This is a genomic window from Ktedonobacter sp. SOSP1-85 (genome assembly GCF_016587415.1).
Taxonomy (GTDB): Bacteria; Chloroflexota; Ktedonobacteria; order Ktedonobacterales; family Ktedonobacteraceae; genus Ktedonobacter.
The window spans coordinates 972,948-1,030,618 of the sequence record NZ_BNJI01000003.1 but is presented as its reverse complement, the minus strand read 5'-3'; the positions used below and the strand labels follow the sequence as shown (position 1 = coordinate 1,030,618).

Sequence of the window (57,671 nt, the reverse complement as noted above, 5' to 3'; positions counted from 1 at the left end):
TCGAGCCATGTAGCTCTGGAAAAAGCGAGACCATGTTCAGGACACCAGCCGAGATGCAGACGGCGACGTTGAGCACATAGTCGATGAGGAGCGCGGCAGCGGCAACTAGCCCGGGAAGCTTGCCCAGATTCTCGCGCGCCACGGTATAGGAGCCGCCCCCATTGGGATAGGCGGGAATAGTCTGGCGGTATGAAATGGTGACTATGCAGAGAAGTAGGATAATGACCAGGCTGATAGGCAGGGCCAGGCCCAGGTGAGCAGGTCCGGCGGCTGCCAGGTTGATCAATATGGCCTCGGTGGCGAAGGCAACTGAGGAGATGGCGTCAGATGAGAGGAGTGGCAGGGCTTTAAATTTGCTCAGGCGTTCATGCTCCGCCTTAGCGCTGGCCAGGGGGACGCCAATCAGGGCGCGCTTGGTCCAGTAGGCCGCTTGGGATAGGCGACTCTCGGGAACCTCCGCAGCCTCGGTGGCCTCTAGCATACCACTGCCGACGCGACGTAGAGGGGGATTTTCTGGGCGAATAATAACATAGCGCATATCGCCCAGGCGCCCGCCTCGTCGCTCCTCGCCTACAGGCGTCTGCAGATCATAGTCATCTGCTTGTATCTCCGCACCGTCTTTACCGATGTATGTTACCCTGTTGAAGAGTTTATCAGGGTTATCCATATGTAAGCTTAAGCTTTCTTAATAGAGCATCAATTATACGCTGAATATAGCATACGTGATCGCTCATAGAAAGAGATTTAGCGCTAGCGACCAGAATCTTGAGCAAATTTTTAGAGGGGAAAAGTGTTTTGAATATTGTGATGGTCTGGCAGAGCCAGACCATCACAATATTCAAAACATAGATCATTAGCGCTTCGCGGCTCGCCTGAATCTGTCAGGATCTGGTGTTAGCATGGACATCTCTGGCTGGGTCGGGGCATCGGTATGCGGTGGAACCTGTAAGGGAGGTGGGGGTGTGATTGGTGGTAGCTGGGTTCCGGGCGCGTCGCCGATAATACCCGCTAGAGTTTTGAATTGATCGTATCCCAGGCGGTTCTGCGTGCTGCCCCACATTTTCTCGCTCAAGGCCTGGACGGCGGGCTTGATGCGTTCGTGTAGTCCGGCTTCGTCGACGGCTCCCCCTAGCCTATCGTTCCATTCGGCGAAAATGGCGCCTTCAAGTTGTGGGTCGCCCGGCGCATAGTTGAGTTTGGGGTTGCTCAGGTCAAAGATGTATGGCTCCCACTTGTTGTAGAGCAACTGGGTATCCAGGTAGTCGTGATAGTAGGTGACGCCGGGCACGATATAGAGATTCTGATCATTGGCGTTGATGATACGAAAGCCCATCTTTTTCATATCAATGGGGTTCGACCACTGGTTATTCCAGACCTCCAGCGTGGCATCACTATCGACCGGGACCGAGCTTTTCATCTCTGAGAGGCTGCCCCAGATGCGAGCCTTCTTGCCGTGCTGTTTCAAGTAGGCGATATAGTGATTGATGTAGCGCCGGTAGTTATCGGCGTCGCTCACCGCGTACTCGTCGACGCCGATGTGAAACTCATCAGTATCGAACCAGGGCAGGAACTCGCCCCAGACGGAGTCCATAAAAGTATAGGTTTTGGGATTGCTTAGATCTAGGAAGTCTTTGTCATATTTGCTACTCGCCAGGTCAGGCCGGTACTTAGTGAATGCCAGGGCATGCGCGGGCGCGTCGATCTCAGGTGTGATTGTTACGCCATAGGCACGGGCCAGGTCCTGTAGCTCGCGCATATCTTGCTTGCTATAGGCCCCATCGGTTGCCGCCAGCCCCTGAAACTTGTCGCTCTTGAGGCGAAAGGCGGAGTACTTTGCCTCCCACCCATCCTCACTGCCGACGCCAGACTGGTTATCGTTGAGGTGCAGGTGAAAATCATCCATTTTGTACCAGGCGAGCAGCTTCACATAGTCCTTGAGGATGTTTAAGGGTACGAATTTGCGTCCAACGTCCAGCATAAAGCCGCGCATAGGATAACTGGAATAATCCCTGGCCAGACCCCTGGGGATGTGAGATTTGGCGTCATCTTGCGTGAGGATCTGGAGCAGGCTCCGTGTGCCATAGAAGGCGCCCTTGCTGGTGCGGGCATCGATGATGACGCTGTCCTCGATTGTGAGCAGGTAGCCCTCATCACCGATGGTGTGATCGATAGCTCCCAGCGTCAGGAAGAGATCGCCAGGTCGTGCGCTGGTCGCCGTAGAAATAGAGACGTTGCGCTTTGTGACGGCACGCAGGTCATTTTGAAAGGTGCTGGCCGCCTCTTTCAACTGCGTTTCATAGCGTGTATCAATAACAATATGCGCCAGGACTGGTAGTTCGAATTCCCCCACACTACCCCGCCACTCGCGCAAACTGGGAATGACTTTAGGCGCGGGATTAATCATAACGGTGGCCTGCCTGGCTGTAGGTGCCTGTGGATTAAAAAATATGGCCAGGAGGACGCCTAGTAGACAGAAGAGTAGGACGATCCCGCTTGCTAGTAAGAACCGTTTGCGCTTCAACTATCATCTCCTAAAAATAGAGTATATTTGCGCAAGGAATTTTTACTTCCTCTTATCAGGAGCTATGCGCATCAAATGTAGTATAAGAGTGATAAAATGGGATGTCAATTTCAGGGCGTTTCACCCTATATTAGTCCTGGCTATTTGGTAACGGCCATTTCCAGCTAGTTGATTGTTCTTCTGGAGGGGCGTCGAATCTCTGTCAAAAAGAAGATGAAACCGGAACATGATTTTTTCCCTCTTGCAACGAGTTTTGCGCAAGGGTGGACTATGATTACTGTGCCTGCAAATCCTTGAGCAGGGATGAGTAGTGTTGACGATTGAGCGGCAATTCGACCTCGCAGTGACAGTGGCTTGAATAGATTATTGCATTCGCCAGTTCCAGTTCCTGGCATGCCTGTACACCATCGGCATAGTCGCTACTCCCGTGGAGAAGAGCATCGTGGAAGTCGCGATAGACAGCTATGTGATTGCCTTGCCCTTGTTCCAACGTAATGGCATATGGATGATGTACAGGTTGGGCATAGGGATCGCGGCTGGTAAGCGCATATTCGCTCATGTCGAGGTCTAGTGTGTGGGCCAGCAGCTTGCCACGACCAATTTCCAGCGAGCCGCGGGTCCCTATGATCTTCAGATGCTCAGGGTCATCGGCCTCAGCTGAGCTGATGTGCACCATTCCTAAAGCTCCATCCTGCCATTCTAGCATTGCCTGGACTGTATCCTCAGTTTCGATCTGGTGCAGCAAGTTACGCGTCCAGGCAAAGACGCGACTGGGGGAGCCGAGCAAATGGCAGAGCAGGTCGAGATTATGCGATGCCTGGTTGGTGACAATTCCTCCTCCTTCTCCTGACCAGGTAGCTCGCCAGGGGGCCATTTGATAGTAGAAGGATGGCCGTGTCCACACTGCCATCAACTCGACGCGCTGGATCTTGCCCAGAACACCCTCTTGCAGCAGCTTGCGCGCGGCTATGATCTCGGGGCGATAGCGTTGCTGAAATACGACGCCAAGCATACGTTTGTACCGATGCGCGGTCGCGATCATCTCGTCGGCCTCCGCCACCTGAAGCGCCATGGGTTTCTCAACCGGCACATGACAGCCTGCTCGCAAACTCTCTATGACCATGGAGGCATGCAGAAAAGGAGGAGTAAGAATGACGACAACGTCTGGTTGCGTCTCGGCCAGCATCTGCCGGTAATCTGCATAAAAGGCGCATTGCAATTCGTCAGCGCGCTGCTGACCTATTGTCGTATTGATATCTGACGCGGCGACAAGATCAACTATTGGTAACGCCAGGGCTGGTCGGTGGCCATTCAAAATGCCCGCACCTACGCCAATGATGGCGTGCCGCAACCGCTGTGCCTGCGATGCTTTCACTATGTTATCTGCCTTTCTTGCATGAAAGAAGCTCTCTAGAGAGCTCCTCCTTTGTCTCTGACCTCTTAGTTTCTCTCGGTTGAGGGAGTAAATGGAAGATACAGAGAAATCTCGATATATTGTGTTAGTCGAGTGTCACTTCCGCCTCTTGTAGCATCTGGTACAGGGCGGCAAAGGACTCACGAGTTGCCTGCTCACGTCCACCGTTAGGGTGAATATAGTGGGTTTCAAGCGAAATAGTCCCGGTGTATCCATCCTCAGCAAGCGCACGGAATTGTCCTACATAATCGATGGAGCCAGTGCCCATCTTGACGAAGCGCCTCTGCTGGGGCGCATCCAAGGAATAGATAGCATCTTTCACATGTACATGTAGAACACGTCCTCGCACATGCTGGTAGCCAGCTGGAAAAGGGCTTGAGCCAACATACGCCTCGTTGCCGGGATCCCAAATGACGCCGAATGTGTCTGTGGGAAGGCGCTGAAGCAGCCAGCCAGCTTCCTCTCCTGTCGCAATATTACAGGCATGTTCATTCTCTAGTACAAGCTTCAACCCAGCTTCTTCTGTGAGGCGAGCAGCCTTAGCGATCGCTTCCAGGAGAACTGGGCGTATGGTTGTTGGATCGGGTATGCGCAGGAAGGAGAAGGTTCGTACCAGTGGAGCCCCAAACAGGGCGGCGATCTCAAATGAACGCTGCAATAAATCCCATTCTCGCGCCTGCTCCTTCGTGTGGGCTGTAAGAGCTAGCTCACTCCAGAGGGGGCATTTCAGGAAAGGTGAAGCAATTGAGCATACACGAAAGCCTTGATCGCGTAAGAGAGATTGAATGCGCATCAAGCTGGCCATATCATGGAGAACTATATCTTTGTCCTCAACCTTGCGTAGTTCGACCGTATCGACCTGGAGATCGCGACAAACGTGAAGCGCGTGCTTAAGATCCTGAGAAATCTCATCTGTTATAATACTTAGCCGCAAAAGTAGCTCCTCTCTTTCAATACTCATGCTAGAATATCTCATCGCCCAACGAACGACTGCCGAAATTGGCCCTATTGAGGTGTAGTGCCCAGTTCCTCGCGATAGGCCAGGTCAAAGGCTATTTCAGGCGCGCCACCTCAATCAGCAGACGTGTTATGACCAGTAAAGTGCCGTGTATCCTCCTCACTTGCCTCTCTCATCTGCTGTTTTGTTTGGGAGCACAAACAGGTCATCAACGAAGACCATCTTGCCAGTGCGCATTGACTCATTGGAGGCGATGCCAACCAGGATTGAAGCGGCACCATCGATATGCGAGGCGGCTCGATTGAAGGGATCAGCTGGCGGAGTGGGCGAGAAGAGTTGCTCTAGCAAAATGGGATCGGCGCCGCCATGCCCTCCATCTCCCGTTGGAACTTCAACATCGTATGGGAGAGCGAACATTGGGTAGGCACGGATGCGTGCGGATTTGAAAGGCCCTTTGCTGGCGTTCATTCTGGCCTCGCCATTCCCCTGGAGATGATTGACATTCTCGACAATATCCATCTCAATCCGGCCCTTAGTGCCAGTAATCGCCACGCGCAGACCTTCCCAGGGCGCGTAGGTAACCAGGCAGTAGGACAGCAGCACGCCATTGCGATAACGCGCTGTCACACACATGGTATCTTCAATCGTAACTGGCTCTCCAAATACATTACGATCTCGTAAATAGCCCGTCTCATTTTCAGCAGCCAGGTAGAGGCCACGAAACATCTCATTGTTCTCCAACGTCAGCGCAAAAGGATCATTGTCAGCCTCCGGGACGCCAGTGTAGCGCTCGTACGCATACTGTTCGCCGCGGGCTTCGGCGTTTTGCTTGCCATAGAAGCTGAGATCGCCCAGCGCAAAGACCTGCTGAGGGTATGAAGCAATCCACCAGTTGACAAGGTCAAAATGATGTGTAGCCTTATGGACGAGCAGGCCGCCACTATGCTGTTTTTCGCGATGCCAGCGGCGAAAGTAATCTGCGCCATGATTGGTATCCAGTATCCAGGAGAAATCGACTGCCAGCGGTTTCCCCACCGCACCCTGCATCACCAATTCGCGAAAGCGTGTATAGGCTGGGGCATAGCGATAATTAAAACTCACTCGTAGTGAGCGGCCAGTGCGTTCAATTGCCTGGAAGATAGCTCGCATTTTTTCCGCGCTTGTCGTCATAGGTTTTTCCGTGATGACATCACAACCTAATTCCATGGCGCGTATGATATAGAGATGATGTGTGGCATCTATGGTCGTGACGATTACTGTATCGGGATGGGTTTCGGCAATCATCTCGTCAAACTGTTCAGCATGATAGGTTGGTAGAGGTGGCAGTCCTGCCAGCGTTTGTAGGCGCTGGTTATACCAATCCATACGGACCTGGCTCAAATCGCAGAACGCGACCAGTTCCGCCACATCGCGATATGTAGTGATGAGCGCGTCAATAAACATGCGGGCGCGTGCCCCCGTCCCAACCAACGCATAACGTTTCTTCTCCATTCTTGCTCCGTTCCTTCGCCTTCTTTGTCCTGTGGGCGACATAATTTGTGACCGATCACAAATATTATATGCACTATTTTGCTGGATAAATCAAGCTGTAGTGGATCAACCACTCTAAAATTCCCGAAAATCCCCGCCAAAAAAGCCACAAAAAGTTATGTATGCTTTTTTTGCGTGGCGGTGCGCTCCATGTTCTTTAAGAGAAGAAAGCATTAAGAGTAATGATGGCTTCTCTTAAAACGGTTTCAGGGTTCAATAATCAATATCTCACCTATTGACAGCTTCATCTAAAATTGGCTATACTGTGAACGGTCACAATATGGTTGCAACATTGGATAGCAAGTGAGCAAGAGCGATGGGGAAAGAGCTTGTCATGGCCCAGAAAAAAAAGAAGACTACCATTCGTGATGTTGCACGGCAGGCAGGTATTTCCTATCAGACAGTTTCGCGTGTTTTGAATGGGAACAATAATGTTGCAGAGGAGACGCGCAAGCGTGTCCTGCTGGCAATGCAAGAATTGGATTTTGTCCCCAATAAAGTTGCGCAGATGCTTAATACCAACCGCTCGCAAATTCTGGAGTTGATTATTGTTGACATTATGCAGGGTGGTCACTTCGCTGACTCCATCAGGAGTATGGCGTTGGCGGCTAGAGATGCTGGCTACAACCTGCTTGTGACTATGACCAGCTCGGATGAACTGGGGATGGCGTTGGATAACGCCGCGGCGAGGTTAGTAGATGGAGTAGTGATGTATGCTCCTTCTCTTCGTATTTCCGATGAGAAGTTGCTGGAGCTATGCAACGGGCTCCCCCTGGTGCGCCGCGACTACGTGCCGAATTCCCGTCTTGCATGGGTTGGCTTTGACCAGGTGTACGCGACGCGTATGGCCGTGGAGTATTTTATTGAACTTGGGCATCGCCAGATTGCGGCCATTCCGCCCTCCACCAATCTGATCAATGGGCAGTTGCGCTATACTACCTGGAAAGAGACACTGCGGCAGCATGGTCTAGAGCCGGGACCTGTGCACGAGGCACATTATACGTTTCGTAGTGGGTATGAAGCTATGGAGCACATTCTAGCGACACATCAGCCTTTTACCGCTGTGCTGGTTGGTTCAGATACGATGGCGCTGGGGGCGATGCATGCTCTCCATGAGCATGGCTTGCATATTCCAAACGATGTCTCGGTACTTAGCTTTGATAATGCGGAATTGGCCTCCTTTACTGAACCGCCGCTGACGACAATTAACTTTGCCTTTAGAGAGCAGGACAGTATGGCCATCAAATATCTTGTTGAGATCTTAAACAATTCGGAGATGAAACTGCACCAGCGTATCTTGTTACCGGATCTGGTGGTACGAAAAAGTACGCGCAAACTTGCTATTGATACTGCATATGTACAGTAACGTACAGTTCCCACTCGTACTTTGTTCATTGAGGAATATCTCTCTTCTCAAGAAGAAGAGGTTGCTCCACTATTTGATTTGATACTTGGATGCTCTTTCCCACTTGCTTGCAATGGATAGGTACGTTTCTTCCATTGGTCGCGCCCAAGCTTTTCGCTACAGATACATTTTTTATCTTCCTGATGATCCAGTTTATTCGCGGTATTCCGACAGAACTGGATGATACTGCCAGGATAGATGGCTGTAGCCACTTTAGCTTCTACTGGCGCATCATCCTGCCATTAGCGCTGCCCGCGCTGGTGACTACAGCCATCTTTACATTTATCTGGACATGGAACGACTTTTTTAGCCAGTTGATCTACCTCAGTGACGAAGCAACGTTCACTATTCCAGTTGCACTGAGTGACTTCTCCGCGTGGTCTAAAGACCAGCGGCTTCTCGCAAGTACATTTTCTCCTTGCGAGCTACACCGATATGAGGCATGAACCTCAGCCCGATGGGGGCAGCCATATCAGCCCCAACTACGTGAGGGATACCCATTTCCCCACGATACTTGTACCGAATGTTGCAGGCTCCTACAAAATCACGATGCCCTTTCCACCCACATGCTTTGTTCGTGCAACAGAAATTGCGTCCTTGAACCGGGCTCTTCCGCCGTTTGCCACAGACAGGACACGTCTTGCTGGTATACGACTCTTCCTGTATCTCTACCAGCATACCAACTCTTTCAGCCTTATAGGTGAGTTTGTGGCGAAGAGAACCAAAGGACCATTGGTGGAGTTTCTGATTATTTTTGGAGCCAACATCCAAATCTTGCCGGATATCGCGCACATCGCCAATTGCCAAGGTCTGCACACCGTTTCTCTGAAGTGTGGAGATCAACCTTGACGTGCTCTGATGCTCAATATCTTTGATCTGATGTGCTAATTTCTTGAGTTGCTTTTGCTTTGATCTGACAAGTTTCTTGCGACGACGCGAGCCTTTCTTCTTCGCATCAATCTTCTTTTGCAATGTTGCTAACACCTTGTTGCGATACTGCCTCTTTGAGCGGAGGAGACGCCCATTGAGGATATAGGTCTGTTCCCCATCGTGACTGACAGCCATGTGAATTTCGCCTAAGTCGATCCCTGCCACCTTGTCGCCATTTTCAGGGACAGGCAGATAACAGGGTTCATAGGTCGCAATGGCTTCATACTCGGTGCCAGTCCAGCAAATCACGAGGGTTTGTGGAATGGTCCAGGCCCAATCGAGGACAAGAGGTTCATTGCCTTTGCCATTGGACAACATGAGCTTGCCATTCTTCACCCTCATGGCAGAGCGTTTGTACTCAATGCGAAAGTACCACTTACGCCGCCGTGGTGGCTTGGCAGTTGGATCCGTTTTTCGTCGTTCTCTCCAACTCTTGAGTGAAGCAAAGAAGGCTTGTACGCAAGCATCAGCCGTATGAGCGTGGAGTTTGTTGGAGGTATGCCAGCGCATCAGATGCTTGGGCTTGAGCCAGATGCCTTTTTTTCTGACCGTCCGCCAGAAAGAGACGAGGGTAGCAGTATAGACTTCCCCACAGGCATGAGCCAACTCCTCAACTTGAGGAGTCTTGCCGATCTTGACCCGTTTGATCTGATACACGCTACACGCCTTTCTGTGCTTCAATATAGGCTTTGATACCTTCTGCACTCACTTGCCCAACCGTACAAGCAAAGTAGGAACGCGTCCACAACGACGGCAATTTCTTGAGAATGGGAGCAAACTCTTTTCGCAAGGCAAAAGAGGTAACGCCCTTCAACTCCTTGACGACATCAGCGGCGCTGTCGGTCGTCCAGACACGCACAAACAGATGGATGTGATCGGGCTCAATGGCGAGTTCAATGATCTGCCACCCCTTGCTCTCACACGTTTCCTGTAAAAGCTGCTCACAACGTTCTTTGATGTTCCCCGTAAGAATGGGCTTGCGGCGTTTGGGACACCAGATAAGATGATACAAAATCAAATGCACCCGATGTTCATCACGCTGATAGGTTGTTTCTGTTGAAAACATAGTTGTAGTATACAGTATATTCAACAGAGACACAAGGGCTAAAGCCGCAATCGCCTGACCGCTAGGGATGAATCCCTGCGGCTTGCGGCGGGCTAAAGCCCATAAACGTCAATTTGTGGATAGTACAGGAAATTCAGCCTATGGGCAACTTTTTGCCATGCCTGTGCTATCTCTGTTACCCATTTTCGGCTTCTTCCTGATTTTCCAGCGTCTCTTAATCCAGGGAGTAAACACGACAGGACTGAAAGGATAACAGTGTACTATCCCCTCTTACTCGGCGAGATTTGTCGCCAGGATGCCGTGCGTTTTATACTGGAGATAGCACATTCTATGCCCTGCTAAGTTTATGGTTTGACTCTACCTGTATGCGTTTTTCCAGCAATAGAGCGTTATGGAAGTTGAGAGGAAATATGGAAGATGCTGACCATGTGCCAGGGCAGGCTCCTGGCCCTATGTTTGACCAGCATAAACATAGGCATACGTCCGATAAATATGAGCATGAGAAGCATGAAGCGCATGAACATCACGACCATGACCATGCACATGATCATGACCATGTGCATGGGCGCTGGGGCTGGTTGTTGGAGGCGCTGCCCTTCGTGCATGGCCATAGTCATGCCGAGGCATCTGTGGATACCGCGTTGGAGAGTAGTGACCGGGGTATCTGGGCGCTGAAGATCTCTTTATTAGGTCTGGGGGTCACGGCGCTCTTTCAGCTTGTGATTGCCATGCTGAGTGGAAGCGTCGGCCTGCTCGCGGATACCATTCATAATTTCTCGGATGCCCTGACGGCGGTGCCGCTCTGGATCGCCTTTGCGTTCAGTCGGCGTGCGGCGAATCGGCGCTACACCTATGGCTATGGCCGACTTGAGGACCTGGCCGGAGTGGTAATCGTGCTGATGATCTTCCTGAGCGCGCTCCTGGCAGGCTATGAAAGTATCACGAAGTTTCTGCACCCTGAGCCGCTGCATTATGCCTGGTGGGTCATGCTGGCAGCTATTGTCGGCTTCGCGGGGAACGAGGGTGTGGCCATCTTTCGCATTCGCGTTGGTAAAGAGATCGGCTCAGCCGCCCTTGTGGCGGATGGCAAACACGCTCAGGCAGACGGCTTGACCTCGCTCGCAGTCCTCATCGGTGCCGCCGGCTCTCTGCTAGGTTTTCCCCTGGTGGACCCGGCCATTGGCCTGCTAATCACGCTGGCGATTCTCCTTATCGTCAAGGATACGGCCCTGGTGATGTGGCATCGCCTGATGGACGCGGTTGACCCGCAGGTAATAGATAGCCTGGAGCGGGTAGCGCGAGCGATTCCCGGCGTACTCGATATACCGGAGCTGCGTGCACGCTGGCTAGGACGTGCTCTGGAGGCCGATATGCGCATTGAGGTCGATGAGAATTTGAGTATCCGCCAGAGCCATGATATCGCCGAGGAGGTGCGGCATGCACTCTTTCACACACAACCGCGCCTGGCAACTGTCCAGATCCATGTCGATCCACATGGTACGGCGGAGTATGACCCACACAGCCTGACCAGGCACCATATGCGACCTCCCAGAAGCCAGGCCGATTAGAGTGGGCTATGATCTAGATTGCCATCGAGGGCGCGATCAATGTTGACGCAGGCGGTGATCATGGCCAGGTGCGTAAAGGCCTGGGGATAGTTGCCCAGGGCCTCGCCGACCAGCCCGACCTCTTCGGCGAAGAGTCCAACGTGATTGCTAAAGGAGAGCATCTTCTCCAGCAGGAGCCTGCCTTCGCGGGGACAGCCTGAGCGGGCGAGGTTCTCCGCCAGCCAGAAGCTACAGGCGCCGAAGGTCCCCTCAGTGCTTTCGATGCCATCACTGGCGGCACATTGTGGGTCATAGCGACTCACAAGCGCGCTTTTGGCGAGATCACGCTGTATACGGCGGATAGTTGAGAGCATACGTGGCTCGTTGGCTCCTGTGAACTTGACGAGGCCCATAAGGAGCAGGCTGGCGTCGATGGCGTCGCCGCCATAATATTGCACAAAGCTCTGGTCTTTATTGCTCCAGCCTTCCTCCATGATCTGTTGATAGATCTGAGTGCTTGTTTGCATCCATTCGGCGTAGGGAGCGGGCAGGCCCCGGTGCCTGGCGAGACGCAGCGCGCGGTCGAAGGCCACCCAACTCATCAGGCGCGAGTGGACGAAGTGTTTGGAACCACCGCGTACCTCCCAGATGCCTTCATCCGGCTCTTGCCAGTGGTCCTCAAGCCAGTGCAGCAGGCTACGCATATGCTCCCAGAGGTCGTATGAGATGTCCTCGTGACGGTTATAGATATAGATCGCGTCCAGCATCTCGCCATACACATCGAGTTGCATCTGAGTATAGGCGCCATTGCCGATGCGGACGGGCGCGCTGGCCCGATATCCCTCTAAATGAGGCAGAATTTTCTCGCTGAGATTATGCTCACCATCGATGCCGTACATAGGCTGGAGCGAGCCGCAATCTGGTAGCTCGTGACAGCGCTCGTCCAGCCAGTTCATAAACTGCTCCGCCTCCTGGGTAAAGCCCAGAGTGAGCAGGCTATAGAGGCTAAAGGCGGCATCGCGCAACCAGGTAAAGCGATAATCCCAGTTGCGTGTTCCACCTATAGTCTCGGGCAGGCTGGTGGTGGGTGCGGCCACAATCGCCCCGGTGGGGGCATATGTCAGCAATTTTAGCAGCAAGGCCGAGCGCTCGACATACTCGCGCCAGCGCCCGCGATACTGGCATTTCTTGAGCCATTGGCGCCAGAAGGTCATGGTGCTATGAAACATCTCCTGGTAGCCCTCTTCACAGAGGGGATCAGGAGCCTGCGCACCCGCGGTGGTGCTTTCCAACATAAAGTGCAGCGACTCACCCTCATGTAAGACAAAATGCGCCTGCACACCTCCCTGATCATCTGGATAGAGCGCGATATTGGTAGAGAGTCCAAGGTGGAGACCCTGGCTGTGGAAGACGGCTCCCTGCTCGGTCAGATGGGTATCATGTTCGTCCTGAGCATAGTTGAAGGCTGGCCGACAGGTCAGGTGAAACTCCATGCTTCCCCTGGCGACCTCGACTGAGCGAATGATGTGGTGGGGTAGGGTGTGGGAATCGTCATCATCTTTGATGGGCATGAAATCAGTAATCTCACCAATACCATCAACGCAGAGAAAACGCGTGAGTAAGACGTTGGTTTCGGGCAGGTACATCTGCGAACTGCGCAAATCGTTCGTTGGCGTGGGTGCGATCTGAAAGAAGCCGCCTTTATTTGCGTCCAGGAGCGCGCCAAAGACGCTTGGTGCGTCGAAACGCGGAAGGCAACACCAGTCAATCGAGCCATTCTTCCCAACCAGGGCCACCGTATGCAGGTCGCCGATAATGGCATAATCTTCAATAGGTAAATATCTTGCTTGTAGCTCCAGCATGCCTCGTCTCCAATCTCCTGCAAGGATTCTGCTTCTAAGCGCCTGTAAACACTACCTGATTACAATGTATCCGCATCTGCAAATGCTATGTTCTTTTCTTTGCCTCCTTACCATAGGCACCACGTTTACGGTGCGCAAGGCGATTATGCGCTTTCGTAAATAAAGTTGGATTATCTTGAGCGCCAGGAGAGCACAGCAGGCTGATTTCATAGCTCGTTTTAATTTAAGCAACAGCATAATTGGTGCATCCGGTAAATCAGCGGGAAATGTGTAGGGGCCATGCTTGCATGGCCTTCCTCCCGCAACGTGAGTACTTCTCCTGGGGAAAAGAGTCTAAGCCAACTTGGACCCTACAACTTTCCGGATGTATCAATAAGCTAATCCCTACTGAGGGGGCATTTGGGTGTGGGCATAACTGATGGTAGTGGTAAGAGAAGGAGAGCGAGGGAGATCGGGGGTAAAACGGCATGAATTGCTAGATGTAGTTCGGTTTGTGTGTAACCTCCCTCGCTATGGGATTGAGTATAGCAGATACGCGAAAATACTTCATTAACAGCTTTTAAGAAATTGCCCCAGGAGTACTAGCTTCTCTTGCGAATGGGGTTGAAGCATTGGATGATGTGTTTCCTTACACAAATGTCGTGTCTACTCTTCACTTTTGTTTGACCTTTCTTTGACACTCCCCCTGCAAAAGCAAGGGGGATTCTTCTTTCATCCAGCCCGCTTGCCCGTTGTGGCCTTGCGATCAGAGCGAGTAGAGGCGGTCTGTCCAGAAGCGTTCGGTGGGGCTTGCGCCCCACCCGTTCCTGTCTGCCCGACAGTACGATAGGCCTTGGCTAATATGTTGAGCGCCGCATTGTGATCGCGGTCAAGCACCAGGCCACAGGAAGGACAGATGTGGGTCCTCACACTGAGCGACTTCTTGATCCGTGCCCCACAGGTGCTACACTCCTGGCTCGTGAAGGCTGGCTCGACGGCGATGACGGGGATGTGATGCAAGGCTCCATAGTAGGTGAGCCAGAGAATGAAGCGGCCCCAGGCTGCATCGTTGATGGATTTTGCCAGCTTGCGGTTCTTCACCAGATTGGCGATTCTCAAGTGTTCATAGGCAATCAGATCGTGAGATGTGATCAGCGCGTTCGCCGTTTTTCTGGCGAAATCTTCACGCTGCCTCTGAACCTTGAGAGAGCCTTTGGCAAGCTTCTTTCTTGCCTTCTTACGCTGCTGAGATTGCTTCTGTGTGCGAGAAAGGCGACGGTGCAAGCGCTTGAGCTTACGCTCGGCCTTTCTCAGATGGCGTGGGTTGGCAACGGTGTTGCCCTCGGCATCGGTCAAGAACGCTTTGAGTCCCAGATCAATGCCGGTGTGCTTGCCTGTTGGGATATGCTCAATGTGCCGTTCAGCTTGTATGGCAACTTGCGTATAGTAGCCATCGGCACGCCGGATGAGGCGCACGCGCTTGATCTGCTTGAGCGGGAAGATTTCCATGTCGCGTGTGCCTACGAGCCGAAGCCGACCAATGCCACAGCTATTTCAATGGAAACGGTCTGTGCTCAAGCTCACTTTGTGAAATGTGGGTAAGAGTCAGGCTTAAAAGACGGGGGCTTTCTCGCTCGTTTCTTGTAATATTCCAGGGAACAGAGATTCAGTTGGTGCAATTGAGCAAAAAGTGGCTCAATTCACAGCTTCTTTGTTAGAAATGTGCGATCCTTTGATGACTACGTACGAAGAGCTTATGCGAAAATCGGCTGATACGAGGAGCCTGGCGCCTTTCCGTTTTTCGGATAAGCTCAAGGAGATTCAGAATGCGCGATAAACCATCACTAGATTCCTCTCAGCTCTCTTTTTTCAAGAGACTTCAGATGCTTGCAGACAAGGGGACAAAAGTTTTTTCCATTGCTTTTCTCGCTTTGAGTGCGATTGCATTCATTGTGGCAACGCTAGTTGTGTCCAATGATTACGACACTCTTACGGTGCATCTAGATTCTCCTGCTCTCCTAAGAATTGCTCTTTTCTGCCCTCTAGTGATAGCAGTTGGCATGGTGCTTGTTCTGGGTAGGCGGCGTTTCTCGATCTTACGTCTGAGTTATTGGCAAAATTTTCTGATTATCCTTGGCGCTGTTCTTGGCCTGTATTTGAGTTACCAGCACATTTTCTACCATCGGGTCTGTTGCGATATTGTCTATACGGAAGCCCGGGGATATCCATTGGGGGCCTCGATATTTTCCTGGGAGCCAACTCACAGTCCGCCCTATAGCTGGAATGAGATAGATGCACTGATAGGACAGCATTCTGGTCAGGTTGCTCAGAATATTGACTGGCCTACTATCTTTGCCAATGGTATGTTCTATGCCAATGCCACCCTCATCCTGGTCGTCACGCTCCGCTGCATGCTGCTCCTCCCTGGACGATTCATCGGTAGGAAGAAAGCTCGCACGAGCTTACAGCGTACCTAACCAGGATGAGGGAGATTCCAGTTTGCTCTCCAAAAGAGCGCTGGCACACATGTGTGCCAGCGCTCTTTTGGAGAGCAAACGCTTTCTCCTGGTCTATGTTAGCGCGTAGCTTCTTGCACTCGCTCAAGCCATTCATTCACCAGGGCGTTGAAAAGCTGGCTCTGTTCGATCTGGGCGTTGTGTCCAGCGCGGTCCAGTACGGCAAAAGTGCCACGTGGGTAGTTGTCCAGGATGCGCCAGGCACCACGGTAGCCAACTGAGGCATCCTGCCTGCCCGTAAAAATCACGGTTGGCTTTGTAAATGGTTGCGGCAACTGATTCACCTCGAACGAGAAGCGGTAACGCTGCCGGATTTTCTGCAAAAACTCCCGATCAGCCAGGCGCAGGCCAGGCAAAATCTCGTCACGAAAGCGTTGCCAGTTATACTCATCCTGTACTACTGCCATCGGACCGAATTCTTCTGCGTCTGCTGGAGCAAGTGTGGCAAGGAACTCGGGATTGGAGACAATCGTCGTATGTGAGGGTAGGTCACCCGGGACATGTCCCTCGACGACTGCTGGGCAGATCAAGGCCAGCCCCGCCAATTGTTCAAACTTGCGTAAAACCACACCTTGGCTAAGATAGCCCCCGTAGGACTCGCCCACCAGCAAGAAACGCTGCCCGGGAATAAGCGCATCGATGAAGCCCAGAACAAGGTCGAGCATATCATCGCTGCTATTGACGGATGCCTTCCCTGGCGTGTGCCCCATGCCAGGTAGGTCGAGGTAGATCCGGCGCCAGCCAGTCTTCTGCGCAAATAATGGCTCCATACAGCCTGTCATCAAGCGGTGATCGGGCGTAAATCCATGGATGAGGATAACCGGCGTTCCCTGACCATATTCTTCATAGTAAATAGGGGTATCATAAACCAGACATTCCATAAATTCAGAAGACTCCTTGTTAGCAAACAAACGGTGTTTTATGCCTATCTTAACAGTAAATGAGGTTAAATTTATTCCTGCTAGACGGAAAGCCCTTTATTAAGGATTGCAGCACTTGTAATTTTACTATCGATTCGTTATAATTATATCGAACCGTAATACAAAGAGGGGGAATAGCGATGTCGCACGAGAACGATCAGACAGAGCAGCTAGGAGAGCAGGAGGTTACTCACACTGGCAAGAAGGGCGGTGCCTCTGAAGCGCGCAGGTCAAATCCGGCGTATGAGCTGTTTGTCCTGGGTGAGCTGATGCAAGGTCCCCACCATGGATATAAGCTGAACGAGATTATCAATCGCATTCTGGGGCCGCAGCGCCAGTTAAGCTGGGGAACGCTGTACCCGCTCATCAAACGCCTGGAGCAGGAGGGGTTGATTACCGTCTTTGTGGAGCAACAGCGTGAGTTTGCCCAGGAAGAGCGCCGGGAACGGGGACAGCCTCGCCGCGCCTACGCGATTACTGACGCGGGCCGCGAGCGCTTCTTTGAGCTGATGCACCAGCCACAAGGGTATGCCTACCACCCTGAGTTGTTTGCCGTTCAGCTATCAAAGTTTAACCTGCTGACGCCTCAAGAGCGTCTAAGCGTGCTTGAGCGCTATCGCACCTACCTGGAAACGTTTCGCGACCACTATCGCAAGGGGCAACCGCGTGTAAAACTAAATCCTCAGCTAAACGAGGATGAGCGTACCTTTGTGTTGCAGCTCGTTGACTACAATCTGCACATGTTAGACGCTGAGATCGCCTGGTTTGAACAGGCGATAGCTGAGATAGAGAGGGCCGAGTAGCTCGACGCTACTAAAGTACGCGTCTACATATAACGAGCATATGTAGACGCGTACTTTAGTAGCGTCGGGCTTGCTTCATACTAAAGGAGTTGAAGGATGGATACCTTGATGCTGGCGCGCTGGCAATCGGGCCTGACACTTGTATCCCATTTTCTTTTTGTGCCGTTAACGCTGGGTCTCGTCTTTATGGTGGCGCTGATGGAGACGTTCTACGTCATGCGTGGAGATGAGACCTACAGGCGCATGGCCCGCTTCTGGGGCCAGTTATATATCATCAACTACGCCATGGGCTTTCTGACTGGCCTGGTCCAGGAGTTCCAGTTTGGTTTGAGCTGGTCCGCTTTCTCCAGCTATGTGGGAAACGTCTTCGGCGCGCCGCTGGCAATTGAAACGCTGCTGGCCTTCTTTCTGGATGCCACCTTCTTTGGTTTCTGGCTCGCGAGCTGGGATATCGTGCCGAAGAAGGTGCATCTTGCCTTCATCTGGATCGTGGCGCTTGGTGTCTACCTCTCGGCGGTCTTTATCCTGATCGCCAACGGCTTTATGCAGCAGCCTGTAGGCTACGAGATCCACAATGGACAACTGGTCCTGACCAACATCTCGGCCCTGGTCACGAATCCTAACTTCTTGATCGCCCTGGAGCATGTGACGGCGGGTAGTCTGCTGACTGGCGCCTTCTTCGTCAGCGGCGTCAGTGCTTTTAACCTACTTAGGCGGACGACAGAACATACCGTCTTTCGTAACTCATTGCGCTTGAGCATGATAATCGCCTTCCTGAGTAGCCTGGCTGTGATCCTGGTAGGTGGAGCACAGATTCAAAATGTTGGTAAAGTCCAGCCTATGAAAGAGGCGGCGATGTTTGGGAAGGTGGGAGACGCTGCTGCCTTACAGGCGCAATTCGTCAAGTTGTATGGTCCAGGCAACTATATCCCCTTGATGCCGGTAATTGTAAACACTTTTCATCTCATGGTCATTCTGGCTGCGTTATTGTTGATAGCCTCCCTTATCGGCCTGTTGCTTCTCTGGAAGGATGCGATTGTGCGCCAGCGCTGGTTCCTGCGTCTCCTTCTGCCCTTGATCGCCTTCCCCTACCTGGCTAATATTAGCGGCTGGCTAACGCGAGAGATGGGGCGTCAACCCTGGGTCGTGCAAGGTTTATTGAAGACGAGCGACGCACTCTCACCCTCACTTAATGCATCGATGGTCTTCACCTCGCTGCTGGCCTTTACCCTGGTCTACGCGACCCTGGCGGTGATTGATGTCTACCTGCTCTGTAGGTATGGCCGCCTGGGTCTACCTGGCTCTCCCGACACGAAAGAACAAGAATCCTCGAATGAGGAAACTGAGAATGTCTTTGCGCTTCAGTAGCGCCCGTTGCTGAAAGAGGTTAGGCTTTTATGAATCTTCAGATACTCTGGTATGGCCTGGTTGGTCTGCTACTGGCTGGATACTTTATCCTGGAAGGCTACGATTATGGTATCGGTATCCTCCTGCCTTTCCTGAGCAAGGACGACCGCGAGCGCAGAGTGCTTTTGAACGCGATGGGTCCCTTCTGGCTGGGGAATGAGACCTGGCTGGTGGCCGCTTTTGGCGCTATGTTCGCGGCTTTCCCCAGGTGGTATGGTACCTTCCTGAGTAGCCTGTATGGCTTTGTGCTGCTGCTGATCTTCTCCCTGATCCTGCGCGGGGCGGCGCTGGAGTTTCGCAGTCATCGGGCTAGCAAGCGCTGGCGTGGCTTCTGGGACCTGGTTATCTGCGGCGGCAGTATCGTGCCTGGACTAGTCTGGGGTGTGATCGCGGCCGCGCTCGTGCAGGGACTCCCCCTGGATGCCCAACTGCGTTTTGTGGGCACACCCTGGCAGTTGTTGACGCCCCTGGCCTTGTTATGGGGCCTCACTTTTATCGCCCTCTTTGCGCTCCAGGGTGCACTCTTCCTCCGCCTGCGCGTGGATGCGACTATTACCATGCGTGTTGAGAGGGCAGCGCGGAGGCTCTGGATTCCAGCGCTATTCATGGTTGTTTTGCTAGCTATCGCTGGTGCTTTCGTCTCTCAGGCCATGCTGCGCCTGCTGGTCGTGCCCTGGATCGCGCCCTTAAGCGTGCTTGTGCCTCTGCTGTTCTTCATTGCGGGGCAGTTGATCCAACGCCAGCGCTGGTGGTTGGCGCTCATATCGACGAGCCTCTCTATGCTCTGTGGTGTGCTCGCGCTGGCAATGAGCCTCTTTCCACATCTCCTGCTCTCAAGCCTTCAGCCCACCTGGAGCTTGACGGTTGAGCGTGCGGCGGCGGCCTCTTCCAGCCTGGTCCTACTCACCTGGGTTGCTTTAATCTTCCTGCCCATTATCATCGCCTACCAGACCCTGGGCTACTGGATATTCCGCAAACGCCTCAATATGCGGAGCCGCTTGCATTATTAAAAAAGGTGCTTCATCACAGATCGGATAGTGCTTGTAAACGGCGCACTTTCCCAATAGTAGCCGCGTACGCAAGTAGCGGGCTCCCGAGTTAGGGCAACATATGTTGTTGTCGTGCTTGTGCGGTTTCGCGGGCGGTCTGGAGGAAGTTGTGTAGCAGGGGTGAGGTATTATCTGGGAGCCAGGCCAGGGCCAGGTCGAAGGTTGGGGTAGTTCCCTGGAGGGGGCGGTAGGCGACATCCAGACTGCGCAGCAGGCGGGATGAGGCAGGCACGATAGAGACGCCAAAGCCCGCCGCCACCAGGCTGATGATTGATTCCCAGCCCAGGGCCTCCTGGCCCAGGCGCATCGAGAAGCCTGCCTGCTGGCAGAGGCTGATGATCTGGTCGAAGAGGCCAATGTTCCAGGCGCGGGGATATAGCACAAACAGTTCATCTCTGAGTTGGGCAAGATCGATGCTTTCCTGGCTTGCGAGGGCGTGATCGGCGGGCAGGGCGGCAACCAGTTGCTCGCGGCCAATAACCTCTAACTTGAGGGTAGTGTCGAGAATTGGCGGATGGATGAAGCCTACCTCGATCAGGCCTTCGCGTAGTGCCTGCACCTGGTCGGTGGTGACCAGGTTCTGCAACTTTGTTGTGATCAGGGGTAGCGTTCGCGGAAGGCCTTTAAGATGGTAGGGAGGATCTCGGCCATGGCTGTGCCTACAAAGCCAATATCCAGTTGCCCCAGGAGGCCATTATAGGCCTGGTGCGCGGTCTCAATGGCTCGCTCGGTCTGGGCGATGACTTTCTTGGCCTCCACAAGAAAAGCCTTGCCCGCGGGGGTCAGTTGTACGCTGCGCTTGGTGCGGATCAAGAGCGGTATACCCAGCTCGCTCTCCAGGTTCTGGATCTGCTGGCTGAGTGGCGGCTGCGCCATGTGCAGGATCTCAGCCGCGCGGCTGAAGTGTAGCTCTTCCGCGACCACGATAAAGTAGCGTAGATGTCGTAGCTCCATAGGTATTTATATCTCCTACATATAAGTATAACACAATTTATATATTGGACAGATAAGATGTTTTCTCTTATGCTAAGCCTACAAGTTTTTGTAGTCGAGGAGGGAAAAAATGAATCAGCAGGGACGTAGGATTATTATTACTGGTGGGAATAGCGGCATGGGGCGCGCGATGGCGGAACGCTTTGCCCGGGAGGGGGAGCAGGTCGCGATCATTGGGCGTGACCGTGATACCTTGCGCGCCACGGCTGAGGAGCTTGGCTCCCAGGTCTCCTGGTACCAGGCGGATGTAAGCCAGCGCGAGCAGGTGCAGTCTACTGTATCGAACATTGTGGAGCAATGGGGCAAGGTGGATGTGCTAATCAACGCGGCCGGCTTTGTGCGTGGCACCACGACCGATATGCCGCTTGACGAGGCCGAGCGTGAGTGGGACGCGGTCATTGACGCGAATCTGAAGGGCAGCTTTCTGATGACCGTTGCCGTTGGTCCTTATCTGGCGCGACCCGGTGGGCGTATTATTTATATTAGTTCCATTGCCGCCTTCACCGGTGGAAGTCGGGCCGGTTCAACCGCCTATGCCGCGTCCAAGGCGGGTTTGCACGGCCTGACCTATGGCTTTGCCCGCGAACTGAGTTCGCAATCAATCACAGTCAATGCCGTAGCCCCCGGCTATATCGCTGATACGGGCTTTACTGGCGCCTGGACCGATGAGAAAATCAATGGCATCATCGAGGAGACATCAGCAGGGAGAGGCGGTCATGTCGACGACGTGGTCGCCGCAGTCCACTACCTGGCCTCGCCCGAGGCCTCGTTTGTCACCGGCGAGGTATTAAATGTGAATGGTGGCTGGCTCTTTGGACGCTAAATGTGACAGGTAACAGAAGGGTCATGCCAGGCGCCGCCTGGCATGACCCTTCTGTTACCTGTCACATTTTATCCTTTGAGCGTTGCAGCCTGTTCTGGTGTGGCACTGGGGAGGCTGCGTTTCTGGTTGCGGGTCATGCGCCAGAAGAAGCTGCCCGCGATAGCCAGGTAGACAACGAAGCCTATAATTTGTAGGATGCTTGTGTTCTCGGTATAGCCTGTGAAGATATGCAACAAGCTACCAATAATGCTTTTATTCTCGCTGAGCCAATCGATGCTACTGGTATCCCAGACCTGGGTGGTTCCGAAGGTAATCCATCCGGCGTCCTGGGCACCCTGAATAAAGTTGCTAAACAAGCCAGCCGCCATGACTAGCAGGAGAATACCCATGACGCGGAAGAAGATGCGGTAGTTCAGGCGGTAGCCAAAGCGATAGATGAGTACACCCAGGGCGATGGCGACCAGGACTCCCAATAAGGCTCCAAGGAGGAGGATCTGTGTATCGGCCTGGAAGGCGAAGGCCAGGGTAAAGATAGCTGTTTCGATGCCCTCGCGCCCCACGGTGCTAAAGGCGAGCAGGCCCAGGGCGAAGCCGGAGCTTGCCGCGCTGGCCTGGGCGGTTAATTCTTGCTTGAGGGTACGGCTATGGTGCTGAACCCAGAACGTCATCCATGTAATAATGACGACGGCAATGAAATAGGTAACGGTTTTGAAGATGCTGAGGAAGTCAGGGCTGAAGAGGCTACTGACGGTCTTGAGTAGGGCCGCGACCGCGAACGAGCCGAGCAGGGCCAGGCCCACGCCAAGCCAGACTGAGGTATTATAACGCGTCATTTTGAGCTGGCGCAGTGAGGTGAGCAGGATACTCACGATCATACTGGCCTCCAGCCCCTCACGTAGGAACAGGACAAACGTTGGTAAGAAATTAGCGAGCATTACTACAGATTACTCCTTCTCCAGGGTCTTAAGCAAAGAGCGTCTCTCCTATGAAGCCTCCCGGTCGTGTCCCTGGAGGGCAGGCAAAAATCGCGCTCCCATTATGGGTGATGTATTCGTTGAGCAGGTCCCGCTGGCCTAGCTTCTGTTGCAAGGGGATAAATTGCTTGCGCGGGTCGCGCTGGAAGGCGATGAAGAAGAGGCCGGCGTCCAATTCGCCCGTCACTTTATCCATGCCATCCGTGAATGAGTAGCCACGGCGCAGGATGCGGATGTTGTCATCTTCTCTCGCCAGGCGAATATGTGCATTGGTAGCGATGATGGAGGTCCCATCCGGGTGCTTGGCGGTCAAATCGACGGCATCAAACTCCTGTTTGCCGGTCAGGGGCGCCCCCGAGACCTTCCTCCGGCCGAAGACCTTCTCCTGGTCGGCCAGAAAGTCGCGGTCCCATGACTCCAGGTGCATACGAATGCGGCGCGCGACCAGGTAGGAGCCGCCACGCATCCAGGACGCGTCCTCGTTGCCAGTCCAAACATGTTGATCCATAAGTGCGGGATCTTCAACCTTCAGGTTATTAGTGCCATCCTTGAAGCCCATCAAGTTGCGTGGCGTTTCCTGTTGAGTGCTGGTACTGGCTGTGCGGTTAAAGCCTAGCTGCGACCAGCGGATGATTGCGAGTCCGCGAGCCTGGCGGGCCAGGTTGCGCACAGCATGGAAGGCGACCAGGGGATTATCTGAGCAGGCCTGTACACAGAGATCGCCGCCCGAGCGGTTGGGGTCGAGGGCGTCTCCAGCCATTGAGGGAAGATCCACCAGGGCCTCTGGTCTGCGTGCAGCCAGCCCATAGCGATCTTTCCCATCTTTGGTGAAGAGGGTTGGGCCAAAGCCAAAGGTGATGGTCAGGTTGGCAGCGGGCAGGTCCAGCGCCTCACCAGTATCGGGAGGTGGAGCATGATCTGGAAATGTGCCCTCGCCAATAGGCTTGCCCGAGGTCATAGCTGCCGCTGCCACCGTCCAGATGCGCAGGAGACTGGCGACCTCGTTGCGATCTTGAGTTGTCAGGTTAAAGGCGGCGAAGTGGAGATGATCCTGTTGAGGTGTTGTGATTCCTGCCTGTTTCTCTCCATAAAAGGAGATGATGTCGTTGTTACTCGTCTGTTGCATTGCTTGCTGTCCTTGCGTGTGAGCTAGCGCATAGCCGCCTCCTCCACCCAGGACCAGGCCTGCTCCAGCCGCGCTGGCGGAGATCAGCATATTGCGCCGATTAAATTTTTGGCCAGTCTTCTCACTCATGTACTTCTACCATCTCTCTTTACTTCTCGCTTACTTCTTCTCCGAAACGAAACCCTGAGCGCGCTTGTCCCCGAATGGGGGAAGCGCTAGTCACGCAAGTGACGTTGGGTTTCGGAATAAGATCTTAGTCGGCTGTTTTGGGAAGAGTGACTGCGACTTTGGAAAGGGATTCGCCCGCATCGTCAATACTCTGGGCAATTGCGCGCTTATCTCCGTCCTTGAGAGTGGCGTAGTCCATGAACCCCTTATCGGTACGAAATGGTTTGAGTACGTCCTGCACTTTCTGGAATTTGCCAGCGATATCCTGTTGCAGGCCAGGATTTTTTTCGCTCAGGTAGTCTTTGAAGCTGTTGAAGGCTACCTGCGAACCCTCGACATTGGCCGCCAGGTCATACAGGTCGGTATGCGAGTAGCGATCCTCTTCACCAGTGATTTTGGTATGCGAGGCCTCGCTGAGCAGGGAAACCGCGCCATCAATAATATCGGTTGGTACCAGTTTAATCCCATCCAAATTATGGCGCAAGTCTTTGACGTTCTTCAGCAACTGGTCGGTATATGTTTTAAGGCCTGTGGTCTTTCCATCGACCCATAGTGCCTTCTCGATACGATGGAAACCGGTCCACTGCTCATCAAGGACATCACCCTCGCGGGCATCGATGCCGGGATCGAGATTGCCAAAACTTGAGGCGATGGGTTCGATACGCTCATAATACTCACGCGTCGGCGCGTAGAGCACCTTTGCTTTATTGAGGTCGCCCGCGTTAATGGCATCGTTGAACTGCTGCGTACTTGTAACTAGACCATCTGTCTGCTGGATAACGTATTGTCGGTATGTCTCAACTGCGTTCTTAATCTTGGCGTTCTGCACATTGCCAGACGGCGCATTGTTTGAAGAAATTGCCTTATCGGTACCAGTGAAGGCGCCTTCCATGCCCTTACTGACATAGAGTTCATCGTAGAGCTTGTAAGAGCGCTGTTGTGGCGTAATGGTGAAGGTCTTCTTTTCGCCTGGCTGCATCGTGGTTTCGGCAATCAGGCCCTTGATCTCGACAATGTGCACATTGGTGCCTTTATTAACAAAGGTTACTTCAACGGGCTGATTGGCTGTAACATTAATGGTTTTGGGATCAAAATAGTTATCATAGGCGTTGATCGTAACCGTGTTCTTACTGCCTGTCTTATTGCTGTCGCTAGTCGAGCCACAGGCCGCGAGCAATACCAGCGGAAGACCGCATAGAAGTAGGATAAGGAGAAGCATACGCTGCTTGACTAACATCATTTTGAAAGCCTCTTTAATATTTTTTGCCGAGGAGTCCGGCGTTAGAAATATCCGACTCAATGGATTGGATATTAGGGCACACTAATATCTGAGTCCACGGGTCGGATATTAACACAGCGTTGTGATGAAAGTCAAGGGCACGTATACTTAGGCCGACATAGCGGCATTCCCAGTGTCCCCGTACCATTTTATATGTAGATGTGTGTCTCAGCAGCGTCATGCTCCTCGAGATGTGCGTGTTGATCCATAGTGTGTGGCTGCTCTGGCGTGGCTGTGGTTAGTTGTTGGAGGGAGACAAGCACCTCGTGCAGGCTCTCTTTAAGCGTTAGATCGATGAGAGCAGTCCTGGCGCTACGGGTCGCTGTTTCCACATCGCGCAGGATCCATTCGATCTGGCTAGCGAAGCGTTTGAGCTGTTCTGCTTGTTGCTGGGTCTGCTTGCTGGGAATATGTACCGCTAGGGCGGTCGCGCTATCGCAGACACGCTGATTGTAGTTGACCAGGGTGTAGAAGAGTTCTACATCTTCCTGGTGGGTCTTAGGCTCGCTCAGCATACGCTGTAGGGCAGCGGCGGCGTTGACATTTTCCAGGTAGGCGGCCATGCTGGCCTGGCGAACCGCTTCACGTTCGCTACTCTTCTCGCCATGAGTGATATAGGCTGCCAGGACGCTGGCGATATAGGCGCGGTTAGCGGCGATGGTGCGGCCCAGTTGCTCTGGTATGCGTTCGCGCTCCCATTGAGGCCAGAAGAGGTAGCCTGCCAGGATGCCCATGCCACCACCCAGCAGTGTGTTGCCGATGCGAATAAGGGCCACCGGCCAGTCGTTGGGTGTACCCAGGTTGATCATGATGACGACCAGCATGGTAAGAAACTGGATGAAAAGCACATGGTTGCCATTCTGGTGTGCAAAGCAGAAGAAGGCCACGGCGGTTAGGGCCAACATGAGTAGGACCGGGTTGTGTATGGTAGTTAGGGCGATACCCAGGATCCCGCCAAGCACCGTTCCTCCCATACGCTGAAAGCCGCGCTCGCGTGTCGAGCCATAGTCGGGCTTGAGAATGAAGAGAATCGTCAGGGCAATCCAATAGCCATAAGGGATGTGCAAGAACTTGGTGATAGCGACCGCAACCGCACTGATGGCGCCCAGACGGAGTGCATGACGGAAAGTCAGCGAGTGTGGTGTCAGGTTGGCTCTAAAGAGTGTGTACTTCTCGTGTGCGAGTGCCTTCCATGAGCGAAGGCGGGGATGCGCCTTCTGTAGTGCGTTTGTGTCTCTATATAGTTCGACATGCCTGGTATGCGTCAGCGTCTCCTGAGCCTCGCGGACCAGCCGTGCCATGCGCTTGAGCAGGTTGGCCAGATTGCGCGTATTGATAAGCGCCTGATAGTCGTTAAGGAGTGTGGGCAGGGATGTGCGTAGCGCCTGTTCTTGTGTTGCTAAGACGACCAGTAGCTCTTCCAGGTCTGCGGCCTGAAGCTTCTGTCGCTCATCAATGATAGTATGTGCGAGCTTATCAAGCAAGGTCGAGCATGCTTCGAGGGTGTGTGTGAACTCCGGGCGCTCTACCAGGGAGCTGTGCTGCTCACTGACCAAGCGCAGCTCTTCCGCCAGGGCGATAACGGTCTCCACCAGCTTATCCGCCTGGAGTGAGAGCATGAGCAGGCGCTGGGGAATGGGGTTGGCGTCCGCGCGCTGGGTGCGCCTGGCGACAACGATCTGACGTGCCTTAGTCCGTGCCTCCAAAAGGCGGGTGCGCTCGACTTTGACTTCCAGGCTCCAATGTTGATTCGTTTGCCCGTGACAGATTTTGCGCAGTAAGGCACCTAGAGCCAAATAATAGTCGCCTACGGCCTGCCTGGCGGGCTGGAAGGGGCGCAATGGCCAGAGCCAGAGCGAGACACCTAGCGACCATGCTCCACCAACAACGAAGGCCAGGACACGTAGCCAGGCATCTGCCAAGCCTGTTGGTTGTCCCATCAGCAGAATAAAGATACCGATCACGGAGAAACTGACTTTGCTGGCCAGGTTGCCGTAGACACCTAGCATGCTGCCGCCAAAGGCCCAGACAAACATGAGCAGCGTTACCAGCCAGGGATTAGCGCCAACAATGGTAGCGATAAAGGCCGTAATGGTCATAAACACAGCCGCGCTCACCATTGCCAGGGCGCGATCACGATAAGCGCCGCCAACATCGGCCAGAGCCACATAAAGCGCGCTCAAAAAGGCCATAATTCCAAGCGAGAGGTGCCCGGTGATGGCCCCAATAACAATGGGCGTAATATTGATAACGGACATACGGACGCCGTTCTGGAGCGCGGCTTTATCAAAAATTAAGGTTGCACGCACATGCTGTAAACTGGCATTCCATGCTTGCCGGGCCTGCTGTTGTATAGAGGAAAAAAGCCGATAATTATTCATCTTCTAGTCATCTTCTTATAACTTTATTGAGTAGAAAATAGAAACTTCTAATAACATGAGGGCACCAGCGCCTATGCCTATAAAAAGGCAGGCTAAAGACAGGTCAAAAAAGGGGCTAGCCTGTGGGCCTTTCAGCATTGAAAGACGGAAGCGGGTCGAGCACACTAAGTCCTCGCGTCTGTGGAGATGGGTGTATCGTCTGATTCCTCGCTGCTTCACCGTTTCCTATTATAGCACATCTGCTCTTCGCGTTTTATCCCTTCGCGCCTGCGACGCTCAGAGTAGAGTATCATGTGCAAGTAACTGCGTACGTCAGTAGCGGGCCTTACATAAGAGCTTCCTTTTGAGTAACCCTTTAAATAAAGGTTTCGTGTCACCTGTATTAATCACCCAATAGTCGGTGAAGCCGCTGGCCGTTGTGTGAAGTCCAAAACATCAAGTCAAAAATGAAAAGGAAAGATATGTCTCAAGATAAAGAGCAAATTAAGCCATATAAGCCAGAAGAGCCTGTTGATGAGGCGACCCGCAAGCAAGAGCAGCAAGAGATTCGCAACGCCTCCAAGCGCGCCGCGCAACAGATGGCCTCCGAGGAGTTAGAGGATGAGGAGCCTATCAGCCGCGAGCAGGCCGAAAAGGAGATGCGCGAGGCTATTCAGCGAGTGAAACGGCAGCAGAAGCCAAAAGAGTAGGTTATAGCGTTCCAGCCGACCATGCTAAAGCACGCGTCTACATATCATGGCACATCATATGTAGACGCGTGCTTTAGCAACGTTGTCACGCTTGCCTCTTTAAGGCAACGTCTAATTTGAGGGCCGCAGGATAGCTTGCTATCCTGCGGCTTTTTTTCGGCTGAATGGCAATCTTCGCATGAGGCGAGCGTGAAACTGTCTCTTTTTCTCCTGAGAATGAGCGTAGCTCAAGATAAGATTGCCATTCAACGTTTTTTCAGCATCAGTTCAGCTCTTCCTCAGTGCGCTCTTAGCTTGATTGTTTATAATACAGCGCATAATGAAGAAAGACTCTCTATGTCAAACCCTAAAATGACCAATTTAAAACCAGGCAAACATGAAGAAGACAGGGGGAAGAAGGATGCTTTCAACACGGCATGAAGGAGTGTACCACGCCGCTCAGGCGTGTCAAGCCGCTGCGCTTTCCTTGACACGCCTGAGCTTGCGTGGTCAAAAAAAGGCATGCCGAGTTGAAAGGCAAAAAACAGGCGCCTGTTTTGCCTGGGAGGAAGAGCGCTTCGCTTTTCTGTGGTCGATTCAGCACTCACGCCGCACGAGGCGCATGCAGGCGTCTGGCGTGTTCAAAGATCGTAGGCTGGTAGGCTTCTCTTTTGAGCCACAGCGCAAAGAGAATGCGTCCCCAGACATTGGCCAGCGCGCGGACAGCGACGCTGTGGCTTTTGCCTTCCCGACGTTTGCGCTCATAGTACTCGCTGGCCCAAGCTTCGGTCTGAGTGCTTTGCCAGGCAAACTGCTGCAGCACGTTGCGCAACGGCTTGATGCAGGCATAGCGCCGATGCGCTTTGGCATAGTTGCCACTTTCATAGGGCACCGGCGAGGTACCAGCCAAGGCTTGCAAACTGGCAGCATCCGCATAGCGCGAGCGATCATCCCCGATTTCTGCCAACAGTCGTGGGGCAATCCGCTTGCCTGCACGAGGCAGCGTGCGAAAGAGATGACTGTCAGCATGCATCAAAAAAAGGCGCTCGATCTCCTGATCATAGGCGGCAATCTCTTCCATCACGGGCTGCAATTGGCGGATCAGAGCGATCAACAAGCGCGATGCGGGTCCTGCCCATCACTTCATCGGCAGTCAACTGGGGCTGATGCATCTGGTGCACAATCGAGGCCGCGGTCTTCTTTGGCGTTGGATGCCCAGTGCTTTTCAACAGCTCAGCAATCTCTTCACACGAAGCATTCATCGCCTCCTGCGGGGTCGGATAGGTGAGCAAGAACTGCAAGGTCGAAGGTTGTTGCACCTTGGTAAAAAGGGTGAGCGCAACCGGGTAGTACGCTTTGAGACAGGCGGTGAGTTGATTGACCAGACGGGTTTGCATCTGGATCAAGCCATCTTGATCGCGTGTCAAGACTTTGAGTTCGGCAATCAAGGGGCTATCGGGTTCCAGTCGTCTCAGATCAGCCACCTCCGATCTGCCGTGTTTCGCCAGCAGATAGGCATCAATCTGGTCCGTTTTGGCTCCCGATGCCGAGCGTTTGCGATCCACCGTTTTGGGGTTGACCGGATAGACGGCAAAACCAGCTTCCAACAAGTGTGTAATCAGCAATCCATGATTGGTCTCGATCAGGCACGCCAGCTCCGCCTTGTGCTCTGGACCACAAATGGCTGTCAGTCGGCTGGTCAATTCGTCGAGTCCTTTTGGCGTGTGCATGATTCGAAACGAGGCGAGCTTTTGCCCTCGTTCATCGAGGACGAGAATGTCGTGATGGGTATCTGCCCAATCGATTCCTGCAAACCACATGAGCAGGTCCTCCTGCTGAAACAACGGTTCCTGGTGAGGCGAGAGGGTCCTTTTACTGCGGCGCTCACGGCGCGACTCTCCAATGATTCGTTTCCCAGGAACCCAGGAAGGCGAAGAGCGATCTTTCTTAATTGGTCAAGCCCACATGGTGAGAGGAGTCTTTCGCCTTCCAGATTCGAGCGTTCATACCAGCAAGTGTACTGCTTGCTGTGGCCTTGTGTCGAGAAGGCCTGTTAGTAGTTTACTGTAAAAGGTGAGAGCGTGTTTATTCTTATACAAGTTGTGCTTGCTTATCTGCGATAACTTTGTAAGATGGACTGTAGAGAGACTTTTGCAGTTTGCCTGGTAGTGCGAATATCAGAAATTCCTTGAGCAGCCAGGACAGGATATCAAGACTGGTTGCTCTCTCCTAGAGGAGCTCGTTATGTTTACCGCTTTGTTGCTCCTGTTTTTTGTGATCATAATGGTTGTGTTCTTCGCGCGTGCGCTTTCCCAGCAGCGTTGGTCTCAGCGTGCGCCTGATGGCTATCCGGATATGTCACAGATGCAACAACAGCAGATGCCGCCGCAGGCAGCTCCGTACAGCGATCCCTACAGCGACACTGGATACTATCAACCTGGCCAGGAGCAGGCCGCGCCTCCACCCAAGGAGGCCGATACCTATGACCAGGGCTATGCCGCGGGCTATACAGCGCGACCAGAGCCGGGAACGGCGCCTCGTGCTGATGAGGAAGGGGATATCTACAAGGCTCGTTCGCAGCCAGAGCCACGCACAAACTACGATTCCAGCTACTATCGTCCTGGCTCAAGTGATGCGACAAATCCGCCAGAGCGAGATAGGGATGTTCCACCGCTTCGCCGCCAGGAGCCGCGCCAGCCGTCCAATCAGGGTCCCTATCCCCCTCAGCGGCCCGACTATGGCGTGCGGCCGCCACCAATGCAGTACCAGCAGTCGGACTATAATCAGCAGGTGCCACCAATGCAGTACCAGCAGCAGCCTGGTGGCTATGGGCAACAGCTTCCACCACAGTATCAGCAGCCATTCTATGGCCCCTATCCTCCCCAGCAGCGCAGTGGCATGAATCCCTGGATAGTAGGTGGATTGGGCGCCCTGATGGGCTATGGTCTGGGACACATGTTTGGCCAGGACCAGGGCCATGATATGGGACCCATGGGAGGTGACCCTGGCGGCTTTGGAGGAGGAGGAGACTTTGGAGGAGGAGACTTTGGAGGAGGAGACTTTGGCAACTTTGGAGGAGGAGACTCAGGTGGAGGCGACTTCTAAGTTACAGCTTTGCCAACTTACTAGATGTAGTTTTGATGTGGCGGGGAAAGGCCTGCGGCCTTTCCCCGCCACATCTCTTACTTACCCCCAAAGCGTCTACGACGCTGAGAACACTTTAGAATGAAAGATTGAGTAAAGAGAACGTATGCTCCAGACCTTAATTGAATGGCTCAAGTTGTTTTACGATCAGTACGGTTACCTGATCGTCTTTCTCAGCACGCTCTCTGAGAATACAGCCCTGCTAGGCCTGGTCATGCCGGGCAACTCGCTGGCCCTGCTGGGCGCGTTTTATGCCCGCCTGGGTACACTCAATCTGGGCCTGGTGATTCTCTTCGCGACCCTGGGAACAGTTGCCGGTTATCATATCGACTATCTCCTGGGGCGCTTCGCGCTTGGGGGACCATTGCAGCGCTTCAGCGCCACGCGCCTTGGCATACGAATGCGTTTTGGTGCCCGTATGCGCCTCGCGCGCCTCATGCTCCACAAGCATGGGGGTAAGGCCATTATCATCTCACATGTTGCGGGCCATTTGCGCTCATTTGTTGCGATCAGCGCTGGTCTGACGCGCATGCGCTATACACGCTTCCTCTTCTTCGAAGTTATCGCCGCCCTGCTCTGGAACACCATTTACAGCCTGGTAGGCTATTTTATCGCGGTCGAGATCGATACGCTTGAGGCCATCTTCCAGCGCATGGGGCTGGTAATTATCGCCCTGGCCCTGGTGCTCTTCGGTGCCTGGTATATGTGGAGGCGTCGCAAACGCCAACAGCGTCATCAGCGCCGCCTGGCGCGCCTACATGCTAGAATGCAGGCTTGATAGGTTGTTGGCTTGAAATCTTGAAGATTGAAGATAGTATAATAGGGGGACAATCATGAGCCAGAGCTGGCTTATGGAGCAACAAAAGGAGAGTTGAAAAACTATTATGGAGTTTGGCGTAATTGTTCCCCAGGGCTGGAAGATGGATCTTGTGGATATCGCTGATCCTGTTGAGGCATATGAGGCGATGACACGCGTGGCGCAGGAGGCCGAGAAGCTGAATTTTGACTCGGTCTGGCTGTATGACCATTTTCATACCGTTCCCACACCGACACAAGAGGTTACCTTTGAATGCTGGACCAGCATGGCGGCCCTGGCGCGCGATACGAAGCGCGTGCGCCTGGGACAGATCGTGACCTGTAATAGCTATCGCAATCCCGCCTTGCTGGCCAAGATGGCGAGCACAGTTGATGTGATGAGTCACGGTCGTCTTGTGCTAGGTATCGGCGCGGGTTGGTACGAGCACGAGTATAATGCCTATGGCTATCCCTATCCCTCGGGCCCTGATCGCCTGCGCATGCTACGCGAGGCGCTTCAGATCATCCATGCCATGTGGAGCCAGGAAGAGGCCCATTTCGAGGGTAAATATTACCAGGTGCGCGGTGCGATCAACCAGCCCAAAGGTGTGCAGAAGCCGCACATTCCCATCCTCGTCGGTGGCGGCGGCGAGAAAGTGACCCTCAAACTAGTCGCGCAGTATGCCGATGCCTGCAATGTGGGTGGCCCAATTGAGAATATCAAGCATAAGCTTGAGGTGCTCAAAGGACACTGTGACGCCCTGGGCCGCGATTATGACAGCATCAAGCGTACGGCAATTGTTGACGACTGTGCCATCGCGCGCACCGACGAAGAGGCCGTAGCGAAGCTCCCCGCCAATATGCGTGCCAATATCGATGAGGCCCGCAAGCGTGCGCTCATCGGCACGCCCGATATGATCCGCGAGCGCATCGCCGAGTACGAGGCGGCAGGCATCCAGGAGCTCATTATCCGCTTCTCCGATGCCACAAAGATCGAGCCTCTACATCTCTTCGCTGAAACCTGCATGCATTAAGTGTATTAAAAAAGGAAAAGTGGATGGTGGTATGGCTCAGCCATACCACCATCCACTTTTCCTTTTTTAGACTTGACAAAGCGCAAATTGTCGGGTACGCTCCGTATAATAGATGATATAAGGAACAAGACGAAGAACGAGGAAAGTAAGAGGCATCGCGATTACAGAGAGCTGGCGGTCGCTGCGAGCCAGCATCAACGTGCCATCTGAAGCTCCCTCGTGAGTCGTAGTGGTGAAAGCTTCTCCTGGACAGAGGGGTGAGTAGTTGCTGCCGGTAGCCCCCGTTAGCGGGCTGGGTACATCTATACCCTTAAAGGCCGTCGTCGCGAGGCGACGGCGAAGCATGGTGGTACCGCGAAAGTGGCCCTGAGCGCACTTTTCGCCCTGCGTGGGCGGAGGGTGCTTTTTTCTTGCCCTCCGCGTCGAGTCTCGTTGTTTATTAGCTCTATGACCCGTCAGCAGGAGGAGTTTATGTCACAGACACATGTCCCGCAACCAGGTGCAGGTGAAGCGCTGCAACAGGTGCGGCCTCCCAGCTATGATTTCGCCAGCTTCGAGGCGAAGTGGCGTACGCGCTGGGAGGAGCAGAGGCTGTACCAGGTGGATTTACAGCGGGCCAAAAAACCATTTTACAATTTGATGATGTTCCCGTATCCGTCGGCCGAGGGCCTGCATGTGGGCAACATGTACTCCTATGTCGGGGCGGATATCCAGGGGCGCTACAAGGCTATGCAGGGCTATGATGTCTTTGAGCCTATTGGCTTTGACGCCTTTGGCATTCATAGCGAGAACTTCGCGATCAAGCAGGGCGTGCATCCGCGCATCCTGACAAGGCGCAATATTGAGCACTTTCGCGAGCGGCAATTAAAGCATATCGGCAATCGCTTTGATTGGTCACACGAGGTGGATACAACCTCGCCTGAGTATTATCGCTGGACGCAGTGGATCTTCCTGCAACTCTTCAAAGCTGGGCTGGCCGAGCGCAAGTCCGCCAGCGTCAACTGGTGCCCCAAAGATAAGACGGTCCTGGCGGATGAGCAGGTCATAAATGGGCGCTGCGAGCGTTGCGACTCCATCGTTGAGCGCCGCTGGCTGGAGCAGTGGTTCCTGAAGACAACGAAGTACGCGCAGAGACTGCTGGACGACCTGGAAGGTCTGGACTGGTCCGAGCGCGTCAAAAACCTGCAACGCAACTGGATTGGCCGCTCCGAAGGCCTGAAATTTGCGCTGCAAGTTGTTAGTGAGCCTGAGACATCAGGAGAGGCGCAACCCGGGCGGGATGTCGCTATCCAGGCTTATACGACGCGCCCTGACACCATCTTTGGTGTGACCTTCGTCGCGCTCTCCGCCCGCCATCCAGCAATCGAAGCGATCACAGCCCAGGAGAGGCGCGCGGAGGTGCAGGCCTTTCAAGAGCGTATGAGCAAGTTAGCGGTCGATGCTGAACGTGGCACGAGTGGCGTCTTTACTGGAGCCTACGCTCGGCATCCCTTGACTGGCGAGCGCCTGCCCATCTGGATCGCGGACTATGTCCTGGAGGGGCATGGCACGGGCGCGATTATGGGCGTGCCCGCACATGACCAGACAGACATGCTCTTCGCACGCTCAGTTGGCCTGCCTATACGCTTCGTCGTACGATCCGCTGATGGCGCTGCTGTCCAGGATGAGCAAGAGGCCAATGAAGAGGATGGTATCCTGTATGACTCGGGCGAGTTTACAGGCATGGCAAGCGCCGAGGCAAGAGAGGCCGTAATCGCCTGGTTTACAGAGCGCGGTCTGGGGGAGCGCAGCGTCTCCTATCGCCTGCGCGACTGGCTGATCAGTCGCCAGCGCTACTGGGGACCACCCATTCCTATCATTTACTGTCCCGAGCACGGAGCTGTCCCAGTGCCGGAGGATCAACTGCCCGTTGTGCTGCCAGATGTTGAGAACTGGCGTCCCACGGGGACTGGTGCCTCGCCGTTGGCTGCCATCGAGGAGTTTGTCAACACGACCTGTCCGATTTGTGGTCAGCCAGCGCGGCGCGAGACGGACGTCAATGATAACTTCCTGGACTCCTCCTGGTACTTTATGCACTACATCTCAAGCGACGATGCGACGCAGGCCTGGGACCCAGCCCTGGCGCGCAAGTGGCTGCCAGTGGATATGTACATTGGGGGCGCGGAGCATAGTGTGCTGCATCTGATGTATGCACGCTTCATTACCAAGGCCCTGCACGACCTGGGCCTGCTGGAGAACAATGAGCCGTTCAAGCGCTTCCGCGCCAATGGCATGATTACCAGGGATGGCGCGAAGATCTCCAAATCCAGGGGAAACATCATCAATCCCGACGATTATATCGAGCGCTTTGGTGCGGACGTTTTCCGTGTCTACTTACTGTTCATGGGACCCTATGAGGGTGGTGGCGACTTCAGTGACCGGGGGATCAGCGGCGTGGTGCGTTTCCTGGAGCGCGCCTGGCGCCTGGTCGAGCAATATTCCCAGCATGCACCACAAGCGCCTTCGTCGCCAGAGGCCTTACGTGCCATGCACATAACAATCAAGCGCGTCAGCGAGGACACGGCCAGCCTCAAGTATAACACCGCCATCGCGGCCATCATGGAGTACGTCAACGGTATTGTAGAGCGGCGTGCGGCCTCGCGGACGGAGCTGGAGACGCTGTTAGTGCTATTGGCTCCCTACGCGCCCTATATGACAGAAGAGCTGTGGGAGCGTTTGGGGAAAAGCGGTTCAGTTCACCGCGCCTCCTGGCCCGAGTACGATCCCGAGGCCATCCAGGCTCAGCGCGTGACCATCGCCGTACAGGTTAATGGCCGTTTGCGCGACACCATCGAGGTCCCCGCCAGCGCCAGCGCCGAGGAGGTCCAGCGCCAGGCCCAGGAAACGGAGCGCGCGCAGCACTTTATTGAAGGGCGAAGCGTCAAGCGCATAGTGTACGTGCCAGGCCGCCTGGTGAATATCGTGATTGGATAGATGAGTAGCCGCGTACGCCAGGAGCGGGCCCGCTCCTGGCGTACGCGGCTACTGGGCAACGCAGACATAAAGGGACTGGTATGCAATTTTCTGATAGCCAGGTTTACTCGTCCTTGCAAGATATCGTTCAGAAGACATGGAAGACAGATATGCGATCAATCACACCTCTCGGGGAGGGGGTCTATGGGAAGACATACGGTGTACGCTTTCAATGTTCCCCGTATCGTGCCGTGATTAAGTTGCAGAAATATCCGCGTATGGCGGAGCAGGAGTCTCGCCAATTGGCCCAATTGCGCGCCTATCTTCCAGTTTTAGTACCCCAGGTCTATGCGTGTTTGCCAGAAACGGAGCCATACTCGGCTCTTGCTATGGAGTGGCTTCCTGGACAAACTTGTCCACGGCCAGAGCAGCTTCCTCATGTACTGCGCCAATCCCTCCAGCGCCAGGCCGTGGATCTTCTGCTGGAGGTGCATGCCATTTCGCATTCGGAGGGCTATGGCTCGTTTGATGGCCCATTTTATCGCAGCTGGTGGGATTATTACAGTCAACGAATCCAGGATACGTACCAGACAATTACAAACTCTGATAAAGCTTGCTCCTATTTTGGTTCTCAAGTGCTTGCCCTTATGGATCGTACGATTGAGCATGGTGAACAAATTCTTGGCACCAGGCAGGGGCAGCCAGTTCTTCTACATGGCGATTTTTGTTTTGGCAATCTCTTGTTTGATCCCCACACCTGGAGTATTTCTGGCCTCATTGATCCGATGGATGCCGAATGGGGTGAGCGCGAGCTGGATCTTGTAAATCTCATCAATGGGCATGTACACCATTTCGAGCTAGTAAACCGGTATCGTGAAGCCATGGATCTGGGTCCCTGTTTTCCCCTCCGCTATTGGTTCTACCAGGTCTGGAAGTGGCTCTTTTATTATGTACGTGTACAGGTGGCATGCCGGGAATGGGTGCTTCGCTGCGGGCGCGAGCTGGAGAAAGCCATGGAGCGTTATCTTTAGAGGCCTCCGTCCGCTGCAACCTTGCAGAGTAAACAATTATCCCTTCAGAAGATGAAGCCTCGACAATGGCTGGTCTTGTGGCAGTGAATATCTTGAAAGGAGGAGATTTTCCACAACAGTTCATACCTTGTTTCTTTGAGGAGAAGGTTATGCAGACTACGCAAGAGTTGTTCGACAAGCTTGCTTCCTTTGAACCTGGTGACGCGTATGTGTTGAGCATCTACCTGGATATGAGCCCTCACATGTCTGGTAAGCGACCATGGACGCGTACATCTACTCCTGTACTAAGAAACCGTATACGTGAGATTGAGAAGACGTTATTGCCGCGTCATCCCATGCTAGATTCCTTTAACAAGGATGTGGAGAAGGTGCAGTCGTACATGGAGAACCATGTTGAGCCGTGGCAGCAGGGCGTTGCTATCTTCGCTTGTCATGAACGCGGCCTTTTTGAAACGCTGGAGGTCGGTACCGCATTTCAGAACCAGATTGCCTTTGAACCCTATCCCGATCTTTTTCAACTAGCGCACTTGCTAGATAAGCATGAGACGGTTATCACGGCCCTGGTTGATACCAATACAACCCGCCTCTTTGTTACACGTTGGGGCTTCCTTGAGGAGATCCCAGGACCTGAGGTCTTGCCTCGTGGGTATGGGAAGCGTAACGCAACCTGCTTAAATCAAGCGCGCTACCACCGGCGTGTAGAGAATAAGCGGAAGGCATTTGCGCGCGAGGCCGCCTCAGCTATCGAAGACCTTGTCAAGCAGGAGGATGCCCAGCGTGTGATTCTCGCGGGCGATGCGGTTGCCATTCCCTTGCTCCATGAAGAGCTTTCAAACACAGTGGAGCCGTTAGTCCATGAAGAGGTTCTGAGGCTTGATATTAACACACCTTTACGCGAGGTACACGACGAGATTAAGCCTGTTATCGAATACCTGGAGCGTGAGGCCTCGCATAGCCAGGTCGATAACCTTGTAGAAGGAATACGCGCGAATGGGTTGGTGGTCAGTGGCATGCAGGAGACCCTTGATGCGCTTGAGCATGGACAGGCAGACGTTCTGATTCTGGCAAACGATGTTCCGCTCGATGATCAGCAACGCAATACGCTTGTGCGCAAGGCGGCCAATTCAGGGGCCAGGGTTGAGGTAGTAGAGGGCAATCCTGTTCTTCAGGAATTGGGAGGGGTAGGCGCGCAACTGCGTTATCGCCCCCAATGGGTTTAACCTTCTCATCCATCTAGTCAAAGCACAGAGGCCGCATCTGCGGCCTCTGTGCTTTTGCAGAACCTCTTCTAAATGTTTAGGAAGTCCTTCGTGTCCAAAATAGGTTAGGCCAGGACGCAGTAGCCGTACCTCGCGAGGAGGGTGGTCTTAAGATATTAGCTGGCGAGTTGGGATTGGGGTAGTTGGGCCAACTGAGCCAGTTTTTGTGCGGTGTCCAGTTCTGGTAAGGGTGTGTAGACGACCATGCGCAGGTCTGGCGCATCGATGACCTGGAAGGAGGTCGATTGCAGGGCCAGGCGCCCGACCAGGGGGTGTTGTAGCTCTTTCTTTCCGGTATGAACTCCCTGGATGTCGTGGCGTGGCCACCACTGGCGAAACTCTGGGCTTGTTTGCTCAAGGTCTGCGACCAGGGCGGAGAACCATGGCTCTCCGACATAGCGTTCTGTGCTGGAGCGGAAGACAGCTAGCAGGCCCTGGGCCTCTTTCTCCCAATTGGCAAGCAGGGTGCGTTGCTGTGGATTGGTAAACATGTAGCGCAGAATGTTGCGGTCACGGTTGGACATGACGCTAAAGTCGCTATAGACGCGCATCATGGACTGGTTCCAGGCGATGATATCCCATCTAGCGACTCTTGGGGCCAAGGGCGAGCCACAGTCATCGCCCATGTGGTTTCTGTGGGATGGCGAGTATATTAAGTTTACGCATGCGACCGATCGCAAGAAATATCAGAACATTAAGCATGACCCACGCGTCTCTGTCTCCATCACAGATACAGAGAATCCCTATACGTATGCGGAATTTCGCGGCGTAGTTGAGCGGATCGAGGAAGATCCTGATGCGGCCTTTTTCAATGAAATCGCGGAACACTATGGCACGCCATTTCGTAATCCTGGTGACCCTCGCGTTATCTTGTATGTCAAAGTGCAACACGTTGTCGGTCAAAACTTGTAAGGAATAAAAAGAAGGGAGAGGCTGTTGCCAGCTTCTCCCTTCCGAGTGAGTAGTGAGCGAATAGTTTTTGTCTGCTTCTACACGTTGGTGCAGGGTTTGTCGTTGGAGATGTAGATGTTGCTCCAGCTATCGGGCGCGGGCATGAAGGGCGCGTTGATGTCATAGCCCTTGACGCAGGGTTTGAGCGCCTTGCCAGTCTCCATCTGGTAGAGAGGAATCCAGCCCGCGTCATTGACCACTTGCTGCTCAGCCTGATTGTAGAGCTTGAGGCGTGTCGTGATATCCATCTCACCATCCGCCTGGCGCATCAGGTCGAGAGCCTTCTTCTGATCGACTATATCTTTGGCGTGATTGTTGCCATAGTTATAGTTGTCGAAGGAGGATTCGGGCGCGAAGAGCGTGGTGAGCCAGTTCTGTGGATCTGGATAATCGGCCTTCCAGTAGGAACTCCACATCTGCAAGCCATTGGGATTATTGGTCGTCGAGTCAAGCTCTGAGAAGAGTTTGTTGACATCGACGGTATCAATCTTCACCTGAACGCCGAGCACTTCCTGCCACATCTGCTGGACAGCGACGGCCTGGTTGGTGTCGTCCTGTGAGGTTGCATAGATGCTCAGAGTGATGGGTGGCAGGCTGGAGAGCGTCAGGTTCTCTTCCTTGAGACCCTCAGCAAAGAGCTGTTTGGCTTTGGCCTGATCGCCCTTTGTGCTGGTGACGCCAGCCGGACCCGTCAGGTCTGGATTATGACCCGGCATACCAGGAGGAACGATGTTGTTCGTTGGGATGGCGCTGCCGCGCAGCACTTTGTTCGCGATCTGGTCTTTGTTGATGGCTAGATCGAAGGCCTGGCGAATCTTGATATTGTTAAAGGGCTTGGCTAAGTAGTTCATGGCGTAATACTGTACACCCAGGATCGGTACCAGGTGGAACTGGTTGTTCGGCAGGTTGCTCGCCGAGGCGAGCTTGGCGGTCGGGATCTTGGCGTAACTGACCTGGTTGGTCTCATAGACCTTGTAGATCGTCTCCGAGTCCTTATAGTAGGCCATGATGACCTTCTTCAACGCTGGCTTAGGGCCATAGTAGTAAGGGTTGGGCGTAAAGGTCATCTGGCGGCCCTGATCGTACTTGCTCATGATGAAGGGACCGGCTCCGGCGCCCTCACCCAGGTGATCGACGAAGTTCTTGCCGTACTTGTCGACGAGCTTCTTGTTCACAGGATATGAGGTGACATAGGTCATCGTCTGCAAGAAGTAGGCGGCCTTCTGCTTGGTGATGATCTTGACTGTATCTGGCGTGGGAGCCAGCAGGCTATCATCGACCAGGGTCTTGACCGCACCCGTCTGGAGCTTGTCGGCGTCCTTGATCAGGCCCAGATAGACCATGGCATAGGGCGACTTGAGCGCTGGCTCAAGCGCGCGATTGATGCTATACACGATATCCTGCGAGGTCAGGGGAGAGCCATCGCTGAACTTGAGATTGGGACGCAGCTTAAAGGTCCAGGTCAATCCATCAGCCGAAACACTGTGCGACTGAGCAAGCTGGTCAATGAGCTGCTGCTTTTCGTTTAACTGGACGAGACCGGTATATATCAGAGTAGGTCCAATAGGTCCACCGGCAAAGGCGGGGTCCATATCGCTAAGATCGGGCGTCCCAGCCACAGGATAGACAAATACCTGTTTATCGTCGGGGGCTTTCGACGAGCCTGTCGTCGAACCCGGATTGCTACCGCAGGCCGCGAGCAGGACCGCCAGGGTCGCCATCACGACGAGCATCACAGAAGTGGCAAATCGTTTGCCTTGCTTATACACGCTTTTCCTCCACAAATTAAGTTGCTTATCTTCTATAAGTGTTGACGCCTGTCTATTTATTCCCGAAACTGGCATCTCTTTTTAGAAAGTTGATAAATTAAGTCATCTATATCAATCTGGTGGCAGTATCTCATGAAGTGGAGAAGCTGTCAAGCGGAGATATAGGGAGCGATAGATTTTATATAGAATAGCACGATGCTGCTCAAGCATACGTCTATATATAATGATACGGGGGAAGGTTGCGCTGTTCAAGGATGCGTTTACATATCATGAGACGGGGAAGATCGTCCATGATATGTAAACGCATCCTTGAACAGCGTCGGTATTGTATCTAGATGGTAACTCGGTCGAAGTCGGGTGCCCAGGCGGAGGAGTTGGAGAACTTGATGGTGTTGTTGCCTGCATTCAGGTTGATGGTGACGGTATAGGTACCGACGTTCCCCCAATCGCCGGTGCCTGAGAAGTTCAGGGTGGTGCCTGAGCCGCCGTTGACGCTTATAGTAGCGCTACGCCCCGAATCGCCATCAGTGTAATAGATGGTCAGTTTGTAGCTGCCTGTGCTACCAACGTTGACGTTGTTGAATTGGAGAGTGCCGCTATTATTGCCAACATAGCCAACCTTCTGATCACCGGAGCAACTGCTGCAACTGGAGGCGGCAGCCTGCCCGGTGAGGCTGTTGGCCGAGGACTCGGCCTCATATGAGGTACTGCTGACGGGGCTTCCCACAATTTTGAGCATGATCACACCATGCGAGGGGACATTCGCGGTATAGCTGCCGCTGAATGAGCCTTTATCTGTGTGCGACCAGAGATCGCGCACCGTGGCGCTGGCGTTGGAGAGGCCGATATCGCTCCAGTTGACGGTAATGTTGGTGGCGGACCCGCTACGATTGAAGAGGGCCACGGCACGGGCACCGTTGGCCTGGAGAGTCTTCGACCAGACTTGCAGTCCCGAACCATTGTCGCTGACCTTGGTACCCTGGTTGCCAGCCGGGTCCTGGTCTACAGCAACCACTTCGCTGCTCGTCAGGATGTTTTTTGTACTCGTTGACATACTCGAAAGGTCGTTGCCAGCAATGAGGGGAGCGGCCTGGATGGCCCACATACTAAAGTGTGAGGTATCCTCGGTCGTTGTCATGCCTCCATTGCCAACTTGGAGCATGTCGGGGTCATTCCAGGCGCCAGGAGACGCCGAGGATGCATGTTGCGAAGAGGAGTCGAGGTTACTGAGCATGCTACTCCAACTGTCGCTGATGTCGCCCGTGGTACGCCAGAGATTACCAGTGGCTGGTCCCCAGCTCCAGGGTGAGTTGGTACCCCAGTCACAGATGCTGAAGACGATGGCACGGCCCGTGTTGGCGAGTGCGTCGCGCATCTTGACGTACTGGGTTTGTGGATCGAGACCCGAGGTATTGCACCAATCTTCTTTCACATAGTCAATGCCCCAGGAGGCATAAGTGTTAGCATCCTGTTGTTCATGGTTATAGCTTCCTGGCCTTCCCTGGCAGGTCGCGGTGCCAGCATCGGTGTAGATACCAAGCTTTAAACCATCGTTATGCACATAATCAGCCAGAGCCTTGATGCCGCTGGGAAATTTTGTGGCATCGGCAACAATGTTGCCATTGCTATCGCGGCTCGTCTGCCAGCAATCATCAATATTGATATACTGATAGCCCGCAGCCTTCAAGCCGCTGCTTACCATAGCATCGGCCTGTTGCTTGATCAGGGATTCGCTGATATTGCAACCAAACTTGTTCCAGCTATTCCAGCCCATAGGTGGGGTCAGAGCGACACCATTGTTAAGGGCATGAGCGGGATGAGAAAACATGGGGAGCAGTAAAAAGGTGGCTGAGAGAATGAGGGAGCAGGCCAGGCCTCTAAGCAGGCGTCTCTTGTGCATTACTACCTCCTTGTGTGCAGCACAGGCGATGAGACGACATTCATAGCAGTATGAGGGGCACATGGCTAGAGAGAAAGCACGGGGAATGGCTGGCTAGCGAAAAGTTGGCACCTCCTTTCCTGACATTGGCACATCTGTAGCAAAGGAGCAAGTATATCGAAGATTGTCAATGTATATCGTGTGTAGGGGCACCCTTCGTATCTGTTGCGCTCATAAAAAGGGAAAGCGACGCTATGCGCATACGCGTATGCGCATAGCGTCGCTTTCCCTTTTTATTTTATACAAGCACTTTGTGTTGCAGGTTCCACATTTGCCAGTAGAGGCCTTCGTTCTGCATGAGTTGGCGCTCGCTGCCGCGTTCGGCGATCTCGCCATCGCGCAGGACCAAGATCTCATTGGCCATGTCGAGGTCAACGAGGCGGTGGGTGATGAGAATGGTGGTGCGCCCCTGGATAAGGGTGCGCAGGGTGCGCAGGATCTCGCGCTCGGTCAGGCTGTCCAGGTTGGCGGTTGGCTCATCGAGAATGAGGATGGGCGCGTCCTTGAGCAGGGCGCGGGCGATAGCTATGCGCTGGCGCTCGCCTCCGCTCAGGAACAGGCCCTGTTCCCCGACCTGGGTATCGTAGCCCTGGGGTAGAGACTCGATAAAGTCGTGAATCTGGGCCTGTTTGGCCGCCGTGATGATGGTCTCGCGCTCGGCATCGTGATTGGCGATGCGCAGGTTCTCGTAGATGCTGGTATTGAAGAGGTGGGTATCCTGGGCCACGACACTCATCAGGCGATGGATATCCTCCTGGCGATACCCTTGGAGTTCTCGCCCGCCCAATAGAATCTGGCCCTGGCGATGCTCCCAGAAGCGCAGGAGCAGACGCGCGATGGTCGACTTGCCCGCGCCGCTGGCGCCCACGATAGCCACACAAGAGTTCTCGGGTACGTGGAAGCTGAGGTCGCGCAAGACGGGTGGCTGCTCAGGTGTATAGCGAAAAGTCAGATCGCGAAACTCGATGTCATAGCGCTGGGGCAGAGGCGTGGCCTCTTTGGGGTCCTCCACCTCGCTACGGGCATCGACGATCTCAAAGAGACGGCGCGCGGCCTGCGTGGTGCTGCCCAGTTGCTGGAAGGCGGCGGGAAGAGGCTGCGCGGCCTCAAAGCTGGAGAGGACCGTCAGGACTAGCATCGCGAGCAGGACGCCAGGGAGGCGACCAGAGGTCACCAGCGGAATCGCCAGGAGGAGCGTCAGCCAGGTCGCGAGATTGGTAAAAAGGTTAGTCAGGGCGCTCTGAATGCCAGTAATATTGGCCATCTGGCGTTGCAGGCCTTGCAGTGTCATGCTCAAAGCGCTCAGACGGTTGGCCTGGTGCTCCTCCTGACCAAAGGCGACGATATCGGGCATGCCCTGGATATTATTGACTACCTCGGTTTTGAGTTGGGCATTAAGGATGACCAGGCGCTCGCCAATTGTGCGGCTCAGGACGTGCGTGAGCAGAGGGACGCCGACCGTTGCTAGCAGGAAGGTGACGATAAAGACGAGTCCGATCAGGAGATCAAAGGCGCCCAGGAAGAGCCAGACACTTATAGCAACTACCAGGGCCACCATAGGAGGCGAGATCACGCGAATGTAGACATTCTGAAGGGCGTCTACATCGGAGATGATGCGACTCAGCAAGTCGCCGCTGCTCAAGCCCGTGCCATCTGCGCGTGCGAAGCTGAGCAGGCGTGCCGGTGCCAGGGGTTCGATGGCCTTATAGAGCCAGACGCGAATCCGCGAGAGCAGGCGGAAGACCACTTCGTGCGAGACCAGGCGATCGAGATAGCGGAATACGCCGCGCCCAATGCCAAAGGCGCGCACACCCACAATGGCGATACTTAGGGCTGAAACGGCGGGATGCAGTGCCGCTGCGGAGATTAGATAGGCCGAGGTCGCCAGTAATGCGACACCACAACCGATAGTCAGAAAACCTAGCAGGACCGCCAGGGCCATCAAGCCTCTGAGGGGTTTCGCCAGTTTGAGCAGGCGCAGGAAGGTTGTCGTCGTGCTCTCGTTCATGCCTTTACCTCCTTCTCATCGCGCCTGTAGGCGGCCAGTAACTCTCTGTAGAGGCCATTCTGCTCTACAAGCTCATGATGCGTGCCCTCTTCCACGAGGCGACCTTCATTCAGGACGAGAATGCGGTCTGCCTGGCGCACGGTATTCAGGCGGTGCGCGATGATAAAGAGGATGTGATCCTGAGTTAGTGTGCTTAGTTCATCGAGGATGCGCTCCTCATGCTGGCTATCCAGGTTGGCCGTGGCTTCATCGAGCAGCAGAATAGGTGCCTGCTTGAGGAAGGCGCGTGCCAGGCTCAGGCGCTGTATCTGCCCGCCGCTCAGGCGCGCGCCGCGCTCACCAATGGGCGTCTCATAGCCCTGGGGCAGTCCCTGAATAAAATCATGGATACCAGCCTGCTGAGCCGCCTGAATAACCTCTTCCATGCTGGCATCCTGGCGCCCAAAGCGGATATTCTCGGCGATGCTGGCATCAAAGAGGTAGGGGCGCTGGGGAATCCAGGCCACTTGCTGTCGCCATTGCTGAACTGAGAAGCGCTCCAGCGGCGTCTCGTTGACAAGAATCTGACCACTCTCTGGCTCCATAAAGCGCAAGAAGAGCGAGGCCAGCGTGCTCTTGCCAGCGCCGCTGGGTCCCACGATGGCGATCTTCTGGCCGCGCCTGGCTGTGAAGGAGACGTCAGCGAGCGCGCGCCGTGGCTCCTCGCCCTCCTGGCGATAGGAGAAGCTGACGCCCTCGAAGCGCAGGGTTTTGGGTGTGGGCAGTGGCTCTTTCGTAGCTGGCTTCTGCTCTGGCAGAGGAGTATCAAGGATATCGAAGATGCGCTCAGCCGCCGCCGTGCTATTCATGCTGGCGTGGAAGCGTGTGCCAATCGTGCGCAAGGGCTGGAAGTATTCGGGAGCCAGCAACAGGACCAGGAAGGCCTTATCAAAGGGCATCAGACCGTACAGGAGGCGCAGACCAATCTCGACCGCCACCAGGGCTACGCTAATCGTCGCGCCCAGTTCCATCACAAAGGCCGAGAGGAAGGCGATACGCAATACCTTCATTGTCATCACGCGGTAGCGCTCGCTGATACGCTCGACGATCTCGCTCTGGGCACGACTGCGATCAAAAAGTTTTAACGTAGTCAGGCCCTGCAAGACATCCAGGAAATGCGCGCTCATCTGGTTCATGAGGCGCCACTGCTTCTTCGTCATGGCGTCTGCGGCCTTGCCAATCAAAATCATAAAGATGGGCAGGACGGGGAGCGTGACCAGGAGAACAATGCCCGAAAGAAAGTCGCAGGCAAAGACCGTGATTAGAATGATGACTGGCACCAGCATGGTAATGATCATCTGGGGCAGTAGCTGGCTAAAGAAAGCGTCCAGGGCCTCGATGCCCTCAGTCAGCGTATTGGCCATCTCGCCGCTGCGCTCACCCGAGGTGTAGGCGGGCCCAAGCGCGAAGAGGCGCTTCATCACTCGCTCGCGGATAGAAGTCTTAGCCTTGCTGGCTGTATACCCTGCGATGAATTCGCCGAACCAGGGCAGAAGCGCGCGCCCAAGCATCACTGCGGCCAGGATGAGTAGGAGGCTAGTTACCTGCGCGAGGGTCTGCTTATCGAGAAAGATATGTTGAATGACCTGCGTAATGCCATAGGATTGCGCCACGATGAGCAGCCCGGTCAGGAGGGCGATACCAATCGTGCAGGCCAGGTAGAGCTGTACCTGCTGTGTATAGCGAAAGAGGCGTCTATATATTTTCATAATCCCTACCCCGGGTTTGTAGTATCAAATCTGAAAAAAGGCCTACTTATATTATGATATACAGCAAAGGGGCGAATGGGTTACAGCAACAGGGAAAAATAAGGGAAGGGACTCGCCGGTCCCTTCCCATGTCACAGCAGCGTGTAAGGAAGAAATGCGCTTCAGTGTGAGGCATGCGACATTGCATGCGATCCTTATAGATGCTCAAACGTGATTGATTAGTGATGGCTCAGAGTATGAACGCTGACGCGTTTGCGGAAGACCCAGTAGTTCCAGGCCTGGTAGGCCAGAACGAAAGGCACGCAGGTAAGCGCGATCCAGCTCATCACTGTGAGCGTATAGGGACTCGACGACGCATTGGTGATGGTCAGGTTCCAGGCCGGGTTCAGGCTGGAGATCAGTACATTTGGGAAGATGGCCATCGCGACTGTCAGCGTGGTCAGCAGGACTGTGACCGAGGTCAGAATAAAGGCCATTCCACTACGACGCAGCAGGACCATGACTGGGATCAGCAAGAGCGCCAGGGCACCTACGATAGGCGTGAGCACACGCAGATCGCTGCCGAAGCTATGAATCACAGGCGATGCCATGTACAGACCACCAATAAAGATCGCGGCCAGGATCACCGTGGGGAGCCAGAGTAGGAGAGCCGCCTTGAAGGAGCGCTCCATCAGCTTGTGCTCAGTCTTCAGGCTCAGGAAGACCGCTCCATGCAGGGCGAACATCAGCGTAAAGGCCAGGCCCGCGATGATGGCTTTGGGATTGAAGAGCTGCCATGGCGTACCCACATAGTGCATATGTGCGTCGATAGGCGCACCCAGCAGCATGTTGGCGACTATGATGCCCCACAGGAAGCCGGGAAGCGCGCTGCCCACGAAGGCTAGCCAGTCCCAGGTCCGCCGCCAGCGTGGCGAGTTGTGCTTGCCCCGGAATTCAAAGGCTGCGCCACGTACGATCAAGGACAGCAGCAGCAGGATAAAGACCAGGTAGAAGCCGCTGAAGAGCGTCGCGTACCAGTTGGGGAAGGCCGCCAGCATCGCGCCCCCCGCGGTAATCAGCCAGACCTCATTCGCGTCCCAGAAGGGGCCAACCGAACTAAGAATCGTGCTCCGCTCGACATTGTTCCTGCCCAGGAAGGGCAGGAGCATGCCGACACCGAAGTCAAAGCCCTCAAGCAGGAAGAATCCCGCGAAGAGCACCATAATCAGCACAAACCAGGTAATTTGTAAGCTCATAACAGTTCCCCTTAGTACGCGCCCTGGAGCACGTTCTCTTCTTCGGAAGCCGCCTTCTCTGCCTCAAGCGTAGGCACATCCTGCTTCGCTGTGCGTACGAGCAGCCAGCCATCGACCACGGCCAGCGCCGCGTAGACCGCGATAAACGCGCTTAGCGAGAAGAGGATCATCCCGGCGCTCACATTAGGCGAGACGCCTGCATCTGTCTTGAGGACGCCGAAGACTAGCCAGGGTTGACGGCCCATCTCTGTCAAAATCCAGCCCATTGTATTGGCAACAAAAGGGACTGCAATCGCGGCGACCATCAGCATCATCAGCTTGGGATATTGGGTGAAGCGCCGCTTGTTCAGCAGGAACAGTCCCAGGCCCGCGATGGCGACCATGGCCATACCAGCACCAACCATCACGCGGAAGCTCCAGTAGGTGATGAAGACAGGCGGGATATAGTTGCCGGGACCATACTGCTTCACGTATTCGGCCTGAAGCTGGTTGAGGCCCTGGACCTTGCCATCAAATGAGTTGTAGCTCATAAAGCTGAGTCCAGCAGGGATATCAATCGAGAAGAGATCCTTGTGCTCCTGTGTATTCGCAACCTTAAAGAGCGAGAGTGGAGCGGGATTTTCGGTATTCCACAGGGCCTCAGCGGCAGCCATCTTCATAGGAGTATGCACCGTGCTGTACTGACCCTGGATGTGACCAAAGAGGGAGACCGCGATACCACCGATCAAGGCCATCGTCAGGCCGATACGCGCTGAACGGGTAAAGAACTCGGTGTCGTGCTCATCACACTTCTTCAGCAAACGGTAGGCACTGATACCAGCGACGAAGAAGGCGCCAGTGACCAGGCCACCCGCGACCACGTGTGGGAACTGTACCCAGAGGCGGCCATTAGTGATCAGTGCGAAGAAGTTCGTCATCTCAGCCCGGCCATTACGAATGACGAAACCGGTAGGCTGCTGCATAAAGGCATTCGCTGAGAGAATCCAGAAGGCCGAGAGGTGAGATGCCAGAGCGACCAGGTAGATGGCGGCCAGGTGTATCTTCTTCGGCAGGCGATCCCAGCCAAAGACCCAGATGCCCAGGAAGGTTGACTCCATAAAGAAGGCCAGCAAGGCCTCAACCGCCAGGGGCGCGCCAAAGACATCACCTACGAAGCGTGAGTATTCAGACCAGTTCATACCAAACTGGAACTCCTGCACCAGGCCAGTCACAACGCCCATAGCGAAGTTGATCAGGAACATCTTACCCCAGAACTTAGTCATGTTCCGGTAGACCTCTTTGCCCGTACGGACATAGAGGGTTTCCATGATCACGAGTAGAATCGAGAGTCCCAACGTCAGTGGGACGAAGAGGAAGTGATAAATGATTGTACTAGCAAATTGTAGCCTTGCTAGAAGTAGCGCATCCATTATTTTTTTGCTCCTTACACTTTATCGCAATTAAAGAATAGCATTGGTGCAGGGGGAAGAACCTCGTGTGAACGCAGGATATTAGCCGCTTCAAATACCGTATTTCTGTATCCAGTTTTTCCCTGATAGACCAGGTTCTTTCTCCTGTCTGGATCAGGTGTAACCTCAGTGAAAACCGCAAAAGGAGCAGGAGGTAGGGTGGAATCCTACACAACCACGTTTAAGTAAGCTTGAATATACTGGGATTCTGGCTATACACGTTATCCCGACATCAGATTCATGACCGAAACACCCTAAGGTGTAATGCATACACTTACTCATATCGACCCTGGAATAAAGAAGGATAGCCAGGCAGTACCGGAGTCCTGAGGAGCTTATGGAAGCTGATCAACGCTGCTAAAGCACGCGTCGTGCCTCCACGGCTAAGAAGAAGGTCCTGCTAGCCTTCAGTAAAGCAGAGTGCTGGCGGATTACGAGTAGTAGATGGAGGCAAACCAGACACAGAGAGGATCAAGCAAGACGATGTATAGCAGTAGCACCGAAGAATTTGAGATCCAGTTTCACCCCGAACGCGGCATAGTTGAGATCTACAATACCGAAACGCAGAGCCACCTCGAACTCACCATCGAAGGAGCCGTAAAAATGCTCCAAACCATGCTCAAACGTCACGAAGAGAACACACAAATAACAGAGTAAGCAGAGAGACCAGGTTGAGTGCCGTACGGCACTCAACCTGGTCTCTCTGCTTACTCTGTTATTACTCTCTATAAATTAACTGCTCCGCAGCATGGATGAAAGAAGGGACCAGAGCCTCTTCGCTCATCGATGCCGCGGAGCAGTTTCTTTTGCTACATTGCCGTATCCTCCTTTGCCGGTGGATTGGATTGTATGTATCAAGGCGAGTGGCTAGGACTGGATAAACATCCTCGCCGAAATGTCCTTGCTCCTGGATAATAAATACTATACCCTCCCTTTGTGAAGAGACTATGATAGAAGTTTCAGAAAACTGTGATGAAAATGTAAACTGGACTAAGAGATGGAACAAACAACCGGGGGCATTCGTGACAGGAATGTATTAAATCCTGCTTGTCATGGAGGAAACGGCTTATGTCTTCAGAGCAGCCGAGCAATCGGGCCATAGTCAATATACGCGATATACGCGATATATTACAAAGAGCTACAGATAAGCCCACGAATATATCTCAGGGGGAGCGCCTTGGGTCCCTGGTGGGTGGAGGTCTGCTGACCCTCTTTGGCCTGACAAAAGGTAGCCTTGCCAGCCTCTTGCTGGGTGGAGGTCTGCTCTATCGAGGAGCAACAGGCCATAGCGTGCTTTATGACAGGCTGCACGTCAACCGGGCGGAGCATCCCTTTCCCTCAAGTAATGTCAGTAAGCTGCCAGGTGGAGCGGGTTTTCGTGTGCATAGAGCCATGACCATTCAAGCCAGCCCCGAGCAACTGTACGATACCTGGCGCGATGTAGAGCGTGCGCCTGCCTATATGCCTATGGTGCAGGAAGTGTGTAAAACTGGCGAGAAGAGTTCGCACTGGCTGGCCAGGGGACCGCAGGGGCAGCGCCTGGAGTGGGACATTGAGACTGTCAGGGAGGAGCCAGGAAGGCTGATCGAGTGGCGGGTACTCAATAATCCCATGCTTGAGGATAATGGGCGTGTACGCTTCACCGCTGCTCCTGAAGGGCGCGGCACCATTGCGATCCTGGAGATGGATTTCGCGCATCATCGCAAGCTCCAAACTGCCCTTGAGATGCCGCTGCTGGGTCGGGCCACTGATATCATGCTTGAGACGCAGGTAGCCGAGATCCTGCACCGCTTTAAATCTCTGGTAGAGGCGGGAGAGGTCCCCACTATAAAGGGGCAGCCAACAGGGAAACAGGCAGAGGAAGGAGTACGGGTATGAAGGCTCTATGCTGGTTTGGGGCACATGATGTGCGGATAGAGAATGTACCCGATCCCGAAATTCTTAACCCGCGTGATGCTATTGTTAAGATTACGACCTCGGCCATTTGTGGCTCAGACCTGCACCTCTATGATGGGTATATTCCGACCATGAAGAAGGGGGATATTCTGGGGCATGAGTTCATGGGCGAGGTCGTTGAGGTTGGTAAAGAGGTGAGCAACCTCAAGAAGGGCGGCCGGGTCGTCGTTCCCTTTACCATCGCCTGTAGCAACTGTATGTTCTGCAAGCGCGACATGTGGTCACTCTGCGACAACTCCAATCCCAATGCCTGGCTGGCTGAGAGCCTCTATGGCTACTCTGGCTCGGGCCTCTATGGCTACTCACATCTTTATGGTGGATATGCCGGAGGCCAGGCTCAGTATGTGCGTGTTCCCTACGCCGATATTGGCCCCCTCAAGGTTCCCGAAGGCATGAGCGATGAACAGGTGCTCTTCCTCTCGGATATCTTCCCCACGGGCTATATGGCGGCCGAGAACTGTGGCATCCAGCCTGGAGACACGGTCGCGGTCTGGGGCTGTGGTCCTGTAGGGCAGTTCGCCATCAAGAGCGCCTATATGTTGGGTGCGGAGCGCGTCATCGCCATTGACCGCATCCCAGAGCGTTTGCGCATGGCCCAGGAGCACGGGCGTGCCGAGATCATCAACTACGAGAAAGAGGGCGATGTGGTGGAGATGCTCAAGCAGATGACGGGTGGAGTTGGACCAGATGCCTGCATCGACGCTGTGGGCCTGGAGGCGCATAGCACCAGTGTAGGTGCTATCACCGATACTATCAAGCAAAAGATGCGCCTGAGCACGGATCGCCCCTATGTCCTGCGCCAGGCGATTCAGGCCTGCCGTAAAGGAGGCACTGTCTCGCTACCGGGCATCTATGGCGGCTTTGTGGATAAGATGCCCATGGGCGCCGCCTTCGCCAAGGCCCTGACCTTTAAGATGGGTCAAACTCATGTGCATCGCTATCTGCGCCCGCTGCTGAAGCGTATTCAGGGGGCGGAGATCGATCCCACCTTTGTCATCACGCATAAAGTCTCCCTCGACCAGGTACCCCAAGCCTATGACATGTTCAAGCACAAGCAGGATTCCTGTATCAAAGTAGTGATCAAACCCTGGGAGGCGTAATCACTTACATCATGCGGGCCAACGCTGCGAAAGTACGCGTCGGCCCGACTTGTATGAAGCGTGCGAAAATGGTCTTTATTCCCAGGTAATTTTCTTGATGACTGACTTTCCATCTTGAAAGGCTGGCCCTTCAATGCCGATACTCCAGGAGACCTTCGGCGTAATCACAATATATGTGCCAGGTCCCCGAAAACCCTCCTCAAGTTGCAGAATCGCAGCCTCACCATGAAGCTTGATTGAGCGTGGCTCAAGGGGTTCGAGCGAGGGTAGTTCATCAATAAGCAGCGACACCTTGCTATGTCCGGCGGCAATATTTTTATATTTGCGTGTGCGTTCCAGGAAATACCCACCAATATAGAAGCGCCCGTTCTCGAAGGCGAAGCCGACCGCATCCGCATCGGGCTGACCATTGATGGCCACCGTTGCCAGTCTGGCCAGGGGTTGTGTGCGCAAAAACGCGAGCTCTTGTTCTGAAAACATTTCTTTCCTCTTTCTTTGAATGTTCCTAATATGAATCTATCTTTACCAGGTTTTTTTAGCAATCGATCACAAAATGTATGTTCTACCTTTTAAGCGAGAAGGCGAAGATGAGGCTTGCAATGAGGGCGAGAGCCATCACAATTCCCGAGCCAAGCCAATCCAGCTTCAGAACCATCAGGACTATCGCGCCCAATGCAACCAGGCCTGGAATGGGTACATAAGCCCGCAGCACGGGATCAGTGATAACTTCTCTCAGAGAGGCTGAGATCTCGCCCTCGGGCGCGGCTTTCGCTGCCACATGGATTGCCTTCATACGAGGACCGTTAATCACCGGGCTCAGGATACCCACGAGAATGAGCAAGCCCAGCGAAAGGTCTATCCAGGCATGGTTCAATCCCCACACCGAGAACGTCAACACGAGACCGCTGACCAGAATGAGCACAGCGGAGACTGGTAAAATCAGGTCAATCACGCGACCGAGCGTGAGCCATTCATGGGCCTGGGTGGTCGTCTTGGCGGCCCGTAGGCGAGATGTGATGATTAACTCCAGACTGATAGCGATAAAGAGGCCAATCACACCTACAATGTGTAGTAAAAGCGTATAAGGATAGAGTGTCATGATGTATCTCTCCCCTCGTGAGTGGTAATTTATTACCTAAGTTTTTATACTTACCTTTGGTAAGTTAAAGCAATATTTTGTTCAGGCCTAGCATCTTCGCAGTGGACCCACAGAGAAGCTATATGCCCGGAAGGGGCGCTGAACCGGCGGTATTTACCTCATGTTCCCAGGCCAGCAGCATATCCTGGAGTGCTCGTTCGAGTAGCCGCGTCGCCTGCGCTTGCCCGCCGCTAATGCGGTCTGCCATCGTAAGAGTTACCAGCCCGTGAGCGGTCCCCCAGCTAATATTCACCTGATCTGCCAGGTGCTCGGTTGACAAGTGACGAGACTCAAGCACGTCTTTGACCGTTTGTGCCACCACATCTTCTATCTGTAGCCCTTCCTTCTCGGGCTCTGAGATGCTGAAGGTGACACCGTCCAGCCCATACATCAGGCGATACAACTCAGGATAGCGCCAGGCGAATTCCAGGTAGCCGCGAGCGACGAGCCGCATCGCCTCCACTGGATCGTGGCCTTGTGCTCGGGCCAGCTTTAAGTCGGCCTCCAACAGGCGGAAGCCCTCATGCACGAGCTCTAATAAGAGCACATCTTTGTTTGCAAAATGGGCATAAATGGCGGGATGGCTATACTCAATGCGATCTGCGATCTTGCGCATCGTCACATTGCGCCACCCCTCTGCGAGAGCAATTTCGCGCGCCGCATCTAGAATGCTTTGCTTGAGATCCTGCTGCTCTTTCGCCCGTCTTTCTTTCCATATGCCTTGATTTTACCTTAGTTAAATTAATTTACCTTTGGTAAATATAAATATACCAGCAATCAAAGGCTATGTCAAGCCATTCTCACCCGAATTCACCTCGCGCCTGCGGCGCTCGCCAGAGTAGGGGGTGTGGTGCGTGCTGGCAGCCACAGGCTGCCAGCACGCACCACACCCCCTACTCTGGCGTATATAAAATTGGAGTGGAAAGTTGTCCCAAATGAGATGGCTCAACCCTCTTTATTTATGGCAACACTTGCTCTCATGAGTCGACGAAAGGCAGAAAACAGCGTGGAGTCCTTTGAAACTTACCGGACATACCTCTTTTCTATTGCTTACCGCATGCTTGGTAGTGCGATGGATGCTGAGGATATGGTGCAGGAAACGTACCTGCGCTATCAGTCTACACCCATAGAAACCATTCACTCGCTCAAAGCGTATCTCACCACGATCCTCACGCGCTTATGTATGGATCAACTTCAACTAGCGCGCAGGAAGCGAGAACTATATGTAGGTCCCTGGTTACCGGAGCCAATTCTGACAACCGAGATGGATGAAACGGACGACCCGGAAAAGCGTGTCGATATGCAGGAGTCGATCTCGTTGGCGTTCCTGGTCTTGCTGGAGCAGCTTCAACCATTCGAGCGAGCGGTCTTCCTACTACGCGAAATCTTTGGTTATGAATTTCCCGAGATCGCCACGATGCTTGACAAGAGTGAGGCGGCCTGTCGCCGCTCCTTCAGCCGAGCCAGGCTCCATCTACGTACGCATCGGCCCCGCTTCCCGGCCTCTCCCCAACTCCACCAGCAGTTACTCAACGGTTTTCAGCAGGCCGTAAGTGCTGGCGAGATGACACCACTCATGAATATGTTGGCCGAAGATGTCACCTTCTGGGCAGATGGCGGCGGCAAGGTCAAGGGTGCAGCGACTCACGAGCTTGTTGGACGTGTCCCGGTAGCCCGTTTCTTGCTGGGGACAAGGCGCTTCTGGCCCGAGGGCTATAGCCCTGAAGTAGAAGAGGTCAATGGTCAGGTGGCCTTGATTGTCCGTGTAGGCGAAAAAGCCTTCTCCGTCATGACTATTGAAGTGGAGCAAGAACGTATTCGGGCAATTCGAATTGTTGCCAACCCGGAGAAACTTGCCCGGGTGTAATGAATGAGGAAGTAGGGTAAGGCTGGTGGCGTGCACAACCAGCCTTACCCTACTTCCTTATATTTACGTATACGTAATCGTAAGCCAAAATAGTAGATAGAGTATTATTATTTCAGGCATATTGTGATGTCTTGGTAAGATAAGCTTAACAATAACGCTTGACCTTGGCGAGCATCTCGTCCATATCAAAGGGCTTGGCCAGGAAATCATCTGCACCGGCGGCCAGCGCCTGGGAACGGGCCTGGGGATGGGCCGAGATCATCATCAAAGGGATATGATTGGTGGACTGGTTCTCTTTGAGATGGCGCGCGAGATGGCGACCATCCTGTCCTGAGAGCAGCATGTCGAGAATGATGAAGTCTGGTTGCGCCTGAAGACAGATTTGAGCTAAGTTCGCGTTTTCTGGAAGCTGATTGATGTTCGAGACGAGATATCCAGCATCCTCTAGCAGTAGCTGGATTACCTCAACGATATCCGGGTCGTCATCGATGACGAGCACCCTGGATTTAGTGGTTGTCATGACTGGTCTCCTTGGCAATGGTTGTATGGGGCTGAAGTGGGAGTGAGAAACTAAACGTAGAGCCTTGTCCCTTCTGGCTCTCCACCCAGATATGGCCCTGGTGGCGCTGGATGATCTCGTGTGCGAGGTAGAGTCCTATGCCCAGGCCAGGAAATGTTTGTTCGAGTGGCTCATCCACGCGATAAAAACGCTCGAAGATCCGGGAAAAGTGCTCCGAGTCGATGCCGATGCCATAATCTTGAATATGAATTAAGGCTGCTTGATCGCTATAACAGATCTCAATACATACCTGTTTTCTGCCTGGAGAGTACTTGATAGCGTTGCTTACCAGGTGATGGATTACCTGTCCAATGCGCTCACGGTCACCTGTAATGGTGAGTTTTTCGACGCCTTTGAGCTGGAGCTTATGCGTTGCAGTGGTGGCCTGCTGGCTCTCCAACTCCTCCCCTACAGCCTTAACAAGATCAAACACCTGAGGACGCAGGTTGAGCATACCCAGATCCAGTTGAGAGATACTCAGTATCTCATTGATGAGGTCTGTCAGTTTATCAAGCTGATAGTTCATCTTGGCAAGAAAATGGAGCGATTGTTTCTCATCAGAGCGCTGAAAGTGTTTTTGCAGCAACTGGGTATAGCCTTTGATGCTGGTAACCGGTGTTTTCAACTCATGGCTGACCATACTGATAAAGTTGTCTTTGAGTTGTTCCAGGCGCTTCCTTTCACTAATATCGATGAAGACAACGACGCCTGCGATAATCTCGCTCTGTGTATTCAAGATGGGCGCAGAACTTACACTCATGATACCACGTGTGCCATCGCCGCGCAGAAAAGTAATCTCTTCCTCCCGTACAGACTCGCCCTGGCGGATTGAGCGTGCAAGCGGCCATTCATGCCCGGCATAGGGTGTGCCACCAGAATGAAAACCTTCATAGCGGTCGTATTTGTCAACCTCGTTAGCTTCAGGAGAAGAGTGACGCCAGATCTGCCTTACCTGGTCGTTGCTAAACAAGAGTTTGCCCGAGGGAGCCTCGGCGATCATAACACCCGCGGGCATTTGTTGAAGAACTGTAAGCAGGTGTGTATGCGCCAGGTCTGACTCCTCAACGAGACGTTGCTGCTCGATTTCAGCTTCTTTTAGCGCCGTGATATCACGCAGGCTACAAATAAGTGCGGCTACCTGGAGATCAGCCAGTTTATTGACAGCACGTAGTTCGAGCCAGCGCCAGGAGCCATCTTTGTGACGATATCTTTGTGTCATAAAGAGTTCTTGCCTGGTGTGAGCCTGTAAGCTTGCCAGGCTTTCAGATGCCTCAGATTGATCGAGAGGGTGAACCCATGAGAGCATGGTTTGTCCAGATACCTCTTCAGGCAGGTAGCCTAGCACATGTGTCAGTGCGGGACTGGCATACAGAATAGTACCTTGATCATCAAGTAGAAGCGAAACCTCATGACTATGCT

The 57,671-nt window shown here is 53.8% G+C and carries 47 protein-coding genes, 4 pseudogenes and 1 other annotated feature (2 of these 52 cut by a window edge); of the genes and pseudogenes, 22 read left to right on the top strand and 29 right to left on the bottom strand.

What is annotated here, in order from left to right:
• The 5 genes from KTE_RS42665 to KTE_RS42645 form a co-directional block, all read right to left on the bottom strand.
• A protein-coding gene (locus KTE_RS42665; RefSeq protein ID WP_236600987.1) for an APC family permease crosses the window boundary here: on the bottom strand, nucleotides 1-667 show its 5' portion. It extends 1,469 nt beyond the left edge of the window; 667 of the gene's 2,136 nt are visible here — the first part of the coding sequence; its start codon is at nucleotides 665-667; the stop codon falls past the left edge of the window.
• A gap of 186 nt (nucleotides 668-853) precedes the next feature.
• Nucleotides 854-2,521, bottom strand: coding sequence for a family 20 glycosylhydrolase (locus KTE_RS42660; RefSeq protein ID WP_201392930.1), 1,668 nt, complete (start codon nucleotides 2,519-2,521; stop codon nucleotides 854-856).
• A gap of 274 nt (nucleotides 2,522-2,795) precedes the next feature.
• Nucleotides 2,796-3,896 carry a Gfo/Idh/MocA family protein gene (locus KTE_RS42655; protein ID WP_201392928.1) on the bottom strand — a complete coding sequence of 367 codons (1,101 nt, stop codon included), beginning with the start codon at nucleotides 3,894-3,896 and terminating at the stop codon, nucleotides 2,796-2,798.
• A gap of 124 nt (nucleotides 3,897-4,020) precedes the next feature.
• The gene (locus KTE_RS42650; protein ID WP_201392925.1) at nucleotides 4,021-4,896 is read right to left on the bottom strand and encodes a sugar phosphate isomerase/epimerase; all 876 of its coding nucleotides are present in this window, start codon (nucleotides 4,894-4,896) and stop codon (nucleotides 4,021-4,023) included.
• Nucleotides 4,897-5,052: 156 nt separating this feature from the next.
• Nucleotides 5,053-6,384, bottom strand: coding sequence for a Gfo/Idh/MocA family oxidoreductase (locus tag KTE_RS42645; RefSeq protein ID WP_201392923.1), 1,332 nt, complete (start codon nucleotides 6,382-6,384; stop codon nucleotides 5,053-5,055).
• Between the two features lie 373 nt (nucleotides 6,385-6,757).
• Here KTE_RS42645 and KTE_RS42640 point away from each other — a divergent pair, with 373 nt between their 5' ends.
• Together KTE_RS42640 and KTE_RS42635 are read left to right on the top strand one after the other, a co-directional pair.
• Complete coding sequence (locus KTE_RS42640) at nucleotides 6,758-7,789, top strand: LacI family DNA-binding transcriptional regulator (RefSeq protein ID WP_201392921.1); 1,032 nt, start codon at nucleotides 6,758-6,760, stop codon at nucleotides 7,787-7,789.
• Nucleotides 7,790-7,896: 107 nt separating this feature from the next.
• A pseudogene (locus KTE_RS42635) lies at nucleotides 7,897-8,199 on the top strand (carbohydrate ABC transporter permease); the annotation flags it as partial.
• Nucleotides 8,200-8,209: 10 nt separating this feature from the next.
• Here the strand turns inward: KTE_RS42635 and KTE_RS42630 are convergent.
• Together KTE_RS42630 and tnpA are read right to left on the bottom strand one after the other, a co-directional pair.
• Nucleotides 8,210-9,415 carry an RNA-guided endonuclease TnpB family protein gene (locus KTE_RS42630; protein ID WP_201392919.1) on the bottom strand — a complete coding sequence of 402 codons (1,206 nt, stop codon included), beginning with the start codon at nucleotides 9,413-9,415 and terminating at the stop codon, nucleotides 8,210-8,212.
• A 1-nt stretch (nucleotide 9,416) separates the two neighbouring features.
• Nucleotides 9,417-9,824, bottom strand: coding sequence for an IS200/IS605 family transposase (gene tnpA, locus KTE_RS42625; RefSeq protein ID WP_201392917.1), 408 nt, complete (start codon nucleotides 9,822-9,824; stop codon nucleotides 9,417-9,419).
• A gap of 112 nt (nucleotides 9,825-9,936) precedes the next feature.
• Here tnpA and KTE_RS50335 point away from each other — a divergent pair.
• Nucleotides 9,937-10,077 (top strand): annotated as a pseudogene (locus tag KTE_RS50335) (carbohydrate ABC transporter permease); the annotation flags it as partial.
• A 157-nt stretch (nucleotides 10,078-10,234) separates the two neighbouring features.
• Complete coding sequence (locus KTE_RS42620; protein ID WP_201392915.1) at nucleotides 10,235-11,392, top strand: cation diffusion facilitator family transporter; 1,158 nt, start codon at nucleotides 10,235-10,237, stop codon at nucleotides 11,390-11,392.
• Here the strand turns inward: KTE_RS42620 and KTE_RS42615 are convergent.
• Together KTE_RS42615 and KTE_RS42610 are read right to left on the bottom strand one after the other, a co-directional pair.
• Nucleotides 11,389-13,233, bottom strand: a complete 1,845-nt coding sequence (locus tag KTE_RS42615) for a glycoside hydrolase family 15 protein (protein WP_201392913.1) — start codon at nucleotides 13,231-13,233, stop codon at nucleotides 11,389-11,391. The two genes, KTE_RS42620 and KTE_RS42615, sit on opposite strands and share 4 nt — an antisense overlap.
• Before the next feature lie 711 nt (nucleotides 13,234-13,944).
• Nucleotides 13,945-14,766, bottom strand: a pseudogene (locus KTE_RS42610) (RNA-guided endonuclease InsQ/TnpB family protein); the annotation flags it as partial.
• Between the two features lie 506 nt (nucleotides 14,767-15,272).
• On the opposite strand from KTE_RS42610, the gene KTE_RS42605 reads away from it, so the two are divergent.
• Entirely contained in the window at nucleotides 15,273-15,689 is a 417-nt protein-coding gene (locus KTE_RS42605; RefSeq protein WP_201392911.1) for a hypothetical protein, read from the top strand.
• A gap of 98 nt (nucleotides 15,690-15,787) precedes the next feature.
• Here the strand turns inward: KTE_RS42605 and KTE_RS42600 are convergent, their stop codons facing one another.
• Complete coding sequence (locus KTE_RS42600) at nucleotides 15,788-16,609, bottom strand: alpha/beta fold hydrolase (protein ID WP_201392909.1); 822 nt, start codon at nucleotides 16,607-16,609, stop codon at nucleotides 15,788-15,790.
• 179 nt (nucleotides 16,610-16,788) lie between these two features.
• Between KTE_RS42600 and KTE_RS42595 the strand changes: the two genes are divergently transcribed.
• The 3 genes from KTE_RS42595 to cydB (KTE_RS42585) all read left to right on the top strand — a co-directional run bounded on the left by KTE_RS42595 (nucleotide 16,789) and on the right by cydB (KTE_RS42585) (nucleotide 19,868).
• Nucleotides 16,789-17,451, top strand: coding sequence for a PadR family transcriptional regulator (locus KTE_RS42595; protein WP_201392907.1), 663 nt, complete (start codon nucleotides 16,789-16,791; stop codon nucleotides 17,449-17,451).
• Between the two features lie 96 nt (nucleotides 17,452-17,547).
• Entirely contained in the window at nucleotides 17,548-18,819 is a 1,272-nt protein-coding gene (locus KTE_RS42590; RefSeq protein ID WP_201392905.1) for a cytochrome ubiquinol oxidase subunit I, read from the top strand.
• Between the two features lie 29 nt (nucleotides 18,820-18,848).
• Nucleotides 18,849-19,868 (top strand): cytochrome d ubiquinol oxidase subunit II, encoded by a 1,020-nt coding sequence (gene cydB, locus KTE_RS42585; RefSeq protein ID WP_201392903.1) that lies wholly within the window; start codon nucleotides 18,849-18,851, stop codon nucleotides 19,866-19,868.
• A gap of 88 nt (nucleotides 19,869-19,956) precedes the next feature.
• On the opposite strand, the gene KTE_RS42580 is transcribed toward cydB (KTE_RS42585), so the two are convergent.
• Both KTE_RS42580 and KTE_RS42575 read right to left on the bottom strand, forming a co-directional pair.
• On the bottom strand, nucleotides 19,957-20,493 hold the full coding sequence (locus KTE_RS42580) for a LysR family substrate-binding domain-containing protein (RefSeq protein ID WP_236600985.1): 537 nt from the start codon (nucleotides 20,491-20,493) through the stop codon (nucleotides 19,957-19,959).
• A gap of 11 nt (nucleotides 20,494-20,504) precedes the next feature.
• Nucleotides 20,505-20,861: a LysR family transcriptional regulator gene (locus KTE_RS42575; RefSeq protein WP_201392901.1), complete on the bottom strand. Its 357-nt coding sequence runs from the start codon at nucleotides 20,859-20,861 to the stop codon at nucleotides 20,505-20,507.
• 109 nt (nucleotides 20,862-20,970) lie between these two features.
• Between KTE_RS42575 and KTE_RS42570 the strand changes: the two genes are divergently transcribed.
• Entirely contained in the window at nucleotides 20,971-21,723 is a 753-nt protein-coding gene (locus KTE_RS42570) for an SDR family NAD(P)-dependent oxidoreductase (RefSeq protein ID WP_201392899.1), read from the top strand.
• A gap of 68 nt (nucleotides 21,724-21,791) precedes the next feature.
• On the opposite strand, the gene KTE_RS42565 is transcribed toward KTE_RS42570, so the two are convergent.
• From KTE_RS42565 to KTE_RS42550, 4 genes are all read right to left on the bottom strand, one after another.
• Nucleotides 21,792-22,658 (bottom strand): FTR1 family protein, encoded by an 867-nt coding sequence (locus KTE_RS42565; protein ID WP_201392897.1) that lies wholly within the window; start codon nucleotides 22,656-22,658, stop codon nucleotides 21,792-21,794.
• A gap of 28 nt (nucleotides 22,659-22,686) precedes the next feature.
• Complete coding sequence (efeB, locus tag KTE_RS42560; protein ID WP_201392895.1) at nucleotides 22,687-23,952, bottom strand: iron uptake transporter deferrochelatase/peroxidase subunit; 1,266 nt, start codon at nucleotides 23,950-23,952, stop codon at nucleotides 22,687-22,689.
• Nucleotides 23,953-24,076: 124 nt separating this feature from the next.
• Nucleotides 24,077-25,231, bottom strand: a complete 1,155-nt coding sequence (gene efeO, locus KTE_RS42555; protein WP_201392894.1) for an iron uptake system protein EfeO — start codon at nucleotides 25,229-25,231, stop codon at nucleotides 24,077-24,079.
• Between the two features lie 188 nt (nucleotides 25,232-25,419).
• Complete coding sequence (locus tag KTE_RS42550) at nucleotides 25,420-27,651, bottom strand: FUSC family protein (RefSeq protein ID WP_201392892.1); 2,232 nt, start codon at nucleotides 27,649-27,651, stop codon at nucleotides 25,420-25,422.
• Nucleotides 27,652-28,112: 461 nt separating this feature from the next.
• On the opposite strand from KTE_RS42550, the gene KTE_RS42545 reads away from it, so the two are divergent.
• Together KTE_RS42545 and KTE_RS42540 are read left to right on the top strand one after the other, a co-directional pair.
• Nucleotides 28,113-28,340, top strand: coding sequence for a hypothetical protein (locus KTE_RS42545; RefSeq protein ID WP_201392890.1), 228 nt, complete (start codon nucleotides 28,113-28,115; stop codon nucleotides 28,338-28,340).
• Between the two features lie 189 nt (nucleotides 28,341-28,529).
• Nucleotides 28,530-28,760, top strand: a complete 231-nt coding sequence (locus tag KTE_RS42540) for a hypothetical protein (RefSeq protein WP_201392887.1) — start codon at nucleotides 28,530-28,532, stop codon at nucleotides 28,758-28,760.
• Nucleotides 28,761-28,923: 163 nt separating this feature from the next.
• Here KTE_RS42540 and KTE_RS50330 read toward each other — a convergent pair.
• Nucleotides 28,924-30,139: pseudogene (locus KTE_RS50330) on the bottom strand (IS110 family transposase).
• 424 nt (nucleotides 30,140-30,563) lie between these two features.
• Here KTE_RS50330 and KTE_RS42530 point away from each other — a divergent pair.
• From KTE_RS42530 to KTE_RS42505, 6 genes are all read left to right on the top strand, one after another.
• Nucleotides 30,564-31,424 (top strand): hypothetical protein, encoded by an 861-nt coding sequence (locus KTE_RS42530; protein ID WP_201392885.1) that lies wholly within the window; start codon nucleotides 30,564-30,566, stop codon nucleotides 31,422-31,424.
• A gap of 145 nt (nucleotides 31,425-31,569) precedes the next feature.
• On the top strand, nucleotides 31,570-32,241 hold the full coding sequence (locus tag KTE_RS42525; protein WP_201392883.1) for a DedA family protein: 672 nt from the start codon (nucleotides 31,570-31,572) through the stop codon (nucleotides 32,239-32,241).
• Between the two features lie 106 nt (nucleotides 32,242-32,347).
• The gene (locus KTE_RS42520) at nucleotides 32,348-33,292 is read left to right on the top strand and encodes an LLM class F420-dependent oxidoreductase (protein ID WP_201392881.1); all 945 of its coding nucleotides are present in this window, start codon (nucleotides 32,348-32,350) and stop codon (nucleotides 33,290-33,292) included.
• A gap of 123 nt (nucleotides 33,293-33,415) precedes the next feature.
• Nucleotides 33,416-33,682, top strand: a binding site (T-box leader).
• Nucleotides 33,683-33,763: 81 nt separating this feature from the next.
• A complete protein-coding gene (gene leuS, locus KTE_RS42515) occupies nucleotides 33,764-36,265 on the top strand; it encodes a leucine--tRNA ligase (RefSeq protein WP_201392879.1) in 2,502 nt (833 codons plus the stop codon).
• A 149-nt stretch (nucleotides 36,266-36,414) separates the two neighbouring features.
• Nucleotides 36,415-37,275 (top strand): phosphotransferase family protein, encoded by an 861-nt coding sequence (locus tag KTE_RS42510; RefSeq protein ID WP_201392869.1) that lies wholly within the window; start codon nucleotides 36,415-36,417, stop codon nucleotides 37,273-37,275.
• A 149-nt stretch (nucleotides 37,276-37,424) separates the two neighbouring features.
• On the top strand, nucleotides 37,425-38,495 hold the full coding sequence (locus tag KTE_RS42505) for a Vms1/Ankzf1 family peptidyl-tRNA hydrolase (protein WP_201392867.1): 1,071 nt from the start codon (nucleotides 37,425-37,427) through the stop codon (nucleotides 38,493-38,495).
• A gap of 155 nt (nucleotides 38,496-38,650) precedes the next feature.
• Here the strand turns inward: KTE_RS42505 and KTE_RS42500 are convergent, their stop codons facing one another.
• Nucleotides 38,651-39,088 carry a hypothetical protein gene (locus KTE_RS42500; protein WP_201392865.1) on the bottom strand — a complete coding sequence of 146 codons (438 nt, stop codon included), beginning with the start codon at nucleotides 39,086-39,088 and terminating at the stop codon, nucleotides 38,651-38,653.
• Here KTE_RS42500 and KTE_RS42495 point away from each other — a divergent pair.
• Complete coding sequence (locus KTE_RS42495; RefSeq protein ID WP_201392863.1) at nucleotides 39,087-39,446, top strand: PPOX class F420-dependent oxidoreductase; 360 nt, start codon at nucleotides 39,087-39,089, stop codon at nucleotides 39,444-39,446. The two genes, KTE_RS42500 and KTE_RS42495, sit on opposite strands and share 2 nt — an antisense overlap.
• 77 nt (nucleotides 39,447-39,523) lie before the next feature.
• Here the strand turns inward: KTE_RS42495 and KTE_RS42490 are convergent, their stop codons facing one another.
• The 6 genes from KTE_RS42490 to KTE_RS42465 form a co-directional block, all read right to left on the bottom strand.
• Complete coding sequence (locus KTE_RS42490) at nucleotides 39,524-41,254, bottom strand: ABC transporter substrate-binding protein (protein ID WP_201392861.1); 1,731 nt, start codon at nucleotides 41,252-41,254, stop codon at nucleotides 39,524-39,526.
• 331 nt (nucleotides 41,255-41,585) lie between these two features.
• Complete coding sequence (locus KTE_RS42485) at nucleotides 41,586-43,154, bottom strand: CBM35 domain-containing protein (protein WP_201392858.1); 1,569 nt, start codon at nucleotides 43,152-43,154, stop codon at nucleotides 41,586-41,588.
• Between the two features lie 277 nt (nucleotides 43,155-43,431).
• Complete coding sequence (gene cydC, locus KTE_RS42480; RefSeq protein ID WP_201392856.1) at nucleotides 43,432-45,201, bottom strand: thiol reductant ABC exporter subunit CydC; 1,770 nt, start codon at nucleotides 45,199-45,201, stop codon at nucleotides 43,432-43,434.
• Nucleotides 45,198-46,949, bottom strand: coding sequence for a thiol reductant ABC exporter subunit CydD (gene cydD, locus KTE_RS42475; protein WP_201392854.1), 1,752 nt, complete (start codon nucleotides 46,947-46,949; stop codon nucleotides 45,198-45,200). Before cydD ends, cydC begins: the two co-directional genes overlap by 4 nt.
• A gap of 218 nt (nucleotides 46,950-47,167) precedes the next feature.
• On the bottom strand, nucleotides 47,168-48,184 hold the full coding sequence (gene cydB / locus KTE_RS42470) for a cytochrome d ubiquinol oxidase subunit II (RefSeq protein ID WP_201392852.1): 1,017 nt from the start codon (nucleotides 48,182-48,184) through the stop codon (nucleotides 47,168-47,170).
• Between the two features lie 11 nt (nucleotides 48,185-48,195).
• Entirely contained in the window at nucleotides 48,196-49,593 is a 1,398-nt protein-coding gene (locus tag KTE_RS42465) for a cytochrome ubiquinol oxidase subunit I (protein WP_201392850.1), read from the bottom strand.
• A 522-nt stretch (nucleotides 49,594-50,115) separates the two neighbouring features.
• Between KTE_RS42465 and KTE_RS42460 the strand changes: the two genes are divergently transcribed.
• The 3 genes from KTE_RS42460 (at nucleotide 50,116) to KTE_RS42450 (ending at nucleotide 52,688) form a co-directional block, all read left to right on the top strand.
• Nucleotides 50,116-50,289 (top strand): hypothetical protein, encoded by a 174-nt coding sequence (locus KTE_RS42460; RefSeq protein WP_201392848.1) that lies wholly within the window; start codon nucleotides 50,116-50,118, stop codon nucleotides 50,287-50,289.
• 411 nt (nucleotides 50,290-50,700) lie between these two features.
• The gene (locus KTE_RS42455) at nucleotides 50,701-51,510 is read left to right on the top strand and encodes an SRPBCC family protein (protein ID WP_201392846.1); all 810 of its coding nucleotides are present in this window, start codon (nucleotides 50,701-50,703) and stop codon (nucleotides 51,508-51,510) included.
• Complete coding sequence (locus KTE_RS42450) at nucleotides 51,507-52,688, top strand: zinc-dependent alcohol dehydrogenase (protein ID WP_201392844.1); 1,182 nt, start codon at nucleotides 51,507-51,509, stop codon at nucleotides 52,686-52,688. Before KTE_RS42455 ends, KTE_RS42450 begins: the two co-directional genes overlap by 4 nt.
• Nucleotides 52,689-52,763: 75 nt before the next feature.
• On the opposite strand, the gene KTE_RS42445 is transcribed toward KTE_RS42450, so the two are convergent.
• The 3 genes from KTE_RS42445 to KTE_RS42435 all read right to left on the bottom strand — a co-directional run bounded on the left by KTE_RS42445 (nucleotide 52,764) and on the right by KTE_RS42435 (nucleotide 54,496).
• Nucleotides 52,764-53,168, bottom strand: coding sequence for a PPOX class F420-dependent oxidoreductase (locus tag KTE_RS42445; RefSeq protein WP_201392842.1), 405 nt, complete (start codon nucleotides 53,166-53,168; stop codon nucleotides 52,764-52,766).
• An 82-nt stretch (nucleotides 53,169-53,250) separates the two neighbouring features.
• Nucleotides 53,251-53,787 carry a DUF2269 family protein gene (locus tag KTE_RS42440; protein WP_201392840.1) on the bottom strand — a complete coding sequence of 179 codons (537 nt, stop codon included), beginning with the start codon at nucleotides 53,785-53,787 and terminating at the stop codon, nucleotides 53,251-53,253.
• A gap of 118 nt (nucleotides 53,788-53,905) precedes the next feature.
• Nucleotides 53,906-54,496: a TetR/AcrR family transcriptional regulator gene (locus KTE_RS42435; protein WP_255553091.1), complete on the bottom strand. Its 591-nt coding sequence runs from the start codon at nucleotides 54,494-54,496 to the stop codon at nucleotides 53,906-53,908.
• Between the two features lie 270 nt (nucleotides 54,497-54,766).
• Between KTE_RS42435 and KTE_RS42430 the strand changes: the two genes are divergently transcribed.
• Nucleotides 54,767-55,693 (top strand): RNA polymerase sigma-70 factor, encoded by a 927-nt coding sequence (locus KTE_RS42430; protein WP_307812076.1) that lies wholly within the window; start codon nucleotides 54,767-54,769, stop codon nucleotides 55,691-55,693.
• Nucleotides 55,694-55,838: 145 nt separating this feature from the next.
• On the opposite strand, the gene KTE_RS42425 is transcribed toward KTE_RS42430, so the two are convergent.
• A complete protein-coding gene (locus KTE_RS42425) occupies nucleotides 55,839-56,213 on the bottom strand; it encodes a PleD family two-component system response regulator (protein WP_007919035.1) in 375 nt (124 codons plus the stop codon).
• On the bottom strand, nucleotides 56,200-57,671 hold the 3' portion of the coding sequence (locus KTE_RS42420) for a PAS domain S-box protein (protein WP_201392836.1). Its footprint extends 91 nt past the window's final position; 1,472 of the gene's 1,563 nt are visible here — the last part of the coding sequence; the start codon falls outside the window, past its right edge; it ends in the stop codon at nucleotides 56,200-56,202. Before KTE_RS42420 ends, KTE_RS42425 begins: the two co-directional genes overlap by 14 nt.

Excerpts from the sequence above, each read along its gene's own strand:
- KTE_RS42650 (WP_201392925.1), bottom strand. The coding sequence starts at position 4,896 with ATGAGTATTGAAAGAGAGGAGCTACTTTTGCGGCTAAGTATTATAACA.
- KTE_RS42645 (WP_201392923.1), bottom strand. The coding sequence starts at position 6,384 with ATGGAGAAGAAACGTTATGCGTTGGTTGGGACGGGGGCACGCGCCCGC.
- KTE_RS42640 (WP_201392921.1), top strand. The coding sequence starts at position 6,758 with ATGGCCCAGAAAAAAAAGAAGACTACCATTCGTGATGTTGCACGGCAG.
- tnpA (WP_201392917.1), bottom strand. The coding sequence starts at position 9,824 with ATGTTTTCAACAGAAACAACCTATCAGCGTGATGAACATCGGGTGCAT.
- KTE_RS42620 (WP_201392915.1), top strand. The coding sequence starts at position 10,235 with ATGGAAGATGCTGACCATGTGCCAGGGCAGGCTCCTGGCCCTATGTTT.
- KTE_RS42615 (WP_201392913.1), bottom strand. The coding sequence starts at position 13,233 with ATGCTGGAGCTACAAGCAAGATATTTACCTATTGAAGATTATGCCATT.
- KTE_RS42605 (WP_201392911.1), top strand. The coding sequence starts at position 15,273 with ATGGTGCTTGTTCTGGGTAGGCGGCGTTTCTCGATCTTACGTCTGAGT.
- KTE_RS42600 (WP_201392909.1), bottom strand. The coding sequence starts at position 16,609 with ATGGAATGTCTGGTTTATGATACCCCTATTTACTATGAAGAATATGGT.
- KTE_RS42595 (WP_201392907.1), top strand. The coding sequence starts at position 16,789 with ATGTCGCACGAGAACGATCAGACAGAGCAGCTAGGAGAGCAGGAGGTT.
- KTE_RS42590 (WP_201392905.1), top strand. The coding sequence starts at position 17,548 with ATGGATACCTTGATGCTGGCGCGCTGGCAATCGGGCCTGACACTTGTA.
- cydB (WP_201392903.1), top strand. The coding sequence starts at position 18,849 with ATGAATCTTCAGATACTCTGGTATGGCCTGGTTGGTCTGCTACTGGCT.
- KTE_RS42575 (WP_201392901.1), bottom strand. The coding sequence starts at position 20,861 with ATGGAGCTACGACATCTACGCTACTTTATCGTGGTCGCGGAAGAGCTA.
- KTE_RS42570 (WP_201392899.1), top strand. The coding sequence starts at position 20,971 with ATGAATCAGCAGGGACGTAGGATTATTATTACTGGTGGGAATAGCGGC.
- KTE_RS42565 (WP_201392897.1), bottom strand. The coding sequence starts at position 22,658 with ATGCTCGCTAATTTCTTACCAACGTTTGTCCTGTTCCTACGTGAGGGG.
- efeB (WP_201392895.1), bottom strand. The coding sequence starts at position 23,952 with ATGAGTGAGAAGACTGGCCAAAAATTTAATCGGCGCAATATGCTGATC.
- efeO (WP_201392894.1), bottom strand. The coding sequence starts at position 25,231 with ATGATGTTAGTCAAGCAGCGTATGCTTCTCCTTATCCTACTTCTATGC.
- KTE_RS42550 (WP_201392892.1), bottom strand. The coding sequence starts at position 27,651 with ATGAATAATTATCGGCTTTTTTCCTCTATACAACAGCAGGCCCGGCAA.
- KTE_RS42545 (WP_201392890.1), top strand. The coding sequence starts at position 28,113 with ATGTCTCAAGATAAAGAGCAAATTAAGCCATATAAGCCAGAAGAGCCT.
- KTE_RS42530 (WP_201392885.1), top strand. The coding sequence starts at position 30,564 with ATGTTTACCGCTTTGTTGCTCCTGTTTTTTGTGATCATAATGGTTGTG.
- KTE_RS42525 (WP_201392883.1), top strand. The coding sequence starts at position 31,570 with ATGCTCCAGACCTTAATTGAATGGCTCAAGTTGTTTTACGATCAGTAC.
- KTE_RS42520 (WP_201392881.1), top strand. The coding sequence starts at position 32,348 with ATGGAGTTTGGCGTAATTGTTCCCCAGGGCTGGAAGATGGATCTTGTG.
- leuS (WP_201392879.1), top strand. The coding sequence starts at position 33,764 with ATGTCACAGACACATGTCCCGCAACCAGGTGCAGGTGAAGCGCTGCAA.
- KTE_RS42510 (WP_201392869.1), top strand. The coding sequence starts at position 36,415 with ATGCGATCAATCACACCTCTCGGGGAGGGGGTCTATGGGAAGACATAC.
- KTE_RS42505 (WP_201392867.1), top strand. The coding sequence starts at position 37,425 with ATGCAGACTACGCAAGAGTTGTTCGACAAGCTTGCTTCCTTTGAACCT.
- KTE_RS42495 (WP_201392863.1), top strand. The coding sequence starts at position 39,087 with ATGGACTGGTTCCAGGCGATGATATCCCATCTAGCGACTCTTGGGGCC.
- KTE_RS42500 (WP_201392865.1), bottom strand. The coding sequence starts at position 39,088 with ATGATGCGCGTCTATAGCGACTTTAGCGTCATGTCCAACCGTGACCGC.
- KTE_RS42485 (WP_201392858.1), bottom strand. The coding sequence starts at position 43,154 with ATGCACAAGAGACGCCTGCTTAGAGGCCTGGCCTGCTCCCTCATTCTC.
- cydC (WP_201392856.1), bottom strand. The coding sequence starts at position 45,201 with ATGAACGAGAGCACGACGACAACCTTCCTGCGCCTGCTCAAACTGGCG.
- cydD (WP_201392854.1), bottom strand. The coding sequence starts at position 46,949 with ATGAAAATATATAGACGCCTCTTTCGCTATACACAGCAGGTACAGCTC.
- cydB (WP_201392852.1), bottom strand. The coding sequence starts at position 48,184 with ATGAGCTTACAAATTACCTGGTTTGTGCTGATTATGGTGCTCTTCGCG.
- KTE_RS42465 (WP_201392850.1), bottom strand. The coding sequence starts at position 49,593 with ATGGATGCGCTACTTCTAGCAAGGCTACAATTTGCTAGTACAATCATT.
- KTE_RS42460 (WP_201392848.1), top strand. The coding sequence starts at position 50,116 with ATGTATAGCAGTAGCACCGAAGAATTTGAGATCCAGTTTCACCCCGAA.
- KTE_RS42455 (WP_201392846.1), top strand. The coding sequence starts at position 50,701 with ATGTCTTCAGAGCAGCCGAGCAATCGGGCCATAGTCAATATACGCGAT.
- KTE_RS42450 (WP_201392844.1), top strand. The coding sequence starts at position 51,507 with ATGAAGGCTCTATGCTGGTTTGGGGCACATGATGTGCGGATAGAGAAT.
- KTE_RS42445 (WP_201392842.1), bottom strand. The coding sequence starts at position 53,168 with ATGTTTTCAGAACAAGAGCTCGCGTTTTTGCGCACACAACCCCTGGCC.
- KTE_RS42440 (WP_201392840.1), bottom strand. The coding sequence starts at position 53,787 with ATGACACTCTATCCTTATACGCTTTTACTACACATTGTAGGTGTGATT.
- KTE_RS42430 (WP_307812076.1), top strand. The coding sequence starts at position 54,767 with ATGGCTCAACCCTCTTTATTTATGGCAACACTTGCTCTCATGAGTCGA.
- KTE_RS42425 (WP_007919035.1), bottom strand. The coding sequence starts at position 56,213 with ATGACAACCACTAAATCCAGGGTGCTCGTCATCGATGACGACCCGGAT.